Below are 57,671 nucleotides of genomic sequence, written 5' to 3'. Positions count from 1 at the left end.
CAACGCATCGAGCAACGCTATGGCGTCGATCGCCAGGCGCTGGTGTCGGTGTGGGGGATGGAAAGCAATTTCGGCCAGTTCCAGGGCACCAAGTCGGTGATCAACTCCCTGGCGACCCTGGCCTATGAAGGCCGCCGCCCGGGCTTTGCCCACGCGCAACTGATCGCGGCGCTGCAAATCCTGCAACAGGGCGATATCACGCCAGAGAAAATGCTCGGCTCCTGGGCCGGCGCCATGGGCCAGACGCAGTTCATCCCGACCACCTACAACACCCACGCGGTGGATTTCGACGGTGACGGTCGCCGAGACATCTGGGGCAGCCCGGCCGATGCGCTGGCCTCTACCGCGCATTACCTGCAAAGCTCCGGCTGGCAGCGTGGCCAGCCGTGGGGCTTCGAAGTGCAACTGCCGAGCGGTTTCAACTACACCCTGGCCGACGGTGCGATTCGCAAAAGTGTCGCCGAATGGCGGCAACTGGGTGTGATCCTGCCCAACGGTGGCCAGGCACCGGCTGGCTCCGAGCAGTTGTCGGCTGCCCTGCTGCTGCCGGCGGGCTATCGTGGCCCGGCGTTCCTGATCCTCGACAACTTCCGGGCGATCCTCAAGTACAACAACTCGTCGTCCTATGCCCTGGCCGTCAGCCTGTTGTCCGAACGCTTCAACGGTGCCGGCCTGATCAATGGCACCTGGCCAAAAGATGACCTGCCGTTGAGCCGCACCGAAAGGATCGAACTGCAGAACCTGCTGACCGCGCGCAACTACGACGCGGGCACCGCTGATGGCATCATCGGCGCCAATACGCGCAAGGCGATCCGCAGTGCACAGCAGTCCTTTGGCTGGCCGGCGGATGGCTATCCGACGCATAAGCTGCTGGAAAGCCTGCGTAACCAGTAAAAGCATCGCGGGCAAGCCCGCTCCCACAGGTCCGGTGGTGATCACAATATCTGTGTACACCATAAACTTTGTGGGAGCGGGCTTGCCCGCGATGACTGACTCACAGACGATGAAAAACCTATCGTCTGGTGACTACATCCTGCTCCAGCATCAACTCTTTCGTCCCCGCATCCAGTCGGACCAGCGCGCCCATCGGCAACGTCAGGTTCGGATCACAATGCCCGCTGCGCCAGCCCGCCAGCACTGGAATCCGCAACGGTTCAAAGGTCTGCTTGAGTAAACGGTTCAAGGCCTCGGTATCCACGCCCGCCACATCCCCGACCAACACGCCGCGCAATCTGGCCAGTTTTCCCGCCAGACGCATCTGGGTCAGCAAGCGGTCGATCCGATACAGCGGCTCGTTGACATCCTCGATGAGCAGAATCACCCCTTCGACATCGATTTCGTAAGGCGTGCCCAAGGTCGCGGCGATCATCGCCAGATTGCCGCCCAGCAGACGCCCGTGGGCAATGCCGGGCTCAACCGTGGTCAATGGATAAGCCACCGGATGACTCAGTACACTGCCGGCCTTCAACTGCCCGCGCAGCATGGCGAAGAACGACGTCACCGTCGGCGGCTCCTTGTCCCCCAGCAGATCGGCATTCAATAGAGGGCCGTGAAAGGTCACGAAGCCTGCGTAGCGACTGATGGCCAGATGCAGCGCGGTGATGTCGCTGTAACCGACGAAGGGCTTGGCATGGCGACTGAGCAGGTCGTAATCGATCCGGTCGAGCAACCTTGGGGTGCCATAACCACCCCGCAGGCAAATGATTGCATCGACCTCTTCGTCAGCGAACGCCGCGTGCAGATCGTTGAGCCGCACTTCGTCGCTGCCGGCCAGATAGCCATCCTTCTCGTAGACGCCAGGGAACACCCGCAAACCGTAACCTCGGGCGCGCATCCACTGAACGGCCTTTTCGGTGTCCAGAGCGCCGGGGCCGGCTGGCGCAATGACGCCTATCAGCCCTTCCGACGGCAGCGCCGGCACAGGTTTGTGCGGAAAAAGGGTGTGGGTAGGTCGAACGGTCATCCATGGATCTCCCTGTGTGAAGTCATGCTCACACAGTAGTCAGGAACGGCGACAAACAGAAGAGGCTCCACCGCGCCGCAGGTTGCAGGAAAAATCAGTAACGAGTGTAGGCCGGGCAAAAAAATGCCCGCCGGGCGGTAAACCCCGGCGGGCATTTTCTCATTCAGCGCTGAATCAGGAACCGAGCAGCTCGGCCTTGACCAGTTTCGCCTGCTCGTCGGCGTGGTACGAAGAACGCACCAACGGGCCGGACGCGACGTTCTTGAAGCCCATCTTGTAACCTTCCTCGGCGAACCAGGCGAAGGTGTCCGGGTGCACGAAACGCTGCACCGGCAAGTGGCTGCGGGACGGTTGCAGGTACTGGCCAAGGGTCAGCATGTCGATGTCGTGTTCGCGCATGCGCTTCATGACTTCGATGACTTCTTCGTCAGTCTCGCCCAGACCCAGCATCAGACCGGACTTGGTCGGAATGTGCGGCATCATCTGCTTGAAGCGTTGCAGCAGGGTCAGCGACCACTGGTAGTCCGAACCCGGACGCGCAGCCTTGTACAGGCGCGGCACGGTTTCCAGGTTGTGGTTGAACACATCCGGCGGCTCGGCAGCAGTGATTTCCAGGGCGATGTCCATGCGGCCACGGTAGTCCGGGACCAGGGTCTCGAGCTGCACGTTCGGCGACAGCTTGCGGATTTCGCGGATGCAGTCGGCAAAGTGCTGGGCACCGCCGTCACGCAGGTCATCGCGGTCAACCGAGGTGATCACCACGTACTTGAGCTTCAGGTCGGCAATGGCGATGGCCAGGCTTTCCGGCTCGTTGACGTCCAGTGGTTTCGGACGGCCATGACCCACGTCGCAGAACGGGCAACGACGGGTGCAGATGTCACCCATGATCATGAAGGTCGCGGTGCCGCCGGAGAAGCACTCGCCCAGGTTCGGGCAGGACGCTTCTTCGCAGACGCTGTGCAGCTTGTGCTTGCGCAGCAGGCTCTTGATGCGGTCGACTTCCGGCGAAACCGGGATGCGCACGCGGATCCAGTCGGGTTTCTTCGGCAGTTCGGTGGTCGGAATGATCTTCACCGGGATGCGTGCAACCTTCTCGGCGCCGCGCAGCTTGACGCCCGCTTCAACCTTGGGACGCGGGGCCGGGCGCTCGGTCACGTCGAGCGTCGGGATCATGGTTTGCACTGCATCAGTAGTCATATCAGTCGATTCCGCCCGTCAGGGTCGTCTGCTCAGCATAGTCGAGGTGTTTGACGAGCTGCGCGCGCAGCCGGGCACTTACCTCGGCAAATTCAATCGATCCTGCGTGATCGCTCAGCTGGGTCATCGCCAGCCCGGCGTAGCCGCAGGGATTAATCCGTCGAAACGGTTCCAGGTCCATGTCCACGTTCAAGGCCAGCCCATGAAAGGAACAACCGTGGCGAATCCGCAAACCCAGAGAAGCGATTTTCGCTCCATCGACATAGACGCCGGGAGCATCTGGCTTGGCCACAGCGGTCACACCATAGCTGGCCAGCAGTTCGATCAGGCACCGCTCCATGCGCGTGACCAGGTCGCGTACGCCAAAACCCAGTTTTCGCACATCAAGCAGCAGGTACGCCACCAATTGGCCGGGGCCATGGTAGGTCACCTGCCCGCCACGGTCGACCTGCACCACCGGAATATCCCCCGGCAGCAGCAGGTGTTCGGCCTTGCCGGCCTGGCCCTGGGTGAACACCGGCGGGTGTTCGACGAGCCAGATTTCGTCGGCGGCATCACTGCCGCGTTCGTTGGTAAAGCGTTGCATGGCATGCCAGACCGGCTCGTAAGTCATCTGGCCAAGCTCGCGAAAGCCCAGCGTGCCGGACATCACAACACCATGTGCACGAATCCGGTCGCACGCAGTTCGCTGTTGATGTTGTACAGCTGATCCTGGTCGGTCGCGACAATGTGCAACTGAATGGTGGTGTACTTGCCGTTGCTGCTTTGACGCTCGTCCACACGCTCATCGTTGATCTTGGCGTGTTTCTTGACGATGTCGATGATCTTGTCTTTATTGCCGACGCCCGTGTCGCTGATCACCTTAACCGGATAATCAACCTGCGGAAATTCGATCTTTGGCGCCTTTACTTCGGTATCGGTCATGGCGTAACGGCCTCGTAAGCGTAAGCCCGGTAACGAACAAGGCCCCGCTCCGGACTGGAACGGGGCCATGCTGGTCAACTCAAATCAGTTGAACAAGCCGTAGAAGAATAGACGGATGCTATCCCACATGCGGCGGAAGATACCACCCTCCTCGACAGCGTCCAGGGCGATCAGGTTGGCGCTGTGCACTACCTTGTCGTCCAGTTTCACTTCGACTTTACCGATCACGTCGCCCTTGGCGATTGGCGCGGTCAGTTGCGGGTTCATGGTCATGCTGGCAGCGAGCTTCTTCAGCTGGCCTTTCGGCAGGGTCATGGTCAGGTCTTCAGCCAGGCCGGCCTTGACTTGATTGGTCGTGCCCTTCCACACCGGAGCCTGAGCCAGTTCGGTGCCCTTCTGATAGAAGGTCTGGGTTTCGAAGAAGCGGAAACCGTAGGTCAGCAGCTTCTGGGTCTCGGCGGCGCGAGCCACTTCGCTGTTGGTGCCGAACACCACGGCGATCAGGCGCATGCCGTCACGTACGGCCGAGGACACCATGCAGTAGCCGGCTTCGTCGGTGTGACCGGTTTTCAGACCGTCGACGGTCTTGTCGCGCCACAGCAGCAGGTTGCGGTTAGGTTGCTTGATGCCGTTCCAGAAGAACTCTTTCTGCGAGTAGATCGCGTAGTGAGCCGGGTCTTCGTGGATGATTGCGCGCGCCAGGATCGCCATGTCGTGAGCCGACGAGTAGTGCTCTGGGTTCGGCAGACCGGTCGGGTTCATGAAGTGAGTGTTGGTCATGCCCAGATCGGCGACGGTCTTGTTCATCAGGTCGGCGAAGGCATCTTCGCTGCCGGCGATGTGTTCAGCCACCGCGACGCTGGCGTCGTTGCCGGACTGGATGATGATGCCGTGCAGCAGGTCGCTGACAGTCACCTGCGAGCCGACCTTGATGAACATCCGCGAACCGCCGGTGCGCCAGGCGTTTTCGCTGACGGTCACCGGGTCGTTTTCACCGATCTGGCCGCGACGGATTTCCAGCGTGGCGATGTACGCGGTCATCAGTTTGGTCAGGCTGGCCGGTGGCAGACGCTGGTCACCGTTGTTCTCCACCAGCACGTTGCCGCTGTTGGCATCCATGAGCACGTAGGCTTTGGCGGCCAGTTGTGGTGGCGACGGCATCATCTCGGCCGCGAAGGCGGCTGGCGAGAGGAGCAGCGGGACTAGCAGACACAGGCGTTTGGCAAAGGTGGTGATGTTCATCCGTCTCTCGAAATCGCTAATGGAAACTGCCCTTGCGGGCAAAATTAATCAGATGGCTTTCTAACGGGCCATCGCGTGTTCAGTTGCTCACTCCAGTCACCCTTTGCCGGGCTTTTGTTCTTCGACGAGCCAACAACCTGGTTCACCCCCCAATCGCTGGCGAACCGTCAATCAAGTGCTACGTATTACTTACTCGGTGACCACGCTTGGCGAACCAAGGTTGGCCGAGCGCACGCTGTTCTGTACCTGGGCAATTTCACCCGGCGAACCGATCGGTCCCAGGCGTACCCGGTGCAGGGTCTGCTGATTGCGCACGATCGAGCTGATGAACACCGGAGCGCTCACCATCCCGCTGAGCTTCGACCTCAGGAGTTCTGCAGCGTCCGGGTTGGCGAACGCGCCCACCTGCAGATACTGGCCAGACGCTGGTGCAGAAGCGTTTTTTTTTGCGCCGATCTGTACAGGGACAGTGTCAGAGGCATGTTGCTGCGGCGGTGGCGTCCACTGCTCGATGGTACCGGCCGAAGCCGTGATCACCGGCGCAGTATTCTGCGCGACTTGCGGCTCGTTGAGCATCAAAGGCGCCGGACGGCCCTTGGCGGCCCACCATTGTTGCGGGTCGATGCCCTCGACCTTGACCCGCGCGGTGCCGATTTCGGCATAACCGAGCTTTTTGGCTGCGGCGTAGGACAAGTCGATGATCCGGTCCGAATAGAACGGGCCGCGGTCGTTGACTCGCAGGATCACGCTCTTGTTGTTGTCCAGGTTGGTCACCCGAACGTAACTTGGCAGCGGTAAGGTCTTGTGGGCGGCACTCATGCCATACAGGTCATAGACCTCGCCGTTGGCGGTGTTCTGACCGTGGAACTTGGTGCCGTACCAGGACGCGGTGCCCGAGGCGACGTAGGTCTTGGATTCCTGCAACGGGAAGTAGGTCTTGCCCAGCACGGTGTACGGGTTGGCCTTGTACGGACCGGTGTGCAGGGTCGGCGTGGCGTCCGGGATACGCGATACATCGACGTCCCACCACGGCGCGCCGTCCTTGTGGGCCCGGTTGATGTCCAGGCCCGGTTGAGCACGAACGGTATTGGAGGCGTATTTCTGAGTGGGCGCACGGCTGGTCGAGCAACTGGCGACCAGTACCGCCAACGCGGCGAATGCCACCAGCTTCAGGGGTTTTTTGATAGGCAATGCCTGCATTACTTGACGCCCCGTGCTTTTACCAGCTCTTCAGACAGTTGATGTACAGCCATGGCGTACATCACGCTGCGGTTATAACGCGTGATCGCGTAGAAATTCTTCAGGCCCATCCAGTATTCAGGACCATTGTCGCCTTCCAGGCGAAATGCAGTAACCGGCATATCATCGCGCAGCGCATCATGACTTGACCAGCCCAGCGCTCGCAACTCCCCGACGGTTTTCGTCGGTTCGATGCCAGTGGTCAAACCTTCATCCACCTGCTCGCCCCGAACATCGGCACGACTGACCACCGGCTCGCCGGCCACCCAGCCGTGACGCTTGAAATAGCTGGCGACGCTGCCGATCGCATCATCCGGGTTGTTCCAGATATTGATGTGGCCATCGCCGTCGAAATCCACCGCATAGGCGCGGAAACTGCTCGGCATGAACTGCGGCAGGCCCATCGCCCCGGCATAGGAACCCTTGAGGGTCAGCGGGTCGACCTGCTCTTCCCGAGCCAGCAGCAGGAACTCACGCAGCTCCTTGCGGAAAAATTCGGCACGGGGAGGATAGTCGAATCCGAGCGTGGACAAGGCATCGATCACCCGGTAATTACCGGTATTACGTCCGAAAAAGGTTTCAACGCCGATGATCGACACGATCACCTGGGCCGGAACGCCGTACTCCTGCTCGGCACGGGCCAGTACAGCCTCGTGCTGGCGCCAGAAGTCCACGCCACGGGCGATGCGCGCGTCGGTGATGAACATCGGCCGGTATTCTTTCCACTGTTTGACCCGTTCGGCGGGTTTGGAAATGGCGTCGAGGATCGCCTGTTTGCGCTGTGCCTCGCGGAAAACCGCCATCAATTGCTCACCGGCGAAACCGTAGTCGCGGGTCATTTCACCGACGAATTCGGCCACCTGGGGCGAGCCTTCGTAATCGCCGGCCAGCGCCTCCTGCGCGCTGCCAAGGATGCCTACCAGGCCGAGCCACGGTGCGTATCGTGTCGCCCAGTCACGCATTACTTGCATTGAACTCTTCACCTTATTCAAACCTGTGCGATCCATTTGCGATGCGTATGGATCGACATCAAAACCCCAAACGCTGACAGCAGTGTCACCAGCGAAGTTCCGCCGTAGCTAATGAACGGCAACGGCACCCCCACCACCGGCAACAGGCCACTGACCATACCGATGTTGACGAAAACATAAACAAAAAACGTCATGGTCAACGCGCCGGCGAGCAATTTGCCGAACAGCGTCTGGGCCTGGGCGGTAATCACCAGACCGCGACCGATCAGCAGCAGATAGATCAGCAACAGCGCGCAGATGCCCACCAGCCCGAACTCTTCGCCCAGCACCGCAATGATGAAGTCGGTGTGGCTTTCCGGCAGGAAGTCCAGGTGCGACTGGGTGCCCAGCAGCCAGCCCTTGCCGAACACGCCGCCGGAACCGATTGCGGCCTTCGACTGAATGATGTTCCAGCCGGTGCCCAGCGGATCGCTTTCCGGGTCGAGGAAGGTCAGGATCCGCTGCTTCTGGTAGTCGTGCATGATGAAGAACCACATGGCGATCGCCACGGGTACGGCGGCGGCCAGCACGCTGAGGATCCAGCGCCAGCGCAATCCGCCCATGAACAGCACGAACGCACCGCCGGCCAGAATCAGCAGCGACGTGCCCAGATCCGGCTGACGCACGATCAGAATGAACGGCACGCCGATCAACATCAGGCTGATCCCGACGTGCTTGAGCTGTGGTGGCAGCGTGCGTTTGGACAGGTACCAGGCGATGGTCGCCGGCATCAGGATCTTCATGAATTCCGACGGCTGGAAGCGGATCACCCCGGGAATGTTGATCCAGCGTGTCGCACCCATGGCGTTGTGGCCCATGATGTCCACCACCATCAGCAACACCACCCCGACCACATAGCCGAGCGGCACCCAACGGGCCATGAACCGTGGTTCGAACTGGGCGATGACGATCATCGACACCAGACCGATGCCGAACGACGTGGCCTGTTTGCCCAGCAGGTCCCAGCTCTTGCCGCTGGCCGAATACAGCACGAACAGGCTGCCGGCTGCGAGGATCAGCAGCAGAACCAGCAAAGGGCCATCGATATGCAGGCGTTGCAACAGCGTCGCCCGGCGACGCATCACATCCTCGCTTGAGAGCATGCGATCGAAATTATTCTTCACGGGCCGTAGCCTCCGCACTGATAGGGCTGGCGTATTCGGCCTTCAAGCGTCCGTCCTGATCCAGCAGCCAGGCATCCATCACCTGACGTACCACTGGCGCGGCGACGCCGGAGCCGGATTCACCGTTCTCGACCATCACCGACACCACGATCTTCGGGTTGTCGGCCGGTGCAAACCCGACGAACAAGGCGTGGTCGCGATGGCGCTCCTGCACTTTGGAGCGGTCGTATTTCTCGCCTTGCTTGATCGCGACCACCTGGGCCGTGCCCGACTTGCCGGCGATCCGGTATTGCGCGCCGATCGAAGCCTTGCGCGCCGTCCCCCGGGCACCGTGCATCACTTGCTGCATGCCGTGATTGACCTTGTTCCAGTCCGACGGATCGCGCAGGACGATGTCCGGCATCGGGTTTTCATCCTTCGGCTTCTCGCCCTCGATGGTCTTGGCCAGGTGCGGACGGTTCCACACACCCTTGTTGGCCACCAGCGCAGTGGCCTGGGCCAGTTGCAGCGGGGTCGATTGCATATAGCCCTGGCCGATCCCGAGAATCAGGGTCTCGCCCGGGAACCACGCCTGACGCCGGGTCGCGCGCTTCCACTCGCGGGACGGCATCAGGCCTGGGGATTCTTCGAACATGTCCAGCGAGACCTTCTGGCCGATGCCGAACTTGTTCATGTAGGCCGACAACCGGTCGATGCCGAGCTTGTGCGCCAGGTCATAGAAGTAGGTGTCGTTGGACCGCATGATCGCCGTGTCGAGGTCGACGAAGCCGTCCCCGGTGCGGTTCCAGTTGCGGTATTTGTGATCGTAGTTGGGCAGCATGTAGTAACCCGGGTCGAACACGCGGCTCGACGCCGTCACCACGCCCGCGTCCAGACCGGCAATCGCTACCGCCGGCTTGATCGTCGAACCCGGCGGGTACAGACCGCGCAGCACACGGTTGAACAGTGGCCGATCGATGGAATCGCGCAGCTCGGCGTACGCCTTGAAGCTGATGCCGGTAACGAACAGGTTCGGGTCGAAACTCGGCTGACTGACCATCGCCAGCACTTCGCCAGTGCTCGGGTCCAGCGCCACCACTGCGCCGCGTCGCCCGCCCAGTGCAGCTTCGGCGGCTTCCTGCAACTTGATGTCGAGGCTCAGTACGATGTCCTTGCCCGGCACCGGATCGGTACGCTTGAGCACGCGCAACACGCGGCCCCGAGCGTTGGTCTCGACCTCTTCGTAACCCACCTGGCCATGCAGTTCGGCTTCGTAGAAGCGCTCGATGCCGGTCTTGCCGATGTGGTGAGTGCCGCTGTAGTTGACCGGGTCGAGGGTTTTCAGCTCTTTCTCGTTGATCCGCCCCATGTAACCCACCGAGTGCGCAAAATGCGCACCTTGCGGATAGTGACGCACCAGTTGCGCGACCACTTCCACACCCGGCAGGCGGAACTGGTTCACCGCGATCCGGGCAATCTGCTCTTCGGTCAGCTCGAACAGGATTGGCACCGGCTCGAACGGCCGGCGTCCCTGACGCATGCGCTTCTCGAAGATCACCCGGTCTTCCGGCGTCAGCTCCAGCACTTCGACGATCACGTCGAGCACCTGCTGCCAGTCGCCGGAGCGCTCGCGGGTCATGCTCAGGCTGAAGCTCGGACGGTTGTCCGCCACTACCACGCCGTTACGGTCGTAGATCAGGCCGCGGGTCGGCGGGATCGGCTGGACATGCACCCGATTGTTTTCCGACAGGGTCGAGTGATACTCGTACTGGATGACCTGCAGGAAATACAGCCGGGCAATCAGCACGCAGATCAGCAACACCACCGCAATGGCCCCGAACACGACGCGGCTACGCACCAGGCGGGCGTCTTTTTCGTGGTCCTTGATGCGGATCGGCTGGGACATGAGGGCAGGATTACTTGTGGTAAGGGTGGCCGGACAACACGGTCCAGGCACGATACAACTGCTCGCCGATGAGGATGCGCACCAACGGGTGCGGCAGCGTCAACGGCGACAACGACCAGCGCTGATCCGCGCGTGCACAGACTTCCGGCGCCAGCCCTTCGGGGCCGCCGACCATGAAATTGACCGTGCGCGAGTCCAGCCGCCAACGGTCGAGTTCGACCGCCAGCTGCTCGGTGCTCCAGGGCTTGCCGTGCACTTCGAGGGTGACGATCCGCTCGTTCTGCCCGACCTTGGCCAGCATGGCTTCGCCTTCCTGACGGATGAAGCGCGCCACGTCGGCATTCTTGCCACGGGTATTGAGCGGTATTTCCACCAGTTCCAGCGCCAGCTCGGACGGAAGACGCTTGGCATATTCATGCCAGCCTTCTTCCACCCACTTGGGCATGCGTGAACCGACGGCGATCAGTCGCAGTCGCACAGCGCGTCCCTTACAGCTGGTCTTTGTTGAGCTTGGTGAAATGCTCGTGGGTGTTTTCCGGGCTGTGGTGCTTGGCGTCCGCCGCACGGCTTTGCTCGGCACCGGCCCACAGGCGTTCCAGGTCGTAGAACTGACGAGCCGAGGCGGTCATCATGTGCACGATCACCAGGTCCAGGTCCAGCAGCACCCAGTCGCTGTCGCCCTTGCCTTCTTCGCCCAGCGGCTTGGCGCCCTGCTTTTTCACTTCTTCGCGAACCTTGTCCAGCATCGCGTTGATCTGGCGGTTGGAAGTACCGGTGGCGATGATCATGTAGTCAGTGATGCTTTGCTTGTCGCGCACATCGATGATCTGGATGTCCTGGGCCTTGACGTCTTCCAGGGCAGCCACGGCAATCTTGACCAGCTCGTCGCCTTTCAGCGGCTCGTTGGTGTTGACCGGCTCTGGCAGCGGAGCGCTCTTGAACGTGCCTTTGCGCTTTACTTTGGTTTGGTCTTTGTCAGTCATATAAAACTCGTTTTGCTCATGTATTCGGCGTCTCGTCCCACGATGATCGTGTTACTCGAGCACGCCTTGTTCAGTTCGACGCACGATACAGACCGTGCGCATCGATGTAGGCCAGGACCGCGTCGGGCACCAGGAAACGTACCGACTTACCGCTGGCCAGCAGTTGACGGATCTGGGTGGCGGAAACCGCGAGCGGTGTCTGCCAGACGAATGCAATCTGTCCGCTCGGCCCTTTCAGGGCCAGCGGGTCGCTCACCGAACGCGCTGCCAACAGGTTGCGCAAGGCATCCGGCGGTTCGCTGTCGGCGTCCGGGCGCTGTAGCACCAGGATGTGGCAATGCTGGAGCAACTCTTCCCAGCGGTGCCAAGTGGGCAGGCCGCAAAATGCGTCCCAGCCCAGAAGCAGAAAAACCTGGGTCTCGGCGGCCATTTCGGCACGCAGCGACTCCAGGGTATCGATGGTCCAGGACGGTTTGTCCCGCTGCAATTCGCGGGCGTCCACCACCAGCGGCGGCACACCGGCCACCGCACATTCAACCATTGCCAGCCGATCCTGCGCCGACACCTGCGGAGTATCGCGATGCGGCGGCCGGGCGCTGGGCATCATGCGCAGCTCATCGAGCCCCAGCGCTTCGGCGACTTCCAGCGCGCCACGCAAATGGCCGACATGCACCGGATCGAACGTCCCGCCCAGTACGCCAATGCGCCGGGGGCGAGACTTCCTGCCGGATTTCGGCGTTTTCAGGTCGAGGTCGGACAAGTCAGACCGTCGCCTGGCCGCGCAACTGGCCATCACCGACCACGATGTACTTCTCGCAGGTCAGTCCTTCAAGGCCCACCGGGCCACGGGCGTGCAGCTTATCAGTAGAAATGCCGATCTCGGCACCCAATCCGTATTCGAATCCATCGGCGAAGCAGGTCGGGGTGTTGATCATTACCGACGCCGAGTCGACCTGAGCCACGAACTGGCGGGTGTCGGCAAGGTTTTCGCTGACGATCGAATCGGTGTGGTGGGAGCCGTAATGGTTGATATGTTCGATGGCCTGGTCCAGACCGTCGACCACACGGATCGACAGAATCGGCGCCAGATACTCGGTGCCCCAGTCTTCTTCGCTGGCCGGCACGGCATCGATGATCGCCCGGGTGCGCTCGCAACCACGCAGCTCGACGCCTTTTTCGCGGAACTGGGCAGCCATCGACGGCAGGAAATCCTTCGCAACACTTTGATCGACCAGCAAGGTCTCCATCGCGCCGCAGATGCCATAGCGATAGGTCTTGGCATTGAAGGCGATGCGCTGGGCTTTCGGCAGGTCGGCGTGTTCGCTGACATAGACGTGGCAAATGCCGTCCAGGTGCTTGATCACCGGCACCCGCGCGTCACGGCTGATGCGCTCGATCAGGCCACGGCCACCGCGCGGCACGATCACGTCCACGTACTCGGGCATGGTGATCAGGGCGCCAACAGCGGCACGGTCGGTGGTTTCCACCACTTGCACCACGGCGGCCGGCAGTTCGGCCTCGGCCAGACCGCGCTGGATGCAGGCGGCAATCGCGCGATTGGAATGAATCGCTTCGGAACCGCCGCGCAGGATGGTCGCGTTGCCGGACTTCAGGCACAGGCTCGCGGCGTCGATGGTCACGTTCGGACGGGACTCGTAGATGATCCCGATCACGCCCAGCGGCACGCGCATCTTGCCGACCTGAATGCCCGACGGACGGAAGCTCATGTCGCGGATCGCCCCGACCGGGTCCGGCAAGGCCGCCACCTGACGCAGACCGACGATCATCCCGTCGATACGCGCCGGGGTCAGTTCCAGACGTTCCAGCAGTGCAGGCTCCAGACCGTTGGCGCGACCGGCGGCCAGATCCTGTTCATTGGCTGCCGCAAGCTCGGCGCGGGCGGCGTCCAGGGCATTGGCGGCAGCCAGCAGGGCGCGGTTTTTCTGCGCGGTGCTGGCACGGCCGATGACCCGGGAAGCTTCGCGGGCGGCGCGACCCAATCGGGTCATATAGTCAAGAACGGACTCAGTCATGGTCTGCTGGGGTCTTGGCAAAGAGGAAAGCGGCAGATTATAGCTGTCGCGTCCCGGGACTAACAGCGGTGACAGGCGGATGGTCGAAATGGGCGGCGATTTGCCGATGTTCAGCCGTAATTAAGGCTCGGATTGTTATCATCACGACCTCTATCGCCTGGAGAATCACCGTTTGCCATGTCCAACCTGACCGTTCGCGCCCGTGCCGAGCGCCTGCCGATGGGCCTTCCGGACGCTTTTTTCGACCGTGACGCCCAGACGCTTGCCCGGGATCTGCTCGGCAAAGTCATCCGTCACCGGGTCGGCGACCTGTGGCTCAGTGCCCGCATCATCGAAACCGAAGCGTATTACTGCGAAGAAAAAGGCAGCCATGCCTCCCTCGGCTACACGGAAAAGCGTAAAGCTTTGTTTCTGGATGGCGGCCACATCTATATGTACTACGCCCGTGGCGGCGATTCGCTGAACTTCAGTGCGCAGGGGCCGGGCAATGCGGTGCTGATCAAATCGGCCTATCCGTGGGTCGATGAAATCAGCGGCCCGGCCAGTCTGGCGCAGATGCTGCTGAACAACCCCGACGCTCAGGGTCGCCCGCGACCGTCGCAAAAGCTCTGCGCCGGGCAGACCCTGCTGTGCAAGGCCCTGGGGCTGAAAGTACCGGTATGGGATGCCAAGCGTTTCGACCACGAGATACTGCTGGTGGAAGACACCGGCCCCGCGCCAGGCCAGATCATCCAGACCACCCGCCTGGGCATCCCCCATGGGCGTGACGAGCATTTGATGTATCGCTTCGTCGATGCAGCCTACGCCCAGTGGTGCACCCGGAACCCGCTGCGCCGGGGTCAGGTCGAAGGACGCGATTATTTTCTGCTGTGAACTTCCCCCTCTGCGGTACGCCGGCCAGGGAAATCAATGAAATGGAGTGTTTTGTATGAGCCCATGGCTCGATAGCGTGACCGGGTGGCTGGCCGCCAATCCGCAGTGGCTGGCTGCTGCGGTGTTCGTCGTGGCCTTTGTCGAGTGCCTGGCGATTGCGGGGATCATCGTTCCCGGCACGGTGTTGCTGTTCGCCGTGGCGGCACTTGCCGGCAGCGGTGCGCTGTCGCTGAGCGAGACGCTGTTGCTGGGTTTTATGGGCGGGATTCTCGGCGACCTGGTTTCGTATTTCCTCGGTCGGCACTTCCACCAGAACATCCGGCGCCTGCCGGGCCTGCGCCACCACCCGGAATGGATGGTGGGCGCGGAAACCTATTTCCAGCGCTACGGTATCGCCAGCCTGCTGGTCGGACGCTTCATCGGCCCGTTGCGCCCGATGCTGCCGATGGTCGCCGGGATGTGCGACATGCCCTTCCCGCGCTTCGCCGCCGTCAGCCTGCTGGCGGCTGCAGGCTGGAGCCTGGCCTACCTGCTGCCGGGCTGGGCCACCGGGGCGGCGATTCGTCAGCCACTGCCGGAGGGTTTCTGGCTGCAGGCCGGGATCGTTGCCGGCAGCATCGCGGTGATGGTCGGCCTGAGTGCCAACAGCAGCCTGCGCCGTCATCGCCGGGCAACGGCCTGGATCAGCAGCATGAGTTTGCTGATCCTGATCGGCCTGTTTGTCGGTTACCCCTATCTGACCGCACTCGATCAGGGCGTCATGACCCTCGTGCAGGAACACCGCAGCGCGGCGCTCGATGAAGTTGCGGTGGTCTTCACCCTGATTGGCGAGTTTCGCAACATGCTCGGGTTCAGCATTTTGCTGACGGGCCTGTTGCTGTTGTGCCGCCAGTGGCGTCAGGCGATTTTCGCCGGCGGCACCCTGCTCGTCACCGCGCTGGCCAATACCGGGACCAAGCTGTTTTTCGCCCGGGTACGCCCGGAAGTGCTGACCGACCCGCTGACCAGCTACAGCATGCCCAGCGGCCACGCATCCGGATCGTTCGCTCTGTTCCTGACCCTGGCGGTACTGGCCGGTCGCGGACAGCCACCCAGAATGCGCCTGACCTGGCTGCTGCTGGCGTGCATCCCCGCACTGGCGATTGCCATGTCCCGGGTATATCTGGGTGCTCACTGGCCGACAGATGTACTGGCTGGAGCCATGCTCGCCGCGTGCGTCTGTGCCGCGTGTCTATGGCTGAGCCAGCGCCAGAGCCCCCTTGAGCCGATGCCACAAAAGATCTGGTGGCTGGTGCTTCCATCCCTCATCGCACTGTTTGGCTTCTTTGTCCTGCGACACCTGCCACACACCCTGCTTCGATACGCCTATTGAGCCGCATTCGTCGCTTCACGGGTTCGCCTTCGGGACGAATCCGTGAGCGGCGATCGGTCCTGCTCCTGAACTCACTCGCTGCTTTTTCGACAAGAACCTTATAGCCGCACTTGCTCTAAACAAAAGCAAAAGACTTGTCAACGCGATAAAAACGACAACCAGAAATATAATTGGCAAAACAATAGGCCTGATCAAAAAAATCATTACATGACAGATTGAACTCTCAACACCTCATGGAAGAGTATTGATCTTGTCTATCCCGCTCGAAGCAACTTCGGAAACTAATCCTACAACTGCAATTATTATTTCCGACATAAATAACCCATCAACTAACAAAGAGACCAACACTTCCTTTCTGCACGGCCGGACACTGAGCCTGCGTGATACAGACAGCCTGTTCGGCCCTCTGCGCATAGGCGAAATGAGCGTCAGCCGTCAGGAACTGCATGCCCTGGGCGGGCGGCTCAATGGCCAGGCCATCACCGCAGCCAATACCTATTTCCCCGAGCCCGATCAAACATTCATCGATGCACTGGAATTCGACCCGGCCGAAGTTGAGCAGCGCATCAAATCAGTCAATACACAAGAAGGCCAGAAAGTTGCGCCACTGCTGTATGAGATTGTCACACAACGTTCACCGGATGCCCCATCGCTGATGCGCGAGATGACAACCGGAGAATCCTCTAAGGCAATGAACAAGATCAACAGTTTGCTGAATGCCACACAACGCCTGGACATACGCAGAGATCCGCTGCCGGATCATTTGCCCAACTGGGTAGACAAGGTCAAGAGTCGCAGTTTGACCAGCATGGGGGTGGGATTGCAGGCGTACGGACTGTACAGCGCATTCACTGGCGCCATTGAAGCCCTCAAGAAAGGCCATACGGGAGAGGTCCTGATCAATGTCGGCGGTGGTCTTGCGGAGATCACCTCATTGGGATTCGAGTACGCCTTGAACAGAACGGGCGAACATATGATCCGACAGGGCTCGACGGCCATTGAACAATTCGGCAAGACCGGCATGGGCAAGTGGCTGTGCCGGGGCGCGGGATTGATCGCCAGCGTGCTGACGCTGCCTTTTGATATCTACACCGCCATCAAATCCTTCAACGATGCCGCCAAGACCCAGGGAAAAGAAGCTCAGGACCTCTACGTGACCGGAGGGCTGAGCGTGTTCAGCGCCGCGCTGTCTCTGGCGCTGGGCTGCGCGGCACTGGCGGGCTTCCAGGCGGCGGGGCCGGTGGGCATCGCAGCGGCGGCAATCATGATTATCGGCGCGAGAGTCTACGGCGCTGTCCGGGCCGTCGACGACATCGACGATTACATCGAGCTGTCCGTGAATGAACGCTGGCGTGCCGGCTGGTTCGCTTTTACCGGACAAGACCAGGACAAGGCGCTCATGGAGCGCTATCTGGTCGCGAGAACCACCAACAACTACGCCAAGGCCTTGAAAACCCAAAGCCTGCGCTGGCTCGACAATGAACTCAAGGACAGTGTCGACGCGATCGTCAACGGCCGGTTCGACGTCAGGCTGCAACCCACGCGCTTCCATCGATACCAGTGGGATGAAGCCAAGGGTGAATTACCCTACGTCACCGAGAACGTGCCAGTCATCGTCGAGACCGATGACCATTATGATGCACGCGCCGGCCTGCCGGACTCGGACGCTATCGTGACCACCGTGAAGAGCGACCCCGCCAAAGGGGTTTTCTGGAACCTCGGCGGCGGTAATGACACGGTGCAGGGGGTACGCGACAAACCGAATTTCTTCAGTTACGGCGACGGCAAAAAAAACCTCAGCGGTGGTGACAGGGACGATTCGTTTCTTTTTCAGTCCGCCAGCGACGCACTTTCTCGCGCAGAGATCCGACCGAGTCATCTGCAAGGGGGAGACGGTACCGACCTGCTGTGGCTGCAAGGCACTCACAGGCACCTGGATCACATCCCGGATCCGCCGCTTTACCTCGGTTACGACATCGACATGAAAACCGGCAGGCTCGGGTTGCGATCGGCGGACCCGGCGATCGAACCGGTGTTGCATTCCACGTTCAGCTCCATCGAGAAAGTCGAAACCCTGGCCGGCGCGTATAACCGGGTCAGGGGATCGGATCAGGCCGACGTCATTACCGCCAACGGGCAAGATCAGGTCAATGCCGGTGCGGGGGATGACCACATTTCCGTTCGAGGCCTCTTTGCCAGCGTCGACGGCGGTAGCGGGAACGATACCTACCAACTCGCGCCCCTGAGTCACCAGATTCTCATCACCGAGGATGGCCGGGAGCCCAGCAAGGTTTATCTGGGGGCCACACTTGAAGCAGTTCAGAGCTGGCTCATCCGCGCTCATGCTCTGGTGATCGAGTCATTGCGTGACGACCATCCCCGCTCACCGCTACGCAAGTTGGTACTCGAAGCGGTGTACCGCAACGTCGATGGCAAACGCGTACTGAACAACGACAAATGGGTATTCATCACCCAGGACGGTTACCACTTGCAACCAGACTGGCCGGCCGAGATTGCAGCTCAGACTGACTTCCCCCTGCAAGTCAAAGTCATCACCGTCGGCGTGGCCAAGCCATCCCCGGTACAACTCAACAACCCGGTCAACATTCCGTCCGCCAAAGCACACTCGCATTACTTCGTTTCCAGGCAGAACTATCACACCGTCCTGAAAGCAGCGCCGGCAGGCAAAGGCGCGCGCAGCACGCTGTATATCGACTTCGACAGCAAGGACATTACTGAAGTCAGGGCGATCTATACGGTCACCGCGCAGCAGACAAACGCATTTACCGTGCTTGCTTACGACGATGTCCATTTCATGATTTCGTTCGGTCCTGGTACCGGACTGCTCTCGTTGCATGGCGCCGTCATCGAAAGCGCGGGGAGCAAAAGTGACAGAGGCGCAGGCATCCTGACATCGGGCTGGAAGACGAACCACGCCTTCATCCTGGTCATGCGGGATGGTGTTTCCTATGAGCTCGACTATCCGCGTACCGATGTTCTGGAAGATGCCAGAAACCCGGGCTACCGATCGCTGGAAAGCCGTGCCTCGCTGCGAGCGCGCGCCGGCACCTACCTGTTCGTCAAACCTTCTGTCGAAAAGCGAACCCTGAAGAACACTCCGCAACGCATCGATTTCAAGGCCATCGATCACAATGCGACCTATTGGCTGGAAGGACGATCCTCGACGTATGCGCTGTACCCGACCAGCAACATGTCCATTCGCCTGTCCACCGCCGAAGCGGACGCCAGCCTTCGGGGATCATCGACCTGGCACATTCATACGCAACAGTTGCAGGAAGAGATCAGCGACAGGCACCTCTCCATCAAGGATGACCTGCTCAAGATCGGCAGTGTTCACATTCATCTGCCCGACAGCAACGACGCTTCGCTGGCCCTGGAAAGCATCGACGTAATCGACTCTTCGGGCCATCGCTATCGGGTCAACACGCTGTTCGAGGTGATTGGTCTGCATACCGTCAACGCGCTGTCCTGCGCGTCGACTCAAGTAATCATCGCCCTGGCGAACGACCATAAACACCGGCAGATACTGGAAAGCGATCGCGTTCACATCGACAACATCCATTTGCCCGATGCACCTCACGCAAAGATTTTCTACAACGCGGCAACAGGCCAGTGGACAGCCGACGGGGACGCCACGCGCCTCATCAATCCCGAACGCCTGATCATCGAAAACAGATCGACCGCAATGGCAGCAACAAACTGAATCGCAACAAGGAAAAACACTTCAATCGTCAAGGAATGACACGATGCGTCCAAAAACACCCCCGTCATCAATCTCTCCAAGAGTGAATCAGCAATCGCCAACGGACACGCTCGTCAATCGACCGCGTCCGGATGTAGAAATACCGATACTGCATCGACCACATTCGGATCTTCCTGCCCAACATGCCCCTCCTTCCGGGCGGAGTTCGGGCAGCTACTCCGATGACGGCGCCCCGCCCGGAATTGAGATATCCGACCTGCCCGACATCCAGTCCGCAACAGACAGCGGATTGACCGGCTACCTGTTGAACCCGGCGCTATTGCGCAATATGCAGGCAGCGGATGCCGATGGTTTTCGCTTTGTCGTCGGCCGCCGTTTTGTCGATATCCAGGACATCGGCACCGTGCATGTGGAGTTCGACGCAGCCCGTGGCGCCTATCGGGTAACCGACCTGTACAGGAAACTGACGCCCGGCCCATTGATCCTCAGAGATCCGGGCGAAACAACGTGGCGCCTTGCCCATCAACCGCCGAGAGCACCATCGCTCAAGCGTCCGTCCTCGGAAATGGGCGATACGCAGACCAAGCGTCCGGCCATTTCACAGCCGCAGCCTTTTCAGCCATTGTCAGGTGTGCATCTGGACCCTATGCCTCACTGGATCCAGCTTGACTCCCAGGGTTATTACCGACGGCACGAACATTTCCACAGCTCACCGAACGCCGATTATTTTTACGGATTCAAGGGTGCTGACAACTATTGGGTACGGGTTGACGAACCTCCGGCCGGTTTCAATGGTTCGCCCACTCACCTGACTGCCTGGAAGGATCATCAGATCTGGGAGGCTTACGGCATTCATGGCCAGGACATCGCACGCTTTCGGGAAGAAGGCCAGAGGAGCGGCAGTCGGCCGCACTGGGTCAAACCGATGGTGACCGACAATGCCAGGCAGGATCTGATCATGGATGGTTTGCGCTGGTTACATCCTCAGAAGACGCTGGATGAAGTGACTGAACACCTGCGCAGCTACAATCTTTCACCCGGGCAGCATCTGCAGTTGCGCAAGGACCTGCTCGACAGCCCGCAGCAAATGCCGCAGTGGGCAGAACAGCATCGATTGCGTTCGCTCGATGACAAAGACCCCGGTCGCTTCGATCAACTGCGACAGGAAATCGAGCCGCTGCTCATCCCCACTAGAAACGGCAAGATCTGGCGCGCCGATCTGGTCGACATTGACCAAAGTCTGAGCCGGCCTTTTTACGACAGGTTTCTGGCCAGTCTGGGTTACCTGCGCAACAGCAGTGGCTGCCTGTATCGCGTCGACATTCCCGGTTTGTTCAGGGGCGATGAGCGAACGCCGTTCGAGTTTTATGCCGACGGCGTAATGTTGCCTCGCATGAAACATCCAAGTGGGGCGACGACCGAAACACCGGTCAGCGCAACGGTCAGTCTTAAGCTGGTCAAGGAGTATTCCGGCAATGGCAGAAAAACCCCGGATCCGGAATATCTGCTCTACAACAACCAGAAGAACAAATATCCCGGCAAGAAACCCGGGGAGCCCGATCACGATTCAGGCGAGTCCGATAACGAGGGGGCTGATGCGTCTGACGTGGAGCTGGACTTCGAACGCAACTACGAAACGACTCGACATAACCAGAAGTTCGCTTTCGCCTACATCATCGACACCCGAAAAATGGAAGTTGTGCTCAAGGAGGAAAACGAACTGCTCAATCTGTCCTCGGAAAAAGACGGCACGTGGTTTCCCGAAGATGATCTCGAAGCGCTGATCTCCACCTCGAAAAAAGGCATCGACTCCGAACGCCTCTGGTTGCTTGACTCGACCTACACACGAGCGGCGAAAGTCGACGATATGGTCCGGGCGGGGACGGATCCATGGTCCACCAATCAGGCCATTGAGGCGCGAACCCACAGTGGCGCCTACAATCAGCATGAATATGACGCTCTGATCGACAAGGTCGCCAAGGCCGGAAAGCCGATACTGACGCTGGCCCCGGGCAAGGACTGGTTCGCCAACGATATCGTCTGGCCAGAGTAACGGACCCGGTCAGCCCGCCTTACGCAAACAACTCCCCCTGCAACTCATCGAGCAGCGCCTGGATCGCATCCAGTCGCTGCTGTGGATCGTCAAGTTGCAGCAAATCGATCTTGTCCTCTTCGGCGAAGGGCAACAGATAGGCCAACTGGTTGGCCAGCGATTGCTGGCCGACCGCTTCGGTCCCCATGTTCAGCGCCTCGACCATAGGATGTTCGGCCAGAGCCTTGAGCAGTGCCACCAGATCCGCGTCTTCATCCTGCAACGGTTGCTCAGGCTCTTCATCCAGCCAGTCGACCTCGGCCAGGATCAGTTGATCGCGTTGCACTTCAGTGCGCTGCACCATGAAGCGGCGCCCGCCCTGCACCCGAATCCCCAGCAGGCCGTTGTCCTGTTGCTGGAAATCAGTGATCCGCGCTTCACAACCGACCATGGCGAAACCTTCGGGTGCGGCGCCGACTTCATGGCCTTCAAGGATGCACACCACGCCGAACCCACCGCCCTGTTTCATACAACGGCCGATCATGTCCAGGTAGCGCGCCTCGAAGATCTGCAAATCCAGGTTGCAGCCGGGAAACAGCACCGTGTTCAGCGGAAAAAGCGGCAGACTCATAGACATTTCCTTACACCACCATCGACACCGCCAACGGCAGGAACACCGCCGTGGCCACGCCCATCAGACTCATCGCCAGCGCCGCAAAGGCGCCGCACTCATCGCTTTCCTGCAACGCCACCGATGTACCGACCGCATGCGCCGTCATGCCCAGCGCCATGCCCCGCGCCTCGGGGCTGTGCACGCCGAGGCGGGTCAGCAGCGCCGGGCCGAAGATCGCGCCGATGACCCCGGTGATCAATACGAACACCGCCGCCAGCGCCGCGACACCACCGATTTGTTCGGCCACCAGCATGGCAATCGGCGAAGTCACCGATTTGGGCGCCATGGTCATCAGGATCATGTGATCGGCACCGAACCACCAGCCCAGCGCGACGCCCATGCCCGTGGCGACCACCCCGCCTATCACCAGCGTAGTAAAAATCGGCCAGAACAATTGGCGGATGCGTCGCAGATTCAGATACAACGGCACGGCCAGCGCCACGGTCGCCGGGCCCAGCAGAATACTGAGAATCTCGGTGCTCTTGCGGTACTCGACGTAAGTCAGGCCGCAACCCACCAGCACACCGATCACCAGCAACATGGAGACCAGCACCGGTTGCAGGAAGATCCAGCGGGTTTTCTCGAACGCCGCCAGCACCAATTGATAAGCCCCCAGGGTGATGCCGATGCCGAACAGTGGATGGTGGATCACCGAAGCCCAGGCACCTTGCCAGTCGAACAGCATCAGGACTCCTCCGAATGCGGCGCGTGACGCTTGACCAGGCGCTGCATCAGCACGCCGGCGAAAGCCATGGACAGAATCAGCGAGACCACCAGCGCACCGACGATCGCCCAGAAATCCGCAGCAATGGCCGTGGCATACACCATCACGCCCACCGCCGGCGGCACCAGCAGCAATGGCAGATAACGCAACAGGCTGCCGGCGGCGAGGTTCAGCGGCTCGCCGACTTCACCGCGCGCGATCAGGAATACCAGCAACAGCAAAAGACCGATGATCGGCCCCGGCAGCACCGGCAACAGCAAATGATTGAGGGCCGTGCCGAGCAATTGAAACAGCACCAGCATGGTCAGGCCGCGTAGCAACATCCGTCATCTCCGTCCGACATCCCGCCAAGCACGGGCCGGGCATTATAAGCACGCCTGCGCTATGGATCGGCATTCGCCAAAAGCATGGTCGGTTGACCTGAGCAAATGCCCATGATGATCTACAGTGGTTCGCAGGGCGGTCAAATCCCCCACCTGAAAAACTATAAAACCGATGAACCCAAGGAGAGTCTCAATGCCCTATGTTCCAGTTGCAGAGCTCAAAGATTATGTCGGCAAGGAACTCGGACGTTCCGAATGGCTCACCATCGATCAGGAGCGTATCAACCTGTTCGCCGAAGCCACCGGGGATTTTCAGTTCATCCATGTCGACCCGGTCAAAGCCGCGCAAACGCCATTTGGCAGCACCATTGCACACGGTTTCCTGTCGTTGTCGCTGATCCCCAAACTGATGGAAGACATCCTGATCCTGCCGCAAGGCGTGAAGATGGTGGTCAACTACGGCCTGGACAGCGTGCGTTTCATCCAGCCGGTCAAGGTCAATTCCAAGGTCCGGCTCAAGGTCGATCTCGGTGAAGTGACCGAGAAAAAACCTGGCCAGTGGCTGCTCAAGGCCACCGCCACCCTGGAGATCGAAGGCTCGGACAAACCGGCCTACATCGCCGAACCGCTGTCGCTCTGCTTCGTTTGAGTGCCGGGATGCGAAGCGGCTCACGCTGTTTCGCATCCACTCCCCTCTGCCGGCTGTATAAGGTCACATAGCTGCGGCATACTCGGTCGCCTAATTGCCCGGATCCCGCTATGCGCTCACTTGCTGCTCTTGCACCGCTTGCCTTGACCCTGATGCTCACCGCTTGCGGCGACGGCGAATCGCTGTTGCCCCCGGATACGCGTCTGCCCGATGGCGGACGCTATCGCGGCGAGCTGGTCAACGGTCTGCTGCAAGGCCAGGGCCGGGTCGACTACCCGAACGGCAGCTGGTACGCGGGCGAGTTCGACAAGGGCCAGTGGCACGGTCAGGGCGAATGGCACGGCAGCAACGGCGAGGTCTATCGCGGGAATTTCCAGCAAGGCCTGTTCGACGGCCAGGGCACGCTGACCACCCACGGCAGCAGCTACACCGGAGGTTTCAAGCTGGGCCGACGCGAAGGCGAAGGCACCCTCAAAGAAAACGCGATGACCTATCGCGGCGAATTCAAGGCCGACCAGTATTCCGGGCTCGGCCGTCTGGAGCTGGACGACGGCAGCTCCTATCAGGGCCAGTTCGCAAACGGCAAACCCAACGGTGAGGGCCAGCGCGGCGATGCCAGCGGCAATCAGTTCACCGGTCACTTCATCAATGGGCAGCTCGAAGGCAACGGCACGTTCAACAGTGCCGACGGCGACATCTATGTCGGCGGCTTCAAGAACAATCAACTGCACGGCAAGGGCCGCTACGAAAACGCCGACGGCGACGTCTGGCTCGGCCAGTTCAAGGAAGGCGCGCTGACCGGCAAGGGCGAACTGATCGGCGCCGACGGCAGCCACTACATCGGCTACTTCAATGACTGGCGCTTCAGTGGCCAGGGCCGCTTGAACCTGTCCGACGGCAGTTTCTACATCGGCGGTTTCGACAGCGACAGCTACGCCGGCCGAGGCACGCTGGTGCTGACTGACGGCACCGTGCTCAGCGGTACCTGGATCAACGGCCAGCGCGTACGTGACGCCGACGGCAAATTGCTGCCCGATACCCTTGAGCTCGGCCTGTTGGCTCAGGGCCGCCTGCTCGAAGAGGCGCTGGCCAACGTGCCAGCCTCGACCCCGGCAGTGGAGTTGTACAGCCTGACTCTCGGCGGCGACGGCAAACAGAGCGTGTTCCTGCGCGAATCCGATTACGTGGCCAACATGCTTGCCAGTCGCTTCGGTGCCTTTGGCCAGATCCGCCTGGTCAACCATCGCGACCACCTCGGCGACCGGCCGATGGCCACTCGCGAAAACCTGCGCCGCGCCGCGTTGACCCTGGCCGAACGCAGCGGCCCGGAAGACCTGGTGTTCATCTACCTGACCAGCCACGGCACCGCCGAACACGAACTGGTGCTCGACCAGCCGCGCATGGAACTGGCCGACCTGCCTGCCGACGAACTCGCCGCCGTGCTCGCACCGCTGAAGAACCGCGACAAGATCATCGTCATTTCTTCGTGCTATTCCGGCGGTTTCATTCCGGCGCTGAAGGACGAACGTACGCTGATCATGACCGCCTCGCGCGCCGACCGAGTATCGTTCGGCTGCTCGGAAGAGGCCAACTTCACCTACTTCGGCGATGCCCTGTTTGCCCAGGCGCTGAACCAGACCGACGATCTGGAACAAGCCTTCAAACTGGCCAAGGCTACTGTCGCCGAGCGCGAACTGGCGGACAACTTCGAAGCCTCCGAGCCGCAGATCTGGGCACCGAAGACCGTGCTTGCGCATTGGCAACTGCTGCGCAAGCAGCAAGCGAGAAAAGCGTTGCAAAGTGCTGCGTTGAACGACGGAGCGACAAAGAGCAACTAAGCTGAACAGTATCAAGGGAGAGACACTATGTACTTGACGCCTCAGCATGTATTGCTCGCCGGAGCCACCGGGCTGACCGGGGAACATCTGCTCGACCGTTTGCTCAACGAACCGACGATCACCCGCGTCCTGGCCCCTTCACGCCGGCCGCTGGCCGAACACCCACATCTGGAAAACCCGGTCGGCGACCCGCAGACCTTCCTGCCGCAGCTGGCCGGTCGCGTCGACATCGCCTATTGCTGCCTCGGTACCACCATCAAACAGGCCGGCTCCGAAGAGGCGTTTCGCGCCGTGGATCTGGACATGGTGGTGGCTTTCGCAAAGCGCGCCCGGGAAATGGGCGCACGGCATCTGATCGTGATCAGTGCCCTGGGGGCTGATCGCCGATCCTCGATTTTCTACAACAAGGTCAAAGGCGAGATGGAACACGCATTGCGCGCGCAGGACTGGCCGCAACTGACCATCTGTCGGCCCTCGTTGCTGCTGGGGGATCGCAGCGAGCCGCGATTGGGCGAGCAGCTTGCCGCACCGTTTTCGAAACTGATTCCCGGCAAGTACCGCGGCATCGAGGCCTGCCAACTGGCCCGCGCCATGTGGCGGCTGGCTTTGGAAGAACAGGACGGAGTGCGGATCGTCGAGTCAGATGAATTGAGAAAACTCGGTAAGTAAAAAGATCGCAGCCATCGGCTGCGATCTTTTTAGAGCCCGCCAGTCGCCTGAAATCCCACGCCGATCACCGTCAGCAACGACAACGGCAACAGCAGCGTATCCAGCAACGCACTGGCCGGCAGGTCCACTCCCGGATAACTTGGCGCCTCTGCCCCGAACCGATCCTTCGCACAACACCCGCCATTCATCGCGTACAGATCCAGCCGCGTACCGGAATACACCACCGGCGCGCCGGGTTTGGCGGCATCGAGTGTGCGCGCCGTGGCGCAGCCGGTCAGTTGCAATATCAGCAGGATTGCCAGCAGCTTATTCATCGCTGCTCAGATGGTGTTCGCCCCAACGCGGCAGCATGTCCTGGGGAATGCCCAGCAGATTGAGAATCCGCGCCACCACGAAATCGATCAGGTCGTCGATGGTCTGTGGCTGGTGATAGAAGCCCGGTGAGGCTGGCAGGATGGTCACGCCCATGTTCGACAGCTTGAGCATGTGCTCCAGATGAATGCTCGAATACGGCGCTTCGCGTGGCACCAGAATCAACTGGCGCCGCTCCTTCAGCGTCACGTCCGCCGCCCGTTCGATCAGGTTGTTGCAGGCGCCGGTGGCGATAGCCGACAAGGTGCCGGTCGAGCACGGCACCACCACCATCGCGGCCGGCGCGCCAGAGCCCGAGGCCACCGGCGACATCCAGTCTTCCTTGCCGTACACACGGATCTGCCCGGCGGCGGCGCCGGTGTATTCGGTGAGAAACGCCTGCATCATTTGCGGCTTGGCCGGCAGCGACACGTCCGTCTCGGTGGCCATCACCAGTTGCGCGGCCTTGGAGATCAGGAAGTGCACCTCGCGATCCTCGCGCACCAGGCAATCCAGCAGGCGCAAGCCGTACTGGGCGCCGGACGCGCCAGTCATCGCCAGCGTGATGCGTTCCGGGCCATTGCTCTGCAAGCGAGTGTTCATTTCAGCGCCTCGGCGAGTTTGCCGTGCAGACCGCCAAAACCGCCGTTGCTCATGATCACCACGTGAGTGCCGGGCTGGGCCTGGCTCTTCACGCGTTCGATGATGCCTTCGAGCGAATCGCTGACAATCGACGGCACGGTACACAGCGCGGCGGTGCCCGCCAGATCCCAACCGAGGTTGGCCGGGGCGTACCAGATCACCTGATCGGCATCGACCACGCTGTCCGGCAGACCGTCACGGTGGGCGCCGAGCTTCATCGAGTTGGAGCGTGGCTCGATGATCGCGATCAGCGGCGCATCGCCAATGCGTTTGCGCAGGCCGTCGAGGGTGGTGGCAATCGCGGTCGGGTGGTGGGCGAAGTCGTCGTAGATGGTGATGCCGCGCACTTCCGCGACTTTTTCCATCCGGCGCTTCACGCTCTTGAACGCGCTCAACCCGGCAATGCCCATGGACGGCACAACACCGACGTGACGCGCCGCCGCCAGAGTGGCCAAGGCGTTGGCGACGTTGTGCTGGCCGGTCAGCTCCCACTCGACGACGCCTTGGGAGACGCCTTCGAACATCACTTCGAACGCCGAGCCATCGTCCTTCAGCAACTTGACCTGCCACTGACCGCCGACACCGGTGGTTTGCACCGGGGTCCAGCAGCCCATCTCGATCACACGCTGCAATGCGGGTTCAGTGGTCGGGTGAATCACCAGGCCTTCGCTCGGAATTGTGCGCACCAAATGGTGAAACTGACGCTCGATGGCCGGCAGATCAGGGAAGATGTCCGCGTGATCGAACTCAAGGTTGTTGAGGATCGCCGTGCGCGGACGGTAATGGACGAATTTCGAGCGCTTGTCGAAGAACGCGCTGTCGTATTCGTCGGCCTCGATCACGAAGAACGGCGTGCCACCCAGACGCGCCGATACCGAGAAATTCTGCGGAACGCCGCCGATCAGGAAACCCGGGCTCATGCCGGCATGTTCCAGCACCCAGGCGAGCATGCTGCTGGTGGTGGTCTTGCCGTGAGTACCGGCAACCGCCAGCACCCAGCGACCTTGCAGCACATGGTCGGCCAGCCACTGCGGGCCGGAGACGTACGGCAGGCCTTTGTTCAGCACATATTCCACCGCCGGATTACCGCGGGACATGGCGTTGCCGATCACCACCAGATCCGGCGCCGGATCAAGCTGTGCCGGGTCGTACCCCTGGGTCAGCTGAATGCCCTGGGCTTCGAGCTGAGTGCTCATCGGCGGATAGACGTTGGCATCGGAGCCGGTCACGTGATGGCCCAGCTCTTTGGCCAGAACCGCCATCGAGCCCATGAAAGTCCCGCAGATACCCAGAATATGAATGTGCATAGTCGACCTCGTAAAACATGGCCGCAGGTTAGCGCAGGGAGGGGGAAATCGCACTCTTTAGCTGATTGAGGGGTGGAGGTCTGAATGTGTGTCCGTCTTGAGATCGCGCCCCTCACCCTGGCCCTCTCCCAAGGGAGAGGGGACCGACCGCGGTGCTCTTTCGAGGTACGCCGACCTGACACATCGCGGTGAACTCAGGTCCGAATCCATAATCGACTCAGTCGCTCAGGTCGACGCACCTCGGTCAGTTCCATAGTCGACTCAGTTACTCAGGTCGATGTATGGCAAAAGACACCACGGTCAGTCCCCTCTCCCTCTGGGAGAGGGTTAGGGTGAGGGGCTTTTAACTGGCACGCCGCTCGATCCCGTGTTTGCGCAGCTTTCTATAGAGCGTATTGCGGCTCACGCCCAGCTGCTGCGCCGTGTGGGTCATGTGCCAGCGCGTGTGTTCCAGCGCATTGAGCAACGCCAGCCGCTCGGCATCCTCCAGCGGCTGTCCGGACGACGCTTCATCGACTTTGACCAGCAGCGGCTGCACCTGCCGGAACATCGCGGGCAAGTCCTCCAGCCCGATTCGCCCTTCATCGCACAGCGCCGCCAGCGTGCGCAGCACATTGCGCATCTGCCGCACATTGCCCGGCCAGTTGAAACCCAACAATGCCTGGCGCGCCGGCTCTTCGATCAGGATCGTTTCACCGCCCGCCTCTTCGGCCAGCAGGAAATCCAGCAACTGCGACTTGTCACTGCGCTCGCGCAACGGTGGCAACGCCACTTCCAGACCGTTGAGCCGGTAGTAAAGGTCTTCACGGAAACTGCCGTCGCCGACCCGTTCCAGCAAATTGCGGTGCGTGGCGCTGATGATCCGCACGTTGACCGACTCCGGCTCGCCGCCGATCGGTACCACTTGCCGGTCTTCCAGCACCCGCAACAATCGGGTTTGCAGAGCCAACGGCATGTCGCCGATTTCATCGAGGAACAGCGTGCCGCCATCGGCCTGCTGCAACTTGCCACGCATGCCGTCCTTGCGTGCTCCGGTGAAGCTGCCGCCGCGATAGCCGAACAATTCGCTCTCGATCAGGCTTTCTGGAATCGCCGCGCAGTTGAGGGCGACGAACGCTTTGCCGGCGCGTTGACTGGCCTGATGCACAGCCTTGGCGAACGCTTCCTTGCCGGAGCCGGTTTCGCCATTGATCAGCAGCGGCACGTCGCGCTCGAACACCCGCAAGGCCTTGCGGAAATCCGTCTGCAACGCAGCGTCGCCCAGGCAAATGCCCGCAAGACGCGGTGCTTCGACAGGAGCGGGAGCCGGTGCTACCGGCAGCGGCCGACGGGTTTCGCCGCGCAGCACTGCAAACAGATGCCGTCCGTCGCGGGTGCGCAACGGCCAGCTTGCGCTGGCGTGGGCACTCGCACGCCCCAGCAACTCATCCAGCGAACAATCGAAAAACGCCTCCACCGGTTTGCCCAGCAAGCCGCCACGAATGTGTCCGAGCAGGTTCAAGGCACTCTGATTGACCGCGCTGATCCGCCCTTCCCCGTCAAACGCCAGCAGCCCCTCGCTGAACAGCCCAACAGACTCGGCCTGGAGATGGAATCGCAACAACCATTGGTTATCGAAGCAGCGCAGGAAATAGCAGCTCTCGATCATCTTCGCCGACAGATTGACCAGCGCCATGGTGTGGAACTGGCTCTGGCGCGAGACGTCATGCCGCGCTGAGGAAACATCGAGCACCGCCAGCAGTTCGCCGTGCGGGTCGAAGACCGGGCTCGCCGAGCAGGTCAGCCCGGTATGGCGACCGCGAAAGTGTTCGTCCTGATGAATCGTCAGGGCCTGACGCTCGACAAGGCAAGTGCCGATACCGTTGGTGCCTTCGCAGGCCTCGCTCCAGTCGGAACCCAGCCACAGGCCGGCGCGTTCGAAGATCTTGCGTTCGGCCGGAGCAGTGACGCAGTTGAGGATCACCCCGCGCGCGTCGGTCAGCAACACCGCATGGCCGGCGCCGGAGAGTTGTTGATGCAGGCTGCTCATTTCATTGCCGGCGATCTGCAACACCTGTTGCAGCCGTTCGCGGCTTTCGAGGACCCGACCGTGTTCGAGCACGGTCGGCGCCATGGTCAGGGCCGGGTCGAGGTGATAGTCCTCAAGACAACGCAGCCACGAGCGGGCGATCGACGGGTCGGCACCAGGGCCGTGCAGGTGCGGTTTGCCCTGGGTGACGGTGAGAACCTGTTGGGCATGGCGACTCAAATGATTGTCGTGCATTTCTTATTATTCTCCCCGAGGCTCAGCGGCCCATGCGTGAAGTGGTGCCCAGCATCCTCCAGCCAATCGGTCTTTGCAATGCTGGCAAGACCACCCGGTCACAGGTTGTGCCAGAAGCGGTACAAACTGTCACCCGAGCTGTACCGATACCGTCACAGACGCTTGCCATTTGTCCGACAGAAATCACGCAAGGCCTTGATTTGCCTGACCTGCGCGGCGGTGGCCCGACCTTTGCTCTACGCTTATAGCAAGCGCTCATGCGCGTTTCTCTAATAAGTACAAAGCCAAGGAGAACATCATCATGCGTTACGCTCACCCCGGTACTGAAGGCGCCAAAGTCTCGTTCAAGAGCAAGTACGGTAACTACATCGGCGGCGAGTTCGTCGCGCCTGTCAAAGGTCAGTACTTCACCAATACCTCGCCGGTCAATGGCCAGCCGATTGCCGAATTCCCGCGCTCCACAGCCGAAGACATCGACAAGGCACTGGACGCCGCACACGCCGCTGCCGATGCCTGGGGCTCGACCTCCGCCCAGGCCCGCTCGCTGATCCTGCTGAAAATCGCCGACCGTATCGAACAGAACCTCGAACTGCTGGCGATCACCGAAACCTGGGACAACGGCAAAGCCATCCGCGAAACCCTCAACGCCGACATCCCGCTGGCCGCCGACCACTTCCGCTATTTCGCCGGGTGCCTGCGCGCCCAGGAAGGCAGCGCAGCCGAGATCGATGGCAACACCGTGGCTTATCACATCCATGAACCGCTGGGCGTGGTCGGTCAGATCATCCCGTGGAACTTCCCGATCCTGATGGCCGCGTGGAAACTCGCGCCAGCCCTGGCCGCCGGCAACTGCGTGGTGCTCAAACCTGCCGAGCAAACCCCGCTGGGCATCAGCGTGCTGCTCGAACTGATCGGCGACCTGCTGCCGCCGGGCGTGCTCAACGTGGTGCAAGGGTTCGGCAAAGAAGCCGGCGAAGCCCTGGCCACCAGCAAGCGTATCGCCAAGATCGCCTTCACCGGCTCGACGCCGGTCGGCTCGCACATCATGAAATGCGCCGCCGAGAACATCATTCCGTCCACTGTGGAGCTGGGCGGCAAGTCGCCGAACATCTTCTTCGAAGACATCATGAAGGCCGAGCCGAGCTTCATCGAAAAGGCCGCCGAAGGCCTGGTGCTGGCGTTCTTCAACCAGGGCGAAGTCTGCACCTGCCCGTCCCGTGCGCTGGTACAGGAATCGATCTACGACGAATTCATGGCCGTCGTCATGAAGAAAGTCCTGCAAATCAAACGTGGCGATCCGCTGGACACCGACACCATGGTCGGCGCCCAGGCGTCCGAGCAGCAATTCGACAAGATCCTTTCGTACCTGGAAATCGCCAAGGGCGAAGGTGCCGAACTGCTGACCGGCGGCAAGGTGGAAAAACTCGAGGGCAACCTGTCGACCGGGTATTACATCCAGCCGACCCTGCTCAAGGGCACCAACAAGATGCGTGTATTCCAGGAAGAAATCTTCGGCCCGGTGGTGAGCATCACCACCTTCAAGGACGAAGCCGAAGCCCTGGCGATTGCCAACGACACCGAGTTCGGCCTGGGCGCCGGTCTCTGGACCCGCGACATCAACCGCGCCTATCGCATGGGCCGCGCCATCAAGGCCGGTCGTGTGTGGACCAACTGCTACCACCTGTACCCGGCGCACGCCGCGTTCGGCGGATACAAGAAGTCCGGTGTCGGCCGTGAAACCCACAAGATGATGCTCGACCACTACCAACAGACCAAAAACCTGCTGGTGAGCTACGACATCAATCCGCTGGGCTTCTTCTAAAAAACCGGGCGACACCGAGATATCGGTGTCGCCCTTTTCATCCCGATGACAATCCCTGGCCTGGCCGCTCTGGCACGGGCCTTGCGTACCTGTCATCCAGGATTTGTATGAACACTGCCGCTGCGTGAACAGCATTCACCCACTCAACCGCTGCACCCGAAAGTCCAACAGATCAAACAATAAAAAAGACAGAGAGGACTTATGACTTCCACCACACAGCTCAAACCCACACTCGGCACCCTGCATCTCTGGGGCATTGCCGTCGGCCTGGTGATTTCCGGCGAATACTTCGGCTGGAGTTACGGCTGGGGCACGGCGGGAACCCTGGGTTTCCTGGTCACGGCCCTGATGGTCGCGACCATGTACACCTGCTTCATCTTCAGCTTCACCGAACTGACCACCGCGATTCCCCATGCGGGCGGGCCGTTTGCCTACAGCCGTCGGGCGTTCGGCGAGAAAGGCGGATTGATCGCCGGCATCGCCACCCTGATCGAATTCGTCTTTGCACCACCGGCCATCGCCATGGCCATCGGCGCCTATCTCAATGTGCAATATCCGGAGCTTGATCCCAAAGTCGCGGCGGTCGGCGCGTATTTCGTGTTCATGACCCTGAACATACTCGGCGTCAGCATCGCAGCGACCTTCGAACTGGTGGTCACCGTACTCGCCGTAGCCGAACTGCTGGTGTTCATGGGTGTGGTTGCACCTGGCTTCAGCTTCAGCAACTTCGTGCTGAACGGCTGGTCGGGTGCCAATGAATTCACGATGGGCTCGATTCCCGGCATTTTCGCCGCCATTCCCTTCGCGATCTGGTTCTTCCTCGCCATTGAAGGCGCAGCCATGGCGGCCGAGGAAGCCAAGGACCCGAAACGCACGATTCCCAAAGCCTATGTCAGCGGCATCCTGACCCTGGTGTTCCTGGCCATCGGCGTGATGGTGATGGCCGGCGGTGTCGGCGACTGGCGTCAACTGTCGAACATCAACGACCCGCTGCCACAGGCGATGAAAGCGGTGGTCGGCAACAACTCGAGCTGGATGCACATGCTGGTGTGGATCGGCCTGTTCGGGCTGGTGGCGAGTTTCCACGGGATCATCCTCGGCTATTCGCGACAGTTCTTCGCCCTGGCCCGGGCCGGTTATCTGCCGAAAGGTCTGGCCAAACTCTCGCGTTTCCAGACCCCGCACCGGGCGATTCTGGCCGGCGGCGTGATCGGCATCGCCGCCATCTACAGCGACGGTCTGGTCAACCTGCAAGGCATGACCCTGACAGCGGCGATGATCACCATGTCGGTGTTCGGCGCCATCGTGATGTACATCATCAGCATGCTCAGCCTGTTCAAACTGCGTAAAACCGAGCCGAACCTGGAACGCACCTTCCGCGCGCCGGGCTATCCGGTGGTGCCGGCCATCGCGCTGTTCCTGGCCGTGGTGTGCCTGGTGGCGATGGCCTGGTTCAACACGCTGATCGGCTGTGTGTTCCTCGGTTTCATGGCTGCCGGTTACCTGTACTTCCAGCTGACCGCCAAGCAACGCTCCGAAGCACCGGCAGACGCTATGCTCGAAGGTATCTAGAAGTTGCACCGGCACCGGGCCTCAAGCTCGGTGCCTGCACTAAAAGCATTCATTCAGGAGGACCGCGCCCCATGGCCGCATTTGCCCATACCGTCGGCGCCCAGACCTACCGCTTCGACAGCCTCAAGGATGTGATGGCCAAGGCCAGCCCGGCGCGCTCCGGGGATTTTCTGGCCGGCGTCGCTGCGCTCAACGATGGCGAGCGGGTTGCCGCGCAAATGGCGCTGGCCGACATCCCGCTTACGCATTTCCTGCAGGAAGCGCTGATTCCTTACGAGTCCGATGAAGTCACCCGGCTGATCATCGACAGCCACGACAAACAGGCTTTCGCCGTGGTCAGCCACCTTACCGTCGGTGGTTTTCGCGACTGGCTGCTCAGCGAAGCGGCCGACGAGTCCAGCCTGCGTGCCCTGGCCCCTGGCCTCACGCCGGAAATGGTCGCCGCCGTGTCGAAAATCATGCGCGTGCAGGATCTGGTGCTGGTGGCGCAGAAAATCCGCGTCGTGACGAAATTTCGCGGCACCCTCGGCCTGCGCGGGCGCTTATCCACAAGGCTGCAACCCAATCACCCGACCGACGAACCGTCCGGCATCGCCGCGAGCATTCTCGACGGTCTGCTGTATGGCAACGGCGACGCCATGATCGGCATCAACCCGGCCACCGACAGCATTGCCTCGATCTGCGCGATGCTGGAAATGCTCGACGCGATCATCCAGCGCTACGATATTCCGACCCAGGCCTGTGTGCTGACCCACGTCACCACGTCCATAGAGGCGATCAACCGTGGAGTGCCGCTGGATCTGGTGTTCCAGTCGATTGCCGGCACCGAAGCGGCCAATGCCAGTTTCGGTATCAATCTGAACGTGTTGCAGGAAGGTTATGAAGCGGGCCTGAGCCTCAATCGCGGCACGCTTGGGCAGAACCTGATGTATTTCGAGACCGGCCAGGGCAGCGCGCTGTCGGCCAACGCCCACCACGGCGTCGATCAACAGACCTGCGAGACCCGGGCCTACGCCGTGGCGCGCCATTTCAAGCCGTTTCTGGTGAACACCGTCGTAGGATTCATCGGCCCGGAATACCTCTACAACGGCAAACAGATCATCCGCGCCGGCCTCGAAGACCACTTCTGCGGCAAGCTGCTTGGCGTGCCGATGGGCTGCGACATCTGCTACACCAACCACGCCGAGGCCGACCAGGACGACATGGACACCCTGCTGACCTTGCTGGGCGTGGCCGGGATCAACTTCATCATGGGCATCCCCGGCTCCGACGACATCATGCTCAATTACCAGACCACCTCGTTCCACGACGCGCTCTATGCGCGCCAGACCCTGGGCCTGAAACCGGCGCCGGAATTCGAGCAGTGGCTGGCGAACATGGGCATATTCACCCAGGCGGACGGCAAGGTCCGCTTCGGCAACAACCTGCCGCCGGCCTTCCGCCAGGCCTTGGCGCAACTGGGATGAGTCAGATGGAAAAACCGCCCGTCGATCCACAAAACCCATGGCTGGAGCTGCGTCGTCTGACCCCGGCGCGGATTGCCCTCGGGCGCACCGGCACCAGCCTGCCGACCAGCGCACAGCTGGATTTCCAGTTCGCCCACGCCCAGGCTCGGGACGCGGTGCATTTGCCGTTCGATCACGCCGGGCTCAGCGCCCAGCTGACCGAGCGCCAGCGCGACAGCCTGCTGCTGCACAGCGCGGCTGCGGATCGCAACAGCTACCTGCAACGCCCGGATCTGGGGCGCAAGTTGAGCGATCAATCGGCGCAGGCTCTGCGTGAATACGCCCTGGCACATCCGGGCGGTGTGGATCTGGTGATCGTCGTGGCGGACGGCCTCTCGGCGCTGGCGGTACATCGACATACCCTGCCCTTTCTAACCCGCCTGGAAGAACAAATGGCCGCCGACGAATGGTCGACCGCTCCCGTGGTGCTGGTGGAACAGGGCCGAGTGGCGGTTGGCGATGAAATCGGCCAGTTGCTGGGCGCAAAAATGGTCGTGATGCTCATCGGAGAGCGCCCCGGCCTCAGTTCGCCGGACAGCCTGGGTTTATATTTCACCTACAATCCAAAGGTCGGCCTCACGGATGCCTACCGCAATTGCATCTCCAATGTGCGGCTGGAAGGCCTCAGCTACGGTATGGCGGCGCATCGCTTGCTGTATCTGATGCGTGAAGCCTGTCGGCGTCAGCTGTCGGGCGTCAATCTGAAGGACGAAGCGCAGGTTCAGACGCTGGAATCGGAAGCCGGTGCAGATATGAAGAGTAATTTCCTACTCGATCCGCCCCCAGCCTGAACCGTTTCCGCATTGCGTTTCTGCGCCGGTTTCAGGCAGGATCGATGCACGGCCGCACGGGTTTCCCATCGCCGTCAGAGCAGTTGAAGACAGCCACTTGAAGACGAGACCTATCATGCGGATTATTCAAGCGACCCTCGAACACCTGGACCTGCTGGCCCCGCTGTTCGTCAAATATCGCGAGTTCTACGGCTCCCTGCCCTATCCGGACTCGTCCCGGGCATTCCTCGAAAAACGCCTGCGGCGCAAGGAATCGGTCATTTACCTGGCCCTGGCCGATGAAGACGACAAGAAGTTGTTGGGGTTCTGCCAGCTCTACCCGAGTTTTTCCTCGCTATCGCTCAAGCGTGTATGGATCCTCAACGACATCTACGTCGCCGAAGATGCCCGCCGCCAACTGGTCGCCGACAACCTGATCCGCACCGCGAAGAGAATGGCCAAGGAAACCCAGGCCGTGCGCATGCGCGTCTCCACCAGCAGCGACAACGAAGTGGCGCAGAAAACCTACGAATCCATCGGGTTCAAGGAAGACACCGAGTTCAAGAACTACGTGCTGCCGATCAGCGACGAACTCTGATTTTTTCTAACACTGCGCAAGCTGGCCATCGTGGCGAAGGAGCAAACCTCCTCGCCACCAAGGCCAGCGCCTCATTTCCCCTCGAAACTCCCCGCTACAAAACCAACGCGCTTTTCACCTTTCAAACCGTATAATCCGGAGCTTTCCGGCTTGTAAGAAAAACTACACCTGCTTGTAGGCTTACACCGAATCATCCGCACAGGCCTGCCGAGTCGGGCCGTCACCACAGGTGCCCATATGGATTTCAACCCGATCGACATCATCCTGCATCTCGACGTCTACCTCGACATGCTGGTGAACAACTATGGGACCTGGATCTACGCCATCCTGTTTCTGGTTATCTTTTGTGAAACCGGCCTGGTGGTCACACCGTTCCTGCCGGGTGATTCGCTGTTGTTCATCGCCGGCGCAGTCGCTGCGGGCGGCGGTATGGACCCGGTGCTGTTGGCCGGTCTGCTGATGCTGGCTGCGATCCTCGGAGACAGCACCAACTACGTCATCGGACGAACGGCTGGTGAAAAACTCTTCAGCAATCCGAACTCGAAGATCTTCCGCCGCGACTATCTGCAACAGACCCACGACTTCTACGACAAGCACGGTGGCAAGACCGTGACCCTGGCGCGCTTCCTGCCGATCATCCGTACGTTTGCGCCGTTCGTCGCCGGCGTCGCCAAAATGCCTTACCCGCGTTTCTTCGGCTTCAGCGTATTCGGCACGATCCTCTGGGTCGGCGGTCTGGTGACGCTGGGGTACTTTTTCGGCAACGTACCATTCATCAAGAAGAACCTGTCGCTGCTGGTGGTGGGGATCATCCTGCTGTCGCTGGTGCCGATGATCATTGGCATGCTGCGCAGCCGCCTCGGCGGCGCCAAAGCGCAATCGCACTAACTCGATGTGGTCGTTGAGCGCCTGGCGACGCCGGCGCATTCTGGCAAAACACCCGATTGCCGATGATATGTGGCAGCGGGTGCGCCACCACTTGAGCTTCCTTGACGGCATCAGTGCCGCAGAAGACCAGTGGCTGCGCGAAGCCAGCGTCCTGTTCCTTGAAGACAAACACCTGACCACCCTGCCCGGCGTCGAACTGCATCAGGAACAACGCCTGCTGCTCGCCGCCCAGGCACAATTACCGCTTTTATATCTGGGCGATCTGAACTGGTATCAGGGTTTCCACGAAATCGTCCTCTATCCCGACGACTTCCTCAGCCCCCAGCGCCATCGCGATGCCAGTGGTGTGGAGCACGAATGGGACGGCGAACACAGCGGTGAAGCCTGGCAGCAAGGGCCGATCATCCTCGCCTGGCCGGGGGTCATGGCCAGTGGTGGCTGGGAAGGCTACAACCTGGTGATCCACGAACTGGCGCACAAACTCGACATGCTCAATGGCGACGCCAATGGCCTGCCGCCGCTGCATGCCGACATGCGGGTCAGCGACTGGGCGGAGGTGATGCAGTCGGCCTATGACGACCTCAATCGCCAGCTCGACCGCAACCCGGACGCCGAAACCGCCATCGACCCGTATGCCGCCGAGAACCCGGCCGAGTTCTTCGCCGTCACCAGCGAGTACTTTTTCAGCGCCCCGGATCTGCTGCACGAGGCTTATCCACAGGTGTATGCGCAGCTGCAGCTTTTCTACCGACAGGATCCACTCGCACGACTGAAGCAACTTCAGGCCACGGACCCGGTCTATCAGGCACACGAGTAAGGCCTGGACGACCTTCGGTGCATGGCATCGCGGGTGGAATATGCCTATAATCGCCGCCACTTTTTGGTCAATCCGGCCAAGTGTTTTGGTCTACTAACGGGGGCAACGCCCAATGAGCTACAGCAAGATTCCGGCTGGCAAAGACCTGCCGAACGACATCTACGTCGCGATCGAGATCCCGGCCAACCACGCGCCGATCAAATACGAAATCGACAAAGACAGCGATTGCCTGTTCGTTGACCGTTTCATGGCCACCCCGATGTTCTACCCGGCCAACTACGGTTACATCCCGAACACCCTGGCTGACGACGGTGATCCCCTGGACGTGCTGGTCGTAACCCCTTACCCGGTTGCTCCAGGTTCGGTGATCCGCGCTCGTCCAGTCGGCATCCTGAACATGACCGACGACGGCGGCGGCGATGCCAAAGTCATCGCAGTCCCACACGACAAGCTGTCCCAGCTGTACGTGGACGTGAAGGAATACACCGACCTGCCAGCCCTGCTGATCCAGCAGATCGAGCACTTCTTCGCGAACTACAAAGATCTCGAAAAAGGCAAATGGGTGAAAATCGAAGGCTGGGCCGGTGCAGACGCCGCCCGCGAAGCGATCACCAAGTCGGTTGCTGCCTACAAAGGCTAAGCCTCGCGACCTGCGACACGCTTGAAAAAGACCCCGGTTGATCCGGGGTTTTTTGTGCCTGCTCGGCAGGGGCTTAAACAGCTTGTTTATGGCGGACTACAGAAAAGTTTTAGTGTGTGTAATTTCCCACAAGTACGTCTTACATCCCGTCGCAAAATTTGCCTCGATTTTGAACGCAAGGTTTATTCAAACCGCTCTAGGCCGGCCGTAGACTCGTGTTTATGAGAAAGAACACTAGCGGTCCAAGATTCAAGGCACTCCTGGAAGCTGCGAACATCACCACCACGGGATTCGCAAAGTTCTGGGGCACGGAAGCCCAAAACGTTCATAACTGGTACACCCGGGGCGTACCCGCGTACCGCATGGAAGAAGTCGCGCGCCTGCTGTCCGTCAACAGCCAATGGCTGAAGACCGGCGAAGGCCCGAAAGAGGCCCCGCACCTGCACACAGCCCAGGGTGAGCTGCTTGATGCCCATGCCATTCGTGGCGTCTACACGGTGCTCGAATCCACCGACATCGAACTGCCGCTCTACAAGGAAACCCCGACCGCTCCCGGCTCCGACAAGACCCACGTCATCAAGGACCCGGAACAAACCATCCGCCTGCCCCGCAGCCACCTCGAAGCACTGGAAATCCGCCACACCGACGCCATCTGCACCCACATGATCGGCAACAGCATGGCCGAGAAAATCGAAGACGGCTCCACCCTCGCCATCGACCGTGGCCTCACTCAAGTGGTGGACGGCGAAATCTACGCCATCGAACACGACGGCATGCTGCGCATCAAATACCTGCACCGCATGCCCGGCAATGCCCTGCGCCTGCGCAGCCACAACAGCGCCGAATACCCGGACGAGATCTTCCGGGCATCACAGATCGAAGAGCAGAGGATTCATGTGTTGGGGTGGGTGTTCTGGTGGTCGACGCTGGGCAAGCGGCGGCCGGTGGTGCCGTTTCTCTGATGTGCCCGTGGTTGTGGGAGCCCGCCTGCTGGCGATGAGGCCCGGAAAATCAGTACAAATCCCGAATTTGTTCTGCTGCGGTCGCTCTAAACCGCACTTCAGGCTGGGAATCCCCGGCAAAACTCAGTATCCTGCGCCCCACATTCGCGCATCGACCGCCCTGCGGCACAGATGACGCCTGACGCGGCAGACCACTGTCTGACCAAGTCCCACAGCCGGACGCAAGATCCGGGTGTACGTTTTGAAGGCTGGCGCGGTTTACCAAAAATAAACCAAGCCAGTCCCCGAGAAGCCGGCCACAAGCCGGCTTTTTAATGTCTGCAGAAAAGTTGCTGATCTCGCATGGACAGTGCCGCGACTGCTCTCCTGCAACGCATCGACTCCTGAAAAAGTAAGCCGCCTCCCTTTCTGCCGAAGGAAATGTCCTAGAGCAGTCCGTCCCGCTTGCGCCTGGGGAATACGCTGGCTAACCTTCGGCCCTGCCTGCAAATCTGCAAGGCCGCACCGATGAAACCAAGCGGAAAAAGCATGCGCCACACCCCTGTTAGTCTAAGTGCACAACCCGAGGGTTACAGCGTCTGGCTGACCGAGTTGAAGAGCCGTATCCATGATGCTCAACAACGCGCAACGTTGGCGGTCAATCGGGAGCTTGTGCTTCTTTACTGGGAGATTGGCCACGATATTTTGTCGCGGCAAGCACAACAAGGCTGGGGTACAAAGGTAATCGACCGCTTGGCTCAGGATTTGCTCGCAACCTTTCCAGATATGAAAGGGTTTTCCCCCCGCAATCTGAAATATATGCGCGCTTTTGCTGAAGCGTGGCCGGATAGAGAATTTGTGCAACAAGCTGCTGCACAATTACCTTGGGGCCACAATCTGGTGCTGTTGGACAAGCTGTCCTCCCGTGAACCTCGTTGCTGGTACGCCTCTCAGGCCATCGAGCACAACTGGTCACGCAGTATTCTGGTAATGCAAATCGAGACCCGCTTGCTGGAGCGCAGCGGCAAGGCAATCAGTAACTTCGACAGCAACCTGCCAAAACCTCATTCCGACTTGGCACGCGAGTCGCTGAAAGACCCGTACCGTTTCGACTTCCTCGGTCTGACCGTAGATGCCCAAGAAAGAGAAATTGAAAACGCTCTAATCAAACATGTCACTGATTTCCTCTTAGAACTGGGTGCAGGCTTTGCATTCGTCGGTCAGCAAGTACTGCTAGATGTGGGTGGTGACGAGTTCTTTATCGATCTGCTGTTTTATCACCTCAAGCTCCGTTGTTACGTGGTGATAGAACTCAAGGCTGGCAAATTCAAGCCCGAGCATTTGGGGCAACTGAGTTTTTATCTGACCGCAGTCGATGCACAGCTCAAACACCCCCAGGACAGCCCGACCATTGGTCTACTGCTGTGCAAAAGCAAGAATAAGGTGGTGGCTGAATATGCCCTACGTGACAACGCCCGCCCTATCGGAGTGGCGGAATACCAATTGGTAGAGTCTCTGCCGGTAGAACTTCAAACCAGCCTGCCCAGCATCGAACAAATCGAGCGTGAGTTGGCGAGTGATGACATATCGAGGAACGGTGACGAGCACTGATCGCACTAACCTTTGGGGTTAAGACAGAGGTCATTATTTAGTCCCGAGAAACATCGACCACGCGGAGAGTTTCACCGTTACCCGGCACGGAAAAGCAAAGAACAATATATTGCACAAGGACGTTTCAAAATTGATAACCCACCTCATGAATTCACGCCTGACATCTGCTGCCCTGGCAACGACCGCATGCCTCAGCCTGACAGCATGCGTGGGAGTAGGCGTTTCCCTCCCTGAAAAAACCACACTCAAAACCGACGCCTACAGAGCACAAAGCTACCGTTCGACTCCCCCACAGATCACCAGAACAGCAAAATCGACACCCGTCCGAGAATGGTGCGGAATTACTGTCTGGGCGCTGGTAGTTCCGGTGCCATTGAAGTTGCCGGTGTGCACGTCGTACTCCGAGCAATCCTTCGGCAAAGACGAATTCGGAAATGAAGCCGTTCTGCTCAACACCCAGCAAAAAGTGCCATCTCCGCTATACGCTTGTGGCCCATTCATGGTGCTGGGACCAATCGTTCACGGATATGAAGGCAATGCACTGTGCGGTTTTTTTCCTGAATGATTCGGTAGTTCAGGGATAGCTGAACGACTTCACCAACGTCAACTCCCCCACCGCCCGCATCGGCACCAGGAACGTCTCCATCTTCTCGCTAGGCGTCCCTTCCTCGGTAATCACGGTCACCTGCGCGGTGGTCAACGGCTGCACCGCCTCTTCCCCACCTTCGTCATCCCCGCGATACCCACCGCCGAAGTAATTCACGTACACCAGATACTGCCCCTTGATCGGCGCCGGCATGGCGAAGATTTCCGGGCCGTAACCGGTGGTCACGTCAACATCCAAAGCCGCGCCATTGGGGGCGACGCGGTTGCCATACCAGATGTGGGCGCCGTCCGGTGTGACCAGGTGCAGGTCAAGGTCGGTACCGTCGCTGTCCCAGGACAGCAGCACGCGCAGCTTGGCCGGGGTGGCGCCGCCGCTGACGTTGAGGAATTGCGTGCGGTGGCGTTGCTGGCCGTCTGGGCTGCGGACTTCGACGCTGTTGCTGCCGTTGGGGAACGAGAACGGTCGATCGAAACGGCCGCTGTCGTCGATTTTCAGCGGCATGCTGACGCCGTTGACGATCAGTCGGCCGGGCTCTTTGCTTTTCGGTGTGGCTTTGATTTCACCACTGATGCGCGCGGTGTTGGCCTGGCCGATCGGGGTGTTCACCGAGGAGGCCGGGTAATTGACGGTCTGGCGGAAATTTTCGCCTTCGCCCTCGGGCGCGCCGCTGCGCCAGCCGCCGATCGGGGTGTCGAGTTTGACGCTGTCGGCGGCCATCGCCATCGGCAATGCATTGAGCGCGCAGAGCAACAGCAAGACCTGTGGATAACGGAGTGTCATGGTCTATTCCAGCAAAAGGTGACGGGCGAGCCCTTCGATATAGGTTTCATCCTGGCCGTTGGGGTGTGCTTCAAAGGCCAGGTGCAGGTATTCGTGAGTCAGGTCGAGGCGATCCTGCAACGACAGCACGCCGCGCACGTAGATGCGCTGACGTTCGCGGTCGACGAAGGGTCGTCCGAAGGCGAGTTTGCAGACGGCGAAAGTGCTGACTTCGTTGTAGCCGGTTTCGCTTTCCAGCCTCGGACGCCAGCCGCGCCGTTGTTTTTGCAGCCAGTCTTGCGCAGCGGGCAGCGCTTCGCAGGACGCCACCGGGTTGTCCCAACGGCTAAGGCTGGCCCGGGGATAGGCGTGCAGCAGAATCGCGTCGTAGCGCTGGCCGGCATTGGCTTGCTCGACGGCTTGTTGCCAGGCGAGTTTGTCGGGGCCGGGCTGGTCGGAGTGATAGGTGACAGTGCTGCCGGCCAACACCAGGTCCGCCGTCCACGCTGCGATGTTGCGCGATTCGGCGGAAGCCGGACGCGGGGCGACACGCTGGCGGTTGCTGCTGTCGTCGATGCTCAGGCAATCGCCGTTGCGCGTGGCGTTTTGCAGCAGATATGTGCGGATTGCCACGGCCAAGGCTTTGGCCGCTTCGGCCGGTTCGGGTTTGGCTTCACGTTCGAGGACACGAGCGACGTACTCTTCACGATCCAGCCGCGCCACCAGTTTGTCGTTGAGCAGAAACAGTTCGCCATCGCTGTGGATATCCAGCCCATTGCCGTTGGCGAATTCGACGCGGTAATCGCCCTGCAATGGGCCGGAACTCACCACCCGATCACCGGCCAAAACCCGGGTGAGTGGATAACGCGAGAACAGACCAACCTCGACACATCGCCCCGCGTCCGCCGGCCAGGAAGCCGGCAGCACCGTCGCCAGCGCCGAACCGTAATGCCGCAGAACCATCTGACTGGTACCCCGGCCACCGGCCCAGATCGGCGAGCCATCCGCCGTCCAGCCGGCGAATCCGCCCTGGCGTGACTGAGGGTCCTGATCGCCGAGCCAGCTCCAGGTTTTTACCCGCAAGCGCCCACCGAGTTCACCGACGACATTGCCGTCCGCGGCGCTCAGCACCACGTCGAGCAAGACGCGGCGCATCTGATCCTGAGCCGGCAGCAATGCCAGGACGCCCAACAGTTCCGTGACAGAAACCCGAGTAGCCGGCTGTACCGAAGACAGCTCCAGCAACCATGAAGGGGCCTTCCGTGCCTGCCAATACGCCCGCCAATCGGCAGAAGGAATCCCCAACCGCGCCGGCTCGAAATACAGCCCGCAGGATTTCACCAGCGCCTGATCACGCTCGACCTTCCCACCCGCCGTGCAGCAATAGACTTCGTCCTTCGACTGCCCACGACATTCATACGCCGGCTCTTGCGCGCCGGTATCCACCAGCCACGCGTAAACGAACACCTTCCACAGACTGCCCAGCGGCGTATCCAGAGACGAAGGCAGCGGTTCGCGAGCGGTCAGTTGCGTGGTGTTCAACGACAACAACTCGCCCCTGTACGCCACGCGCAAAGGTTCATCCTGCGCTGTCGCCAGCGCAGGAATCACACATATCAACAGCCACACCAGCGGCCGGATCATGTCAGTTGACCGTGACCTGACCGAGGGCGGCTTTCGCCTCCTGGGCTTGATGCTGCGGCGCATAGACCTGAGTGAAGCGCACCGGTGGCAGGTTGAACTGGCCCTTCTGCGAGAAGCGCACCAAATGGCGCAGACGCAATTCGCCGCTCAGCGCATCCACTGGCACCGCATAGGCCAGTTGGCCCGGTTCGAAACGTGCCTTCTCCAGCGCGGTCGGCTCGGTGCCGTCCTTGCCCTGCAACTTGATGCCCCACGTGGTGCGCTCGACATCGGCGCCCGGCGGCAGCGGCACTTCGAGCATGCCGTAGCGCAGCGGTTTCGGTGCCTTGCTGGTGAGGATCACTTCGTCCAGGTACAGGCTGTCGCTGGACAGTGGTTTAGTGCCGACCGGCTCCAGTTTGAAGGTGAACGCTTCATCACCCGGCACCAGACGCGACAGACGACGAGTGATAGTCACGGCCATCGGATCGACCGCCGGTTGTTGAGTCTGGAAGCTCAGCGCCGCACGCAACGGACGTTCCTGAGCGCCCGACACCGACAGCACGCTCGGCACCGGCGCAGAACCTTGCCACGTCCAGTACATCTCGCCGGTCGCGCCGTAGTTTTTCTTCCAGCCTTCGCCCGGTGCCAGCGCAATGGTCGGCGACGCCTGAGCGATGCTGCGTTGCAGCCAGGTCAGCGCCAGCGCACGTTCAAGGGTCGATTGCTGCGGCAACAGGCGTTGCAGCAGCGCTGTCGCACGGGCCTGCTCGAACGGTTGCAGCGACAGGTTCAGCGCTTCCGCAAACGGCTGCGAGCTGACGGACAAGCGTTGTTGCGCAGCACTCAGCTGACGATTGAAAGCATCCGGCAAAGCGACTTTCGATTGCGTGGCCAGCGATGCGGTCAGGACCCGCGCCGCCGCCAGACCGAGCGCCGAATCCGGATCGCTCATCACCAGGCTGTCTTCTCCGTCGTCCATCAGGTTCGCTGCATTGCCTTCCCCGGCCTTGGCCAGATCGTCCATCAAACCGCTGAGCAGCGTGTTGACCGGCAGATGCATCTGTTTGGCGAACGACAGGATCAGCGCCCGTTGCAGCAATGGCGTGTTCGGCGCCTGCTTGGCGTAGACCTCCAGAACCCGCTGCCAGTGTTCCGGCGGCAGGGTCAGCTCCAGCACCTGGCTGGCGTTCCAGTCAGCGTAGTAAGCGTAAGCGGTGAGGAACGCATCCGGCTCGCCATCGAAGCCCCACCAGGTGAAGCTCGCCGACGGCCCGGCCATTTGCACCAGACGCAGACGGCTGTTCTGCATGATCAGGCGCAAGCGGTCGCGGATCTGCGGGCTCGACGCCAGCGACGGATAAGCGATGCTCAGCGGCAGCAAGCGGCTGGCGGTCTGCTCGACGCCGCCATACGGATAGCTCAACAGATCGTCGAGAGCCGAACGGAACAGCGCTTGCGGGCTGTCATCCAGACGCAGGCGAATGTCGGTGGCATCCGCCGGCAGAGTCAACGGCGTGTCGCCGCTGGCCACGTCGAGGCTCTGAGTCTGCGTCACTTGCCAGCCTTCACCGGTTGCGGTCAGGCGCACAGCGAGGGCGTCGGCGGTTTTGCCGTCCTGCACCAGTTCCGCTGTCCATTCGCCGGTTGCCAATGCGAAGGCCGGCAGCGGCAGGTAGTTGATGCCGTTGTTGAGCGTCACCGGCAGGCGCTGTTCGGCGCCGGCGTAGTGCGTCACCAGTTCAGCCTTGACCGGTTTCTCGGCCTGGCTGAAGGCGAACACGCCGAGTTGCGGCTGATCGCCCTTGCGGAATTTGCTCGGCCCGCTCCACTTCAGGTACAGCGGTTTTTCCGAGCGGACGAACTGCTTCTTCTGCCCGACCTGACCGTCATCGGCAATCGCCCGCGCAGTGATGCGCCAGCGGGTCAGCGAGTCCGGCATCTTGAAGGTGAAACGGGTTTTGCCGTCGGCGTCGGTCAGCAATTCGGGTTGCCACGCAGCGGTGTCGACGTCTTCGCGGCGCGGCCGCTCCAGCACTTTCACACCACGTTCGCTGCGGTTGGCCTTGCCCGGCGCGCCGGGGCTGCCCGGCAACGCCACGTCGTAGCTGATGAACGACAGGCTGGCGCTGGTACGCACGTTGTTGCGGCGCGGGTGATAGAAGAACTGGTCGATGGTCGGCGCGACTTCCGGTTGCAGCGCGTAGACCATTTCATCCACGACGCTGACCGTCAGGTGCGCCGGCACTGCCTTGCCGGCGAACTGCGTGGTCAGGTCGACCGTCACGGTATCACCCGGTTGATAAGTCTCTTTGTCAGTCTTGATCGCCACGTCGATCTGCGGCGCCACAACCTTGATCCCGGCGTTCTGGAAGCTGTACTGACCGCCCTTGGTGTAGAGCACGGAGAACGTCAGGTTCGGCGCGAAGTTGTCCTTCACCGGGATGCGTGCGCGGTATTGGGTTTCGCTGAGTTTTTCCAGTTTCAGCCAGTCGCCGCCCTTGGCCAGCAGCGCGGTGGCTTCGACCTTGTCACGTTCCAGCGACAGCAGGGCATCGCTGACCGGCTCCGGAAACGTGATCAGCGCCAGCGCTTCGTCGCCGGCCTTGTACTCGGGTTTGTCGAGGACGATTTCCACGGTGCCCGGCACTGCCTTTACGCCGTCGCCGGTAACCGAATGACCGGTGCCACCGAGCACCCGGCCGAACTGATCTTTCAGCGACAGGTTGTAGGTCCCCGGACGATCAAACGTCACGCTGAAGCCTTTGTCTTTCGCCGCCAGTTTGCCTTCGCCGGTGGTCTGGTCTTCCAGACGCACCCAGCTGTAGCTGCTCGGCACAACGGCCTGAGCCTGCACGCTGCCACCCTCGTTGGCGTAGCTGAACGCGACCTTGTCACCGACCGCGCTGAAACGCTGCGGCGCAGTCAGACGGAAACTGGCGGCGCCCCGGTCGATGAGGATTTCCTTGGTGGTTTTGACCCGATACGCCGCGCCGTCGCTGGCAAACACGGTGAGCATGTAGCGGCTCGGTTTGTCAGCGGCTGGCAGGTCGAGGGTCGCGTTGCCCTTGCTGTCGGTGGTCAGTTCGGTGCTGGTCAGCTCCACCGGGAATTGCCCGAGGTATTGCAGCTCGTTGTCGACCATCGACAGTTGCTGGGCGCGCAGACTCAGGGTCAGTTTGGCGTTGGCCACCGGTTTGCCGTCCGGGTACAGCAGCACCAGGCTGCCCTTCACCGGCTCGCCCGTGCGGTAATCCTGCTTGGCCAGGTTCAGCGAGATTTCGAAGTGCGGCTTGATGTACTCCGCCACACGGAACGCGCTGCTGTAGGCCTGATCCTTGTAGTTGAAACGCAGCTCATAACCACCGGCCACCGCGTTGTCCGGCAACTGGAAACGGCCCTGGGTGCCGGCCTTCGAATCGAGTTTCAGATCAAGGCGCTGCAACTCGGTGCCGGTGGCATCGAGCACGCTGACATTGACGTCCGCCGCGCCCGGCAACACCGAATCCCGCGCGTTCTTGAACTCGCGGCCGACGATCTTCAGCGACACCCAATCACCCGGGCGATACAGCGGCCGGTCGGTGAAAGCGTAGAGTTTGGTGTCGTAGATTTCGCTGTCGTAATAGAAGTTTTCCGAGACGAATACACCGCCCTCTTCGTCCTCGCCAATCACGAATGAACGCTCCGGGCTGACGTGTTTCAGGCGCAGCAAACCATCGGTGTCGGTGGCGCCGCTGCTCATCACGCCGAGGCCGTCGGTCCACAGCACATTGACCTTCGGTACCGAGCTGCCTTCGTGTTTGCGCGCGGCCCACACCAGCAATTCATCACCGGCAATCTTGCTCACCGCGACGGTGTTGGAAACGAACACCATGGTGGTCGCGCGGTACTTGCCGATCAGCGCTTCGACCAGGTACAGGCCCGGTTTCAGGTTGCCCAGCGGGATGTAGACGTTGCCCGGCGCGACGCTGACGAACTCGCTGGAAGAACCGGCCAGATTCACGCCTTCCGGCGGCTGGATCGGCTTGGCCTGCCACAGCGGATAACGGAACTGGCTGACCACCGGCAGACCCGGAATCAAGGCGAACTGCGGTTGCGCGTCGTAAGGCGTCGGCGCAGCGATGGCGTTGCCCATCTTCAGCTCCGGCACCTCTTCGGTGACTTGCTGACGCGACTCGTAGGAGAACGCACGCTGCATCACCCGACGGGATTTGCGGTACCAGTTGTCCCACAGGTACGCGAGGGTGTTCGACAGGCCTTCGCCCTTGAACTGGCCGTCGCTGACCACGCGGTGCAGGTTCTTCTGGCGCTTGAGGAAGTCCAGCGGCTTGTCGATCTTGTACACACGGATGTCGGCGCCGCCGTACGGTTCCATGCGGAAACGGCGGTAGTCACGACCCGGCGCTTCGAGGCGCACAACCGCCTGCTCGTCGCTGGCGAAACTGCTGTCGGCCAGCAGGAAGAAGCTTTCACCGGAGACCGGCGTGTAACCGCTCGGCTCCACGGTGTCTTCGGCATTCACTGCCGAAAACGGCAGGGCTAACAGCAACAGAAAAGGCAGTAAACGCAGCATGCGGGCACCGGTCATTGGGAGAGAAAGTTCAGTCGATAGACGCCGATGAAGTTGGGGTTGGCTGCGTCGGGTATCCATCGGGTGTCCTTCCATGTCATGAGTTGCTGCAGGCTTGCCGAACGCATGCCGTTGTCAGTAGGGGTGGTCGTGCCGGTGTGATAGGCGATGTAGCGGCCCATCCAGATCATCAGGTGCTGGTCGTCGCCCTGATCGAAAAACATCAGATCGCCGGGCCGAGCCTGAGACACGTCGCGGCCGATCAGATGGCTGTTGAACTGAATCAGTTTGATCGCGTTGACGTAGGGCCCGACCTTGCCGCCGCCCTGTTGCCATTGCTGGGCGAACTTGCGCTGGTCGTCACTCAACGACAACTCCGGCGGCAGATAGCGATTGGACACGCCGTTGCTGCGCAGCCATTTGTCGTCATGGACTTTCAGCGCTTCATTGGCGGCAAACCGCACCAGCCCGGCGCAGTCCTGCTGATACCAGCGCGGGCTCGGGCCTTTGCTCAACTGTTCCTGAGCGATGCGCACGAACCAGGCACGAAAGATCTGGGATTGCTGCGGATCGAGGGCGGGAGCCTCGACGGCTCGGGCGCCGGCGCTGAGTAGCAGCGCCAGCAGGCCGAGGCTGCGGATCAGTGCCGTCACAGCGCTTTCCACTCCAGCGGCAGCCATTGCCAATGACCGTCGGGTTCGCTGCCTGCCGGCAAGGTCAGGGCATATTTGCCGTAACCGCCGAGGGTGCGCAGTTTCGGGATCAGGTAGGTTTGCGCGGCGTTGTAGAACACCGGCTCCATGTCCTGGGGCAGGCTGTCGAGTGTTTCCTGTTGCATCAGTTGCGCCATCGAGTCCGGGCCGAAGTAGATCGGCATCAGCACGTCTTTCGGCAGCACATCGGCCATCGGCGGGAAGCGCTTGTCGAGGGTGCCGAGGGCCTTGTCGACCAATTTGTCGTCGAGGGAAAACAGCAGCGTCGAACCGTGGCGCGCCAGGCTGACTTTCATGAAGGCACGGCCGGTGATCGCGTCCGGGTTCTCGGCATCCTTGGCCGCGTACGGGCCGAAGTTGGAACTGACCTGACGCTGCCAGAGATGGCTCTGGCCTTCCTGCTTCTCGACCACCGGAAAGGCGTGTTCATCGACCTTGCTTTCGTAGGCGCCAACCATCGAATCGAACAACGTGCCGATATCACCGTCGAGTTTGCCGCTGTCCTCATCCTTCAGACTGGCCACCAGCAACGGCGTGTACAGCCGCGAATCGGCGTACCAGCACAGACCCGCCGCGCCGGCCACGTGTTCGGTAAGTGTCTGCGCTACTGCTTCTTCGGCGCCGAGTTTAACCAGCAACGGTTTCTGCGGTTCGGCAGCCACTGGCAAGGTCACGCAGGCACTGGCACCCAGCGGCATGGCTTGCCAGACCGGTTTGAAATCGAAGTCCGGCTGGTTGTCCAGCTCATCCATGGCGAGAAAGCTGTGCCAGCCCTTGTCGTCCATGTCGAAACGCAGCCCGGCGAAGTTCGGGATGAAGCGCTGGTAACCCATGGCCAGGACGCTGGAATTGACCGACAGACGCTGCTTGGTTTCAGGCGTCTTGGCTGGTAGCCCGAACGCCTCGGGGAACAGTTTTTCGCCATTGAGCAGCGCCGCCAAAGCCTGCGGCGAAACATGGCCGGACTCTTCGGAAGCGCCGCTTTCCGGATCGTAGAATTTGGTCGGGTTGGACAGCACCACCAGTTTGTCGCCACGGGAGGCGAACAACAGGGATTTGCTGGCGTTGTAGGTCAACTGATACAGCGGCACTTCGTCGCCGCCGACTTTCAGGGTGCTGAAGACGCTCAGTTGCGAATCATCCAGCGCGACTTTCGCCAGGGGCTCCAGCAGTTTGGCCAAACCGCCGCGATCCATCACCAGCAGGAAATCCTTCAAGCGACCATCGGCACCACGCCACAGCGCTACGTCTGCCGGTTGGTCGAAGAGTTGCTCGATCAGGCTGTCCTGCAGCTTCAGGTCATGCTCGTAGATGATCCGTCGCAGGCTGCCGATCAGCCCGAGGCGGTCGGCGTGGGTTTCATAATAGAAGACGAAATCCTCGGTGAGCGTGGCCTTGAGGAACGGCACCGTCAGCAGATCCTTGGGCAACTGGCTCAGAGAGCGGGTTTCCAGCAGCGCATCCGGGCGACTCAGGCCGAGTTTGTCGCTGGCCAGTGCCGCCGCCGGCAACTTGGGCTTGTGCATCAGCCAGCCGAGCCCGCCCGCCACGCCGGCCACCAGGCACAGCCCGGCCACCAGCAACGGCCAGCGCCGGGAAGGTTTGGCGGCTGGCGCGTCGGTAACCGGGGTCTCAGTGTTTTCGCTCATCTTCTCGCTCATGTTCCCAAAGCTCGGCAGTTCATCCGTGGTGCGGGATGCTTAATAGTTGAAAGTCTTGACCAGCAGCAGATCACCGATGGCCCGCAGGGGCACGATGAACGTTTCGCGTTTTTCGTCGACGGTGTTTTCGTTGAGCACCAGCGTGATCTGCGAGGTGATGACCTCGTTCTGGTTGCTGGCCTCCTCGAAGTTATAGCCGCCGTCACCGAAGTTGCCCCAATAGTTGACGTAAACCAGATAGGTGCCATGCAGCGGCGCGGTCATGGTGAACATTTCCGGGCCGGGGCCATCGACGCCGTCCGGGTCCAGACCGCCGCCATTGGTCAACGCGGTGCGGGCGAAAAACGCATGCTGGCCGTCAGGCGTAATGATGTGCAGGTCGAGCTCGGCCTTGGGATCGTCCCAGCCGAGCACCACACGAATCCGCGCCGGGGTGCGCAGGTTGTTGGCTTCGTAGAACTGCACGCGCTTGAGCGACTGCCCTTCGGCACTGCGCACTTCGACGCTGTTGGAGCCAGCGCCGAACGCATAAGGCCGAGCAAAACGCCCATCGTCGTCGGTGTACAGATTCAGCGGATTACCGTTGACCGCCAGAGTGTGCGGCCCGCGCTGGTTGCCGATGGCCTTGAGCTGGCCCTGGATCATCGTGCGATTGCGCTGGATGCCACGATCGATCGGCGGCGTGGGATAGGCGACTTGCGGGTTTTCACTGCGGTCGAGCAAACCGTTATAGCGCCAGCCACCCACCGGTTCTGACAGATCAGCGCTCGGCGCCGCCCATAGAGCGGGGGCGCAGGCCAACCCGACCAGCAGCAAAAGAAATGAACGCATGTGATGCCTCCTGCCATGCCTGAACGAAACCTTGCACCCGATCCTCGGTACTTCACAGCGGTGAAAACTGCGTTTCGTCTGAAAGACCCGTGACTGTCGGGTCGTAGAAGGCGCGAAGGTTAGCGATTCGGCAGTTTTTTAACAATCGGATACATCTTGAAATGCGGTGGGAATCACGCACCCGGGTGGACGATGAGCCGAATAGGCGTCATATTCGGCTCACAAAATGAGCCGAATAGCATTTCTATTCGGCTCACGCACTCAGGAACAGCATTTCATGGCAACTCACTGGATCTGGCAGCAACCCGATTGGCCCGACTTCAATTGGCAGGCAGAGCGTCTCACTGCGCTGTTGCGCGAATGCGTTCAGGCGCAGGGACAATTGATGGGCATGGCGGGATCAGTGGGCAATTCACTGAGCGCTCAGACTGAGCTGGACGCGTTGCTGCAGAACATCGTGACCTCCTCGGCCATCGAGGGGGAGCAGTTGAATGTTGAATCCGTGCGTTCTTCATTGGCACGACGTCTGGGGCTGGAATCACCGGATGGCGACAACGTCAGCAAGCGCAGCGAGGGGCTGGCGCAACTGATGCTCGATGCCACTCAACGTTTTGCCGAACCGCTGACGCTGGAACGATTGCTGGAATGGCATTCATGGCTGTTTCCAGAACAGGAGAGTGGTTTCCTTTCGCGAGCAATCAATGTCGGCGCATTACGCGGCGATGAGCCGATGCAGGTGGTTTCCGGACGAATCGACCGTCCGATCGTGCACTTCGAGGCGCCACCGCGACAAGGCCTTGAGCGACAACTCGACAGCTTTCTCAAGTGGTTCGACGCCAGTCAGCATCAGGCAGGCCTCGATCCTTTACTGCGAGCCGGTATCGCACATTTCTGGTTCGTCACCTTGCACCCGTTCGATGACGGCAACGGACGCCTGACTCGCACCCTCACCGATCTGGCACTGGCTCAGGGCGAAGCGCAGGCGATTCGTTTTTACGCGATGTCCGCCTGCATTCTCGATGACCGCGCGGGCTACTACCGAATTCTGGAATCGAGCCAGAAAGCCACGTTGGACATCACTGACTGGCTCACATGGTTCCTGCAAACCCTGCTGCGCAGCCTGCAGCAGGCCATCGCACGGATTGAAAGTGTGTTGGGCAAGTCGCGCTTCTGGCAGGCACACCGCGAGTCCGGGCTGTCGGTGGAGCAGATTAAAGTGCTCAACCGCTTGCTCGACGGTGGTGAACGCGGTTTCGAACACGGTATCAGTGCGGCGCAATACCAGAGTGTGGCCAAGGTCTCCAAAGCCACGGCGACCCGACATCTGGCGGAGCTGCTGGAAAAAGACTGCCTGCAACGTCTTCCGGGCGGCGGGCGGAGCACTCGTTATCAGATCCGTTATCCGGTCGAATCGACTGACTGACACCATTCTCCGTCGGCCCGCTCATTTGCCCATAAACCCCCTATCTGCTAGTGTCGCGCCGGTTTAACGTCAACCGGAATTAGCCGCCATGGCCCGCAAAAAAGCTGCACTGGATTTCGAACAGTCCCTCGCCGACCTGCAAACGCTGGTCGAGCGTCTGGAGAACGGTGAATTGTCGCTGGAAGACTCGCTGACCGCTTTCGAACAGGGCATCGGCTTGACCCGTGACTGCCAGGCAGCGCTGGCCCAGGCCGAGCAGAAGGTCCAGGTGTTGCTGGAGCGCGATGGCGAGCTGGCCGAGGAACCCTTCGACGCGGATCAGCCAGAATGATCGCGGCGTATTCGGCGACCAGCCAGGCGCGGGTCAATGCGGCACTGGAAACCTTGTTCAACGCACCACTGCCAGAGCTGGCGCGGCTTTACGAAGCGATGCGCTACAGCGTGATGAATGGCGGCAAACGCGTGCGCCCGCTGCTGGCCTACGCCGCGTGCGAAGCCCTCGGCGGCAAGGCCGAGCAGGCCAACGGCGCGGCTTGCGCGGTGGAGTTGATCCACGCGTATTCGCTGGTGCACGACGATTTGCCGGCGATGGACGATGACGATCTGCGTCGCGGCCAGCCGACCACCCACAAGAAATTCGATGAAGCCTGCGCGATTCTCGCCGGTGACGGCCTACAGAGCCTGGCGTTCAGCGCCCTGCTCGACCCGCGCCTGAGCGACCTGAGCGCGGATATCCGCCTGCAACAGGTCACGGCGCTGGCGCACGCGGCCGGCCCGGCGGGTATGGTCGGCGGTCAGGCCATAGACCTTGGTTCGGTCGGCCTGAAGCTCGATCAAAAAGCCCTCGAACAGATGCACCGGCACAAGACCGGCGCGCTGATCGAAGTCAGCGTCAAGCTCGGCGCCCTGGCCAGCGGCCGCGCCGAGAAGGATGAGCTCAAGGCCCTGCAAAGTTATGCACAGGCCATCGGCCTGGCGTTCCAGGTGCAGGACGACATCCTCGACGTCGAAAGCGATACCGAAACCCTCGGCAAACGCCAGGGCGCGGACATTGCCCGCGACAAGCCGACTTACCCGGCCCTGCTCGGCCTCGACGCCGCCAAGGCCTATGCCCTGGAACTGCGCGATCAGGCCCTGCACGCCCTGCGACCGTTTGACGCGGCCGCCGAGCCATTGCGTGATCTGGCCCGGTATATCGTCGACCGGCGCAACTGAAGGCTAATCAGCCAAAAAAGACCAACGCGTGGGCAGGGGACGATGCATCAGGTAAACTGCCGCATCTTTTATACCTATAACGATTCGCCTGATGCCCACGACGTTCCATGAGATTCCCCGCAAGCGCCCGACCACGCCCCTGCTCGACCGCGCGAACACGCCGGACGGCCTGCGCCGGTTAGGCGAAGCCGAGCTGGAAACCCTGGCTGATGAGTTGCGCCTGGAATTGCTCTACACGGTCGGCCAGACCGGTGGGCATTTCGGTGCCGGCCTGGGCGTCATCGAGCTGACCATCGCGTTGCACTACGTCTTCGACACCCCGGACGACCGGCTGGTGTGGGACGTCGGTCATCAGGCCTATCCGCACAAGATCCTCACCGGTCGCCGCGAGCGCATGGAAACCCTGCGCCAGAAGGACGGCATCGCTGCCTTCCCGCGCCGCTCCGAGAGCGAGTACGACACCTTTGGCGTCGGCCACTCCAGCACCTCGATCAGCGCAGCGCTGGGCATGGCCATCGCCGCCCGCCTGCAGAACAGTGATCGCAAGGCGATCGCCGTGATCGGTGACGGCGCGCTGACCGCCGGCATGGCCTTCGAGGCGCTGAACCACGCGCCGGAAGTGAACGCCAACATGCTGGTGATCCTCAACGACAACGACATGTCGATCTCGCGCAACGTCGGCGGTCTGTCGAACTATCTGGCGAAGATCCTTTCCAGCCGCACTTACGCGAGCATGCGTGAAGGCAGCAAGAAAGTCCTGTCGCGCCTGCCCGGCGCCTGGGAAATCGCCCGTCGCACCGAAGAATACGCCAAAGGCATGCTGGTTCCCGGCACCCTGTTCGAAGAACTGGGCTGGAACTACATCGGCCCGATCGACGGCCACGACCTGCCGACCCTGATCGCCACCCTGCGCAACATGCGCGATCTGAAAGGCCCGCAGTTCCTGCACATCGTCACCAAGAAAGGCAAAGGCTTCGCCCCGGCGGAAGTCGACCCGATCGGTTACCACGCCATCACCAAACTCGAACCACTGGACGCCCCGGCCGCTGCGCCGAAGAAGGCCGGCGGGCCGAAGTATTCCGGCGTGTTCGGTGAGTGGCTGTGCGACATGGCCGCTGCCGACCCGCGCCTGGTGGGCATTACCCCGGCGATGAAGGAAGGTTCGGACCTGGTGGCGTTCAGCGAGCGCTTCCCGCTGCGCTACTTCGACGTGGCAATTGCCGAGCAACATGCCGTGACCCTCGCCGCCGGCATGGCCTGCGAAGGCGCGAAACCGGTGGTAGCGATCTATTCGACGTTCCTGCAACGCGGTTACGACCAGTTGGTGCATGACGTTGCGGTGCAGAACCTCGACGTGCTGTTCGCCATCGACCGCGCCGGTCTGGTGGGCGAAGACGGCCCGACACACGCCGGCAGTTTCGATCTGTCGTTCCTGCGCTGCATCCCGGGCATGGTCATCATGACCCCGAGCGACGAAAACGAACTGCGCAAGATGCTCACCACCGGCCACCTGTACAACGGCCCGGCGGCGGTGCGTTACCCGCGCGGCACCGGTCCGAACGCAACCATCGAGAAAGACCTCGAGCCGATCGAGATCGGCAAGGGTGTGGTGCGTCGTCAGGGCAGCAAGGTCGCCCTTCTGGTGTTCGGCGTGCAAATGGCCGAAGCCCTGAAAGTTGCCGAAACCCTGGACGCCACCGTGGTCGACATGCGTTTCGTCAAACCGATGGACGAAGCGCTGGTTCGCGAGATTGCCAACAGCCACGACCTGCTGGTGACCATCGAAGAGAACGCGGTCATGGGCGGCGCCGGTGGCGCGGTCAGCGAATTCCTCGCCCGCGAGAACATCCTCAAGTCGGTGCTGCACCTGGGCTTGCCGGACGTCTACGTCGAGCACGCCAAACCGGCGCAGATGCTGGCCGAGTGCGGGCTGGACGAGGCCGGGATCGAAGCGGCGGTGCGCGAGCGTCTGGAGCTGCTTAACCGCTAATTCGCTGGATAAACGCAAAACCCCATGTGGGAGCGGGCTTGCTCGCGAAGGCGTCGGATCAGTCGATAATGAGTT

Annotated in this window: 49 protein-coding genes (1 of these 49 running past the window's edge); 23 read left to right on the top strand and 26 right to left on the bottom strand. The window is 61.0% G+C overall.

The window, feature by feature from the left end:
* Positions 1–894, top strand: partial view of a lytic murein transglycosylase gene (locus ACW9HX_RS15385; RefSeq protein WP_457381285.1) — the 3' portion only. 429 nt of this gene lie to the left of the window's left edge; the window shows 894 of its 1,323 coding nt (coding positions 430–1,323); the start codon falls outside the window, past its left edge; its stop codon occupies positions 892–894.
* 118 nt (positions 895–1,012) lie between these two features.
* Here the strand turns inward: ACW9HX_RS15385 and ACW9HX_RS15380 are convergent, their stop codons facing one another.
* The 13 genes from ACW9HX_RS15380 to ACW9HX_RS15320 form a co-directional block, all read right to left on the bottom strand.
* Positions 1,013–1,963 carry a S66 peptidase family protein gene (locus ACW9HX_RS15380; protein WP_457381284.1) on the bottom strand — a complete coding sequence of 317 codons (951 nt, stop codon included), beginning with the start codon at positions 1,961–1,963 and terminating at the stop codon, positions 1,013–1,015.
* Positions 1,964–2,137: 174 nt separating this feature from the next.
* Complete coding sequence (gene lipA, locus ACW9HX_RS15375) at positions 2,138–3,136, bottom strand: lipoyl synthase (protein ID WP_160768663.1); 999 nt, start codon at positions 3,134–3,136, stop codon at positions 2,138–2,140.
* A gap of 25 nt (positions 3,137–3,161) precedes the next feature.
* Positions 3,162–3,809: a lipoyl(octanoyl) transferase LipB gene (gene lipB / locus ACW9HX_RS15370; RefSeq protein WP_457381283.1), complete on the bottom strand. Its 648-nt coding sequence runs from the start codon at positions 3,807–3,809 to the stop codon at positions 3,162–3,164.
* Complete coding sequence (locus ACW9HX_RS15365; protein ID WP_007958664.1) at positions 3,809–4,084, bottom strand: DUF493 domain-containing protein; 276 nt, start codon at positions 4,082–4,084, stop codon at positions 3,809–3,811. The genes lipB and ACW9HX_RS15365 overlap by 1 nt, the downstream gene beginning before the upstream one ends.
* Before the next feature lie 84 nt (positions 4,085–4,168).
* Positions 4,169–5,326 carry a D-alanyl-D-alanine carboxypeptidase family protein gene (locus tag ACW9HX_RS15360; RefSeq protein WP_457381282.1) on the bottom strand — a complete coding sequence of 386 codons (1,158 nt, stop codon included), beginning with the start codon at positions 5,324–5,326 and terminating at the stop codon, positions 4,169–4,171.
* A gap of 189 nt (positions 5,327–5,515) precedes the next feature.
* Positions 5,516–6,526 carry a septal ring lytic transglycosylase RlpA family protein gene (locus ACW9HX_RS15355; RefSeq protein WP_457381281.1) on the bottom strand — a complete coding sequence of 337 codons (1,011 nt, stop codon included), beginning with the start codon at positions 6,524–6,526 and terminating at the stop codon, positions 5,516–5,518.
* Positions 6,526–7,536 (bottom strand): lytic murein transglycosylase B, encoded by a 1,011-nt coding sequence (gene mltB / locus ACW9HX_RS15350; protein ID WP_085712282.1) that lies wholly within the window; start codon positions 7,534–7,536, stop codon positions 6,526–6,528. The genes ACW9HX_RS15355 and mltB overlap by 1 nt, the downstream gene beginning before the upstream one ends.
* A 17-nt stretch (positions 7,537–7,553) precedes the next feature.
* Positions 7,554–8,657, bottom strand: coding sequence for a rod shape-determining protein RodA (gene rodA, locus ACW9HX_RS15345; protein WP_457381294.1), 1,104 nt, complete (start codon positions 8,655–8,657; stop codon positions 7,554–7,556).
* Between the two features lie 31 nt (positions 8,658–8,688).
* Complete coding sequence (gene mrdA, locus ACW9HX_RS15340) at positions 8,689–10,584, bottom strand: penicillin-binding protein 2 (RefSeq protein ID WP_457381280.1); 1,896 nt, start codon at positions 10,582–10,584, stop codon at positions 8,689–8,691.
* Positions 10,585–10,594: 10 nt separating this feature from the next.
* Positions 10,595–11,062 carry a 23S rRNA (pseudouridine(1915)-N(3))-methyltransferase RlmH gene (rlmH, locus tag ACW9HX_RS15335; protein WP_009051038.1) on the bottom strand — a complete coding sequence of 156 codons (468 nt, stop codon included), beginning with the start codon at positions 11,060–11,062 and terminating at the stop codon, positions 10,595–10,597.
* A 10-nt stretch (positions 11,063–11,072) separates the two neighbouring features.
* Positions 11,073–11,567, bottom strand: a complete 495-nt coding sequence (gene rsfS / locus ACW9HX_RS15330) for a ribosome silencing factor (RefSeq protein ID WP_008087903.1) — start codon at positions 11,565–11,567, stop codon at positions 11,073–11,075.
* 70 nt (positions 11,568–11,637) lie between these two features.
* On the bottom strand, positions 11,638–12,360 hold the full coding sequence (gene nadD / locus ACW9HX_RS15325; protein ID WP_457381279.1) for a nicotinate-nucleotide adenylyltransferase: 723 nt from the start codon (positions 12,358–12,360) through the stop codon (positions 11,638–11,640).
* Positions 12,329–13,600: a glutamate-5-semialdehyde dehydrogenase gene (locus ACW9HX_RS15320; RefSeq protein WP_102620852.1), complete on the bottom strand. Its 1,272-nt coding sequence runs from the start codon at positions 13,598–13,600 to the stop codon at positions 12,329–12,331. The genes nadD and ACW9HX_RS15320 overlap by 32 nt, the downstream gene beginning before the upstream one ends.
* Before the next feature lie 177 nt (positions 13,601–13,777).
* Between ACW9HX_RS15320 and ACW9HX_RS15315 the strand changes: the two genes are divergently transcribed.
* The 4 genes from ACW9HX_RS15315 to ACW9HX_RS15300 all read left to right on the top strand — a co-directional run bounded on the left by ACW9HX_RS15315 (position 13,778) and on the right by ACW9HX_RS15300 (position 21,622).
* On the top strand, positions 13,778–14,473 hold the full coding sequence (locus ACW9HX_RS15315) for a DNA-3-methyladenine glycosylase (protein ID WP_457381278.1): 696 nt from the start codon (positions 13,778–13,780) through the stop codon (positions 14,471–14,473).
* Between the two features lie 55 nt (positions 14,474–14,528).
* Positions 14,529–15,845, top strand: a complete 1,317-nt coding sequence (locus ACW9HX_RS15310; RefSeq protein ID WP_457381277.1) for a bifunctional DedA family/phosphatase PAP2 family protein — start codon at positions 14,529–14,531, stop codon at positions 15,843–15,845.
* A gap of 250 nt (positions 15,846–16,095) precedes the next feature.
* Positions 16,096–19,569: a calcium-binding protein gene (locus ACW9HX_RS15305; protein ID WP_457381276.1), complete on the top strand. Its 3,474-nt coding sequence runs from the start codon at positions 16,096–16,098 to the stop codon at positions 19,567–19,569.
* 43 nt (positions 19,570–19,612) lie between these two features.
* A complete protein-coding gene (locus ACW9HX_RS15300; RefSeq protein WP_457381275.1) occupies positions 19,613–21,622 on the top strand; it encodes a hypothetical protein in 2,010 nt (669 codons plus the stop codon).
* A 19-nt stretch (positions 21,623–21,641) separates the two neighbouring features.
* Here the strand turns inward: ACW9HX_RS15300 and ACW9HX_RS15295 are convergent, their stop codons facing one another.
* The 3 genes from ACW9HX_RS15295 to ACW9HX_RS15285 are packed head-to-tail and all read right to left on the bottom strand — an operon-like array spanning position 21,642 to position 23,321.
* On the bottom strand, positions 21,642–22,232 hold the full coding sequence (locus ACW9HX_RS15295) for an LON peptidase substrate-binding domain-containing protein (RefSeq protein ID WP_457381274.1): 591 nt from the start codon (positions 22,230–22,232) through the stop codon (positions 21,642–21,644).
* A 10-nt stretch (positions 22,233–22,242) separates the two neighbouring features.
* Complete coding sequence (locus tag ACW9HX_RS15290; protein WP_096820777.1) at positions 22,243–22,959, bottom strand: LrgB family protein; 717 nt, start codon at positions 22,957–22,959, stop codon at positions 22,243–22,245.
* Positions 22,959–23,321: a CidA/LrgA family protein gene (locus tag ACW9HX_RS15285; protein ID WP_457381273.1), complete on the bottom strand. Its 363-nt coding sequence runs from the start codon at positions 23,319–23,321 to the stop codon at positions 22,959–22,961. The genes ACW9HX_RS15290 and ACW9HX_RS15285 overlap by 1 nt, the downstream gene beginning before the upstream one ends.
* A 193-nt stretch (positions 23,322–23,514) precedes the next feature.
* On the opposite strand from ACW9HX_RS15285, the gene ACW9HX_RS15280 reads away from it, so the two are divergent.
* The 3 genes from ACW9HX_RS15280 to ACW9HX_RS15270 all read left to right on the top strand — a co-directional run bounded on the left by ACW9HX_RS15280 (position 23,515) and on the right by ACW9HX_RS15270 (position 26,477).
* On the top strand, positions 23,515–23,970 hold the full coding sequence (locus tag ACW9HX_RS15280; RefSeq protein ID WP_282358506.1) for a MaoC family dehydratase: 456 nt from the start codon (positions 23,515–23,517) through the stop codon (positions 23,968–23,970).
* 110 nt (positions 23,971–24,080) lie between these two features.
* Positions 24,081–25,808 carry a C13 family peptidase gene (locus ACW9HX_RS15275; protein WP_457381272.1) on the top strand — a complete coding sequence of 576 codons (1,728 nt, stop codon included), beginning with the start codon at positions 24,081–24,083 and terminating at the stop codon, positions 25,806–25,808.
* Positions 25,809–25,835: 27 nt separating this feature from the next.
* Positions 25,836–26,477, top strand: a complete 642-nt coding sequence (locus ACW9HX_RS15270) for an oxidoreductase (protein ID WP_096820775.1) — start codon at positions 25,836–25,838, stop codon at positions 26,475–26,477.
* A gap of 29 nt (positions 26,478–26,506) precedes the next feature.
* Here the strand turns inward: ACW9HX_RS15270 and ACW9HX_RS15265 are convergent, their stop codons facing one another.
* The 4 genes from ACW9HX_RS15265 to ACW9HX_RS15250 form a co-directional block, all read right to left on the bottom strand.
* Complete coding sequence (locus ACW9HX_RS15265; protein WP_457381271.1) at positions 26,507–26,791, bottom strand: YceK/YidQ family lipoprotein; 285 nt, start codon at positions 26,789–26,791, stop codon at positions 26,507–26,509.
* The gene (gene ubiX / locus ACW9HX_RS15260; protein WP_085654987.1) at positions 26,784–27,431 is read right to left on the bottom strand and encodes a flavin prenyltransferase UbiX; all 648 of its coding nucleotides are present in this window, start codon (positions 27,429–27,431) and stop codon (positions 26,784–26,786) included. The genes ACW9HX_RS15265 and ubiX overlap by 8 nt, the downstream gene beginning before the upstream one ends.
* A complete protein-coding gene (gene mpl, locus ACW9HX_RS15255) occupies positions 27,428–28,777 on the bottom strand; it encodes a UDP-N-acetylmuramate:L-alanyl-gamma-D-glutamyl-meso-diaminopimelate ligase (protein ID WP_457381270.1) in 1,350 nt (449 codons plus the stop codon). Before mpl ends, ubiX begins: the two co-directional genes overlap by 4 nt.
* 343 nt (positions 28,778–29,120) lie before the next feature.
* Positions 29,121–31,040 carry a sigma-54-dependent Fis family transcriptional regulator gene (locus ACW9HX_RS15250; RefSeq protein WP_457381269.1) on the bottom strand — a complete coding sequence of 640 codons (1,920 nt, stop codon included), beginning with the start codon at positions 31,038–31,040 and terminating at the stop codon, positions 29,121–29,123.
* A gap of 301 nt (positions 31,041–31,341) precedes the next feature.
* On the opposite strand from ACW9HX_RS15250, the gene exaC reads away from it, so the two are divergent.
* The 11 genes from exaC (at position 31,342) to ACW9HX_RS15195 (ending at position 42,769) form a co-directional block, all read left to right on the top strand.
* Positions 31,342–32,862: an acetaldehyde dehydrogenase ExaC gene (gene exaC / locus ACW9HX_RS15245; protein ID WP_457381268.1), complete on the top strand. Its 1,521-nt coding sequence runs from the start codon at positions 31,342–31,344 to the stop codon at positions 32,860–32,862.
* A gap of 201 nt (positions 32,863–33,063) precedes the next feature.
* Entirely contained in the window at positions 33,064–34,434 is a 1,371-nt protein-coding gene (eat, locus tag ACW9HX_RS15240; protein ID WP_457381267.1) for an ethanolamine permease, read from the top strand.
* Positions 34,435–34,505: 71 nt separating this feature from the next.
* Positions 34,506–35,900, top strand: a complete 1,395-nt coding sequence (locus ACW9HX_RS15235) for an ethanolamine ammonia-lyase subunit EutB (RefSeq protein ID WP_457381266.1) — start codon at positions 34,506–34,508, stop codon at positions 35,898–35,900.
* Complete coding sequence (gene eutC / locus ACW9HX_RS15230) at positions 35,897–36,730, top strand: ethanolamine ammonia-lyase subunit EutC (protein WP_457381265.1); 834 nt, start codon at positions 35,897–35,899, stop codon at positions 36,728–36,730. Before ACW9HX_RS15235 ends, eutC begins: the two co-directional genes overlap by 4 nt.
* Before the next feature lie 115 nt (positions 36,731–36,845).
* On the top strand, positions 36,846–37,307 hold the full coding sequence (locus tag ACW9HX_RS15225; RefSeq protein WP_457381264.1) for a GNAT family N-acetyltransferase: 462 nt from the start codon (positions 36,846–36,848) through the stop codon (positions 37,305–37,307).
* 237 nt (positions 37,308–37,544) lie between these two features.
* A complete protein-coding gene (locus ACW9HX_RS15220; RefSeq protein ID WP_134828231.1) occupies positions 37,545–38,195 on the top strand; it encodes a DedA family protein in 651 nt (216 codons plus the stop codon).
* Positions 38,196–38,199: 4 nt separating this feature from the next.
* On the top strand, positions 38,200–39,012 hold the full coding sequence (locus tag ACW9HX_RS15215) for a M90 family metallopeptidase (RefSeq protein ID WP_457381263.1): 813 nt from the start codon (positions 38,200–38,202) through the stop codon (positions 39,010–39,012).
* Between the two features lie 112 nt (positions 39,013–39,124).
* Positions 39,125–39,652, top strand: coding sequence for an inorganic diphosphatase (gene ppa / locus ACW9HX_RS15210; RefSeq protein WP_007990564.1), 528 nt, complete (start codon positions 39,125–39,127; stop codon positions 39,650–39,652).
* Positions 39,653–39,873: 221 nt separating this feature from the next.
* Positions 39,874–40,614, top strand: a complete 741-nt coding sequence (locus ACW9HX_RS15205) for a S24 family peptidase (protein WP_457381262.1) — start codon at positions 39,874–39,876, stop codon at positions 40,612–40,614.
* 528 nt (positions 40,615–41,142) lie between these two features.
* Positions 41,143–42,204: a PDDEXK nuclease domain-containing protein gene (locus ACW9HX_RS15200; RefSeq protein ID WP_457381261.1), complete on the top strand. Its 1,062-nt coding sequence runs from the start codon at positions 41,143–41,145 to the stop codon at positions 42,202–42,204.
* A 109-nt stretch (positions 42,205–42,313) separates the two neighbouring features.
* A complete protein-coding gene (locus ACW9HX_RS15195; RefSeq protein ID WP_457381260.1) occupies positions 42,314–42,769 on the top strand; it encodes a hypothetical protein in 456 nt (151 codons plus the stop codon).
* Positions 42,770–42,778: 9 nt separating this feature from the next.
* Here ACW9HX_RS15195 and ACW9HX_RS15190 read toward each other — a convergent pair whose 3' ends face one another.
* From ACW9HX_RS15190 to ACW9HX_RS15165, 6 genes are read right to left on the bottom strand one after another with little or no spacing between them, the layout of a single operon-like run.
* The gene (locus ACW9HX_RS15190) at positions 42,779–43,591 is read right to left on the bottom strand and encodes a YfaP family protein (protein ID WP_457381259.1); all 813 of its coding nucleotides are present in this window, start codon (positions 43,589–43,591) and stop codon (positions 42,779–42,781) included.
* 3 nt (positions 43,592–43,594) lie between these two features.
* Positions 43,595–45,214 (bottom strand): DUF2300 domain-containing protein, encoded by a 1,620-nt coding sequence (locus ACW9HX_RS15185; RefSeq protein WP_457381258.1) that lies wholly within the window; start codon positions 45,212–45,214, stop codon positions 43,595–43,597.
* A 1-nt stretch (position 45,215) separates the two neighbouring features.
* Positions 45,216–49,781, bottom strand: coding sequence for an alpha-2-macroglobulin family protein (locus tag ACW9HX_RS15180; protein WP_457381257.1), 4,566 nt, complete (start codon positions 49,779–49,781; stop codon positions 45,216–45,218).
* Positions 49,778–50,443, bottom strand: a complete 666-nt coding sequence (locus ACW9HX_RS15175) for a DUF1175 domain-containing protein (RefSeq protein ID WP_457381256.1) — start codon at positions 50,441–50,443, stop codon at positions 49,778–49,780. The genes ACW9HX_RS15180 and ACW9HX_RS15175 overlap by 4 nt, the downstream gene beginning before the upstream one ends.
* Positions 50,413–52,125, bottom strand: a complete 1,713-nt coding sequence (locus ACW9HX_RS15170; RefSeq protein WP_457381255.1) for a DUF2138 domain-containing protein — start codon at positions 52,123–52,125, stop codon at positions 50,413–50,415. Before ACW9HX_RS15170 ends, ACW9HX_RS15175 begins: the two co-directional genes overlap by 31 nt.
* A gap of 51 nt (positions 52,126–52,176) precedes the next feature.
* Complete coding sequence (locus ACW9HX_RS15165; protein ID WP_457381254.1) at positions 52,177–52,968, bottom strand: YfaP family protein; 792 nt, start codon at positions 52,966–52,968, stop codon at positions 52,177–52,179.
* 277 nt (positions 52,969–53,245) lie between these two features.
* Between ACW9HX_RS15165 and ACW9HX_RS15160 the strand changes: the two genes are divergently transcribed.
* The 4 genes from ACW9HX_RS15160 to dxs all read left to right on the top strand — a co-directional run bounded on the left by ACW9HX_RS15160 (position 53,246) and on the right by dxs (position 57,596).
* A complete protein-coding gene (locus ACW9HX_RS15160) occupies positions 53,246–54,391 on the top strand; it encodes a Fic family protein (RefSeq protein ID WP_457381253.1) in 1,146 nt (381 codons plus the stop codon).
* A gap of 88 nt (positions 54,392–54,479) precedes the next feature.
* Positions 54,480–54,722, top strand: a complete 243-nt coding sequence (locus ACW9HX_RS15155) for an exodeoxyribonuclease VII small subunit (RefSeq protein WP_007894317.1) — start codon at positions 54,480–54,482, stop codon at positions 54,720–54,722.
* Complete coding sequence (gene ispA / locus ACW9HX_RS15150; RefSeq protein ID WP_085712314.1) at positions 54,719–55,606, top strand: (2E,6E)-farnesyl diphosphate synthase; 888 nt, start codon at positions 54,719–54,721, stop codon at positions 55,604–55,606. The genes ACW9HX_RS15155 and ispA overlap by 4 nt, the downstream gene beginning before the upstream one ends.
* A gap of 91 nt (positions 55,607–55,697) precedes the next feature.
* Positions 55,698–57,596 (top strand): 1-deoxy-D-xylulose-5-phosphate synthase, encoded by a 1,899-nt coding sequence (dxs, locus tag ACW9HX_RS15145; RefSeq protein WP_457381252.1) that lies wholly within the window; start codon positions 55,698–55,700, stop codon positions 57,594–57,596.
* The last annotated feature ends 75 nt before the right edge of the window (positions 57,597–57,671 follow it).

The sequence above is a fragment of the Pseudomonas sp. SDO52101_S400 genome (genome assembly GCF_054071635.1).
The sequence above is the reverse complement of the archived record's forward strand: the minus strand, read 5'-3'. Positions and strand labels throughout refer to the sequence as shown.

Bases quoted from the DNA above. Each gene is read 5' to 3' on its own strand.
- nadD (WP_457381279.1), bottom strand. From the start codon at position 12,360: ATGGCCAGTTGCGCGGCCAGGCGACGGTCTGACTTGTCCGACCTCGAC.
- ACW9HX_RS15180 (WP_457381257.1), bottom strand. From the start codon at position 49,781: ATGACCGGTGCCCGCATGCTGCGTTTACTGCCTTTTCTGTTGCTGTTA.
- ubiX (WP_085654987.1), bottom strand. From the start codon at position 27,431: ATGAACACTCGCTTGCAGAGCAATGGCCCGGAACGCATCACGCTGGCG.
- ACW9HX_RS15165 (WP_457381254.1), bottom strand. From the start codon at position 52,968: ATGCGTTCATTTCTTTTGCTGCTGGTCGGGTTGGCCTGCGCCCCCGCT.
- ACW9HX_RS15310 (WP_457381277.1), top strand. From the start codon at position 14,529: ATGAGCCCATGGCTCGATAGCGTGACCGGGTGGCTGGCCGCCAATCCG.
- ispA (WP_085712314.1), top strand. From the start codon at position 54,719: ATGATCGCGGCGTATTCGGCGACCAGCCAGGCGCGGGTCAATGCGGCA.
- ACW9HX_RS15365 (WP_007958664.1), bottom strand. From the start codon at position 4,084: ATGACCGATACCGAAGTAAAGGCGCCAAAGATCGAATTTCCGCAGGTT.
- ACW9HX_RS15360 (WP_457381282.1), bottom strand. From the start codon at position 5,326: ATGAACATCACCACCTTTGCCAAACGCCTGTGTCTGCTAGTCCCGCTG.
- mltB (WP_085712282.1), bottom strand. From the start codon at position 7,536: ATGCAAGTAATGCGTGACTGGGCGACACGATACGCACCGTGGCTCGGC.
- ACW9HX_RS15205 (WP_457381262.1), top strand. From the start codon at position 39,874: ATGAGAAAGAACACTAGCGGTCCAAGATTCAAGGCACTCCTGGAAGCT.
- ACW9HX_RS15215 (WP_457381263.1), top strand. From the start codon at position 38,200: ATGTGGTCGTTGAGCGCCTGGCGACGCCGGCGCATTCTGGCAAAACAC.
- ACW9HX_RS15190 (WP_457381259.1), bottom strand. From the start codon at position 43,591: ATGACACTCCGTTATCCACAGGTCTTGCTGTTGCTCTGCGCGCTCAAT.
- ACW9HX_RS15250 (WP_457381269.1), bottom strand. From the start codon at position 31,040: ATGCACGACAATCATTTGAGTCGCCATGCCCAACAGGTTCTCACCGTC.
- ACW9HX_RS15175 (WP_457381256.1), bottom strand. From the start codon at position 50,443: ATGGCTGCCGCTGGAGTGGAAAGCGCTGTGACGGCACTGATCCGCAGC.
- rodA (WP_457381294.1), bottom strand. From the start codon at position 8,657: ATGCGTCGCCGGGCGACGCTGTTGCAACGCCTGCATATCGATGGCCCT.
- ACW9HX_RS15295 (WP_457381274.1), bottom strand. From the start codon at position 22,232: ATGAGTCTGCCGCTTTTTCCGCTGAACACGGTGCTGTTTCCCGGCTGC.
- eutC (WP_457381265.1), top strand. From the start codon at position 35,897: ATGAGTCAGATGGAAAAACCGCCCGTCGATCCACAAAACCCATGGCTG.
- ACW9HX_RS15220 (WP_134828231.1), top strand. From the start codon at position 37,545: ATGGATTTCAACCCGATCGACATCATCCTGCATCTCGACGTCTACCTC.
- ACW9HX_RS15285 (WP_457381273.1), bottom strand. From the start codon at position 23,321: ATGTTGCTACGCGGCCTGACCATGCTGGTGCTGTTTCAATTGCTCGGC.
- ACW9HX_RS15235 (WP_457381266.1), top strand. From the start codon at position 34,506: ATGGCCGCATTTGCCCATACCGTCGGCGCCCAGACCTACCGCTTCGAC.
- ACW9HX_RS15170 (WP_457381255.1), bottom strand. From the start codon at position 52,125: ATGAGCGAAAACACTGAGACCCCGGTTACCGACGCGCCAGCCGCCAAA.
- ACW9HX_RS15355 (WP_457381281.1), bottom strand. From the start codon at position 6,526: ATGCAGGCATTGCCTATCAAAAAACCCCTGAAGCTGGTGGCATTCGCC.
- ACW9HX_RS15280 (WP_282358506.1), top strand. From the start codon at position 23,515: ATGCCCTATGTTCCAGTTGCAGAGCTCAAAGATTATGTCGGCAAGGAA.
- ppa (WP_007990564.1), top strand. From the start codon at position 39,125: ATGAGCTACAGCAAGATTCCGGCTGGCAAAGACCTGCCGAACGACATC.
- lipA (WP_160768663.1), bottom strand. From the start codon at position 3,136: ATGATCCCGACGCTCGACGTGACCGAGCGCCCGGCCCCGCGTCCCAAG.
- dxs (WP_457381252.1), top strand. From the start codon at position 55,698: ATGCCCACGACGTTCCATGAGATTCCCCGCAAGCGCCCGACCACGCCC.
- exaC (WP_457381268.1), top strand. From the start codon at position 31,342: ATGCGTTACGCTCACCCCGGTACTGAAGGCGCCAAAGTCTCGTTCAAG.
- mpl (WP_457381270.1), bottom strand. From the start codon at position 28,777: ATGCACATTCATATTCTGGGTATCTGCGGGACTTTCATGGGCTCGATG.
- ACW9HX_RS15155 (WP_007894317.1), top strand. From the start codon at position 54,480: ATGGCCCGCAAAAAAGCTGCACTGGATTTCGAACAGTCCCTCGCCGAC.
- ACW9HX_RS15200 (WP_457381261.1), top strand. From the start codon at position 41,143: ATGCGCCACACCCCTGTTAGTCTAAGTGCACAACCCGAGGGTTACAGC.
- ACW9HX_RS15300 (WP_457381275.1), top strand. From the start codon at position 19,613: ATGCGTCCAAAAACACCCCCGTCATCAATCTCTCCAAGAGTGAATCAG.
- rsfS (WP_008087903.1), bottom strand. From the start codon at position 11,567: ATGACTGACAAAGACCAAACCAAAGTAAAGCGCAAAGGCACGTTCAAG.
- ACW9HX_RS15265 (WP_457381271.1), bottom strand. From the start codon at position 26,791: ATGAATAAGCTGCTGGCAATCCTGCTGATATTGCAACTGACCGGCTGC.
- ACW9HX_RS15320 (WP_102620852.1), bottom strand. From the start codon at position 13,600: ATGACTGAGTCCGTTCTTGACTATATGACCCGATTGGGTCGCGCCGCC.
- ACW9HX_RS15185 (WP_457381258.1), bottom strand. From the start codon at position 45,214: ATGATCCGGCCGCTGGTGTGGCTGTTGATATGTGTGATTCCTGCGCTG.
- lipB (WP_457381283.1), bottom strand. From the start codon at position 3,809: ATGTCCGGCACGCTGGGCTTTCGCGAGCTTGGCCAGATGACTTACGAG.
- ACW9HX_RS15275 (WP_457381272.1), top strand. From the start codon at position 24,081: ATGCGCTCACTTGCTGCTCTTGCACCGCTTGCCTTGACCCTGATGCTC.
- mrdA (WP_457381280.1), bottom strand. From the start codon at position 10,584: ATGTCCCAGCCGATCCGCATCAAGGACCACGAAAAAGACGCCCGCCTG.
- ACW9HX_RS15160 (WP_457381253.1), top strand. From the start codon at position 53,246: ATGGCAACTCACTGGATCTGGCAGCAACCCGATTGGCCCGACTTCAAT.
- ACW9HX_RS15315 (WP_457381278.1), top strand. From the start codon at position 13,778: ATGTCCAACCTGACCGTTCGCGCCCGTGCCGAGCGCCTGCCGATGGGC.
- ACW9HX_RS15225 (WP_457381264.1), top strand. From the start codon at position 36,846: ATGCGGATTATTCAAGCGACCCTCGAACACCTGGACCTGCTGGCCCCG.
- ACW9HX_RS15270 (WP_096820775.1), top strand. From the start codon at position 25,836: ATGTACTTGACGCCTCAGCATGTATTGCTCGCCGGAGCCACCGGGCTG.
- eat (WP_457381267.1), top strand. From the start codon at position 33,064: ATGACTTCCACCACACAGCTCAAACCCACACTCGGCACCCTGCATCTC.
- ACW9HX_RS15290 (WP_096820777.1), bottom strand. From the start codon at position 22,959: ATGCTGTTCGACTGGCAAGGTGCCTGGGCTTCGGTGATCCACCATCCA.
- ACW9HX_RS15380 (WP_457381284.1), bottom strand. From the start codon at position 1,963: ATGACCGTTCGACCTACCCACACCCTTTTTCCGCACAAACCTGTGCCG.